Origin of the sequence: Sphingomonas lycopersici (genome assembly GCF_026130605.1) — a bacterium.
In the GTDB taxonomy this organism is placed as follows: Bacteria; Pseudomonadota; Alphaproteobacteria; order Sphingomonadales; family Sphingomonadaceae; genus Sphingomonas; species Sphingomonas lycopersici.
The window spans coordinates 1-56,945 of record NZ_JANFAU010000011.1; the positions used below are offsets into that span (position 1 = coordinate 1).

Consider the following 56,945-nt stretch of genomic DNA (forward strand, 5'->3'; position numbering starts at 1 on the left):
CTCTGGTGCAGGCTCAAGGACTGGCGGCGCATCGCAACCCGGTACGACAAGCTCGCCGCTAACTACATGGCTGGCGTCTTCCTCGCTGCCGTCATCACCTTCTGGTGCGATTGAGTCCTAACCCTAGTCTGGACTCCCGCCTTGACGGAGCACAAAAGTTCCGCCGCACCGTCAAGCGGAAACCGGACCGGACGTTTCGCGCCCGATGCTATGACCCGTTTTTCCGTCGCGGCGAGCGGCGGGAACAGGTTATGTTGCACTGCACAATAAAGCTTGTCATTCCGACTCGGCTCGCGTATGTTGCATCGCAACAAGATGGAGTCGTGTGGAATGACCGACACTGCAGCCAAGCCTGATCAGAAGCCGGTGACCGGGGCCGCCCAGGCGCCTGCGAAGCCCGCGCCCGCTCCGGCCGCTGCCCCGGTCGCGACGCCGGCGCCCGTTGCCAAGGAAGCGGCGAAGCCCGCGCCCAAGGCGCCCGTCGCCGCGCCGCCGGTGGCCAAGCAAACGCCGAAGCCCGCGCCCAAGCCGGTTGCCGCCAAGCCGGCGCCGGCCGCGGTCTCCGCCCCCGTCACCAAATCGACGCCGGCGGCTCCCCGCGCGGCCGTCAAGCCGGTCGCCAAGAAGCCGGCACCCCGGGCCAAGGTCGCACCGGCCCAACCCGCGTCTACCCGCCAGGCCAGCCGGCCGGCGACCATTGCTGCAAAGGAAGTGATCATGTCCGACACGATCAAGACCGTGACCGAGAAGACCCAGGCCTATTTCGCCGAGGCCAACGAGCGCGCCAAGGGCTCGATCGAAAAGGGCGTCAAGGCGTTCGAAGACGCCAATGCCTTCCACAAGGGCAACCTCGAAGCGATCGTCGAATCGTCGAAGATCGCGGTGAAGGGCGTCGAGAAGATGGGCCAGGACGCGGCGGCTTACGCCAAGACCTCCTATGAGAAGGCGACCGAGACCTTCAAGGCGATGTCGACCGTCAAGTCGCCGACCGAGCTGTTCAAGCTGCAGAGCGATTATGCCCGCGCGTCGTTCGATGCCTTCGTCGCCGAAGCGTCGCGTTCGACCGAGGCCGCGCTGAAGCTCGCCGGTGAGATCGCCCAGCCGATCTCGAACCGCGTCGCGCTCGCCGCCGAGAAGATCAAGGTCGCCGCGTAATCCGGGGCCTCGCCCCGCAAGGGGCGAAAAGGACGAAGGGGGCGGCCGCCTGAGCGCGGCTGCCCCCTTTTTCGTCGTTAATGGTACGCGCGCGCCCTTGCCCTTGGCGGCCGGGATGCCATATTTTCACGCGATCATGCAGCGCCAAACCCCAATCCAGCCGATCCTGATGGCCGAGCGCCGCGACGATGATTCCGACGGCGGCACCGGAATCGGCGTCGCCACCCGCACGCGGACGCGCACCAAACAGCCGACGCCCTATCGCGTGCTGATGCTCAACGACGATTACACCCCGATGGAATTCGTCGTCCTGTGCCTCCAGCGCTTCTTCCGCATGAGCGTTGAGGAAGCGACGCGGGTGATGCTCCACGTCCACCAGAAGGGCGTCGGGGTGTGCGGGGTATTCAGCTACGAGGTCGCCGAGACCAAGGTCGGCCAGGTGATCGACTTCGCGCGCCAGAACCAGCACCCGCTGCAATGCACGCTGGAGAAGGCGTAAAGTCTATTAAAACAAGTACTTACGTCATTCCCGCGCAGGCGGGAATCCATTCTGGCTGGCCTATCGGATCAAGCGCAATCTCAGCGTGAATGGATTCCCGCCTGCGCGGGAATGACGGGTGAATTGATCGAGGCTCACTCGTGTGAACTTCGTGAACTTTGCCCTCCCGGTCGGCCACCACGATGAACCCCGCAGACCCCCTTTGCGCCGCGCCCGCGGTTCGATAGACGCGGGCGAATGGACCGTATCCTCATCCGCGGCGGCAACCGCCTTTCCGGCACCCTTCCGATCTCCGGCGCGAAGAACGCCGCGCTGACCCTGCTGCCCTGCGCGCTGCTCACCGACGAGCCGCTGACCTTACGCAACCTGCCGCGGCTCGCCGACGTCGACAGTTTCGGCCATTTGCTCAACCAATTGGGCGCGTCGACCGCGATCGAAGGGTCGCGCCCCGAGGATTTCGGCCGGGTGATGACGATCCGTGCCGGTCAGCTCACCTCGACCGAGGCGCCGTATGACATCGTTCGCAAGATGCGCGCATCGATCCTCGTGCTCGGCCCGATCCTCGCGCGCGCGGGCGAGGCGCGGGTGTCGCTCCCCGGCGGGTGCGCGATCGGCAACCGCCCGATCGACCTGCACCTCAAGGCGCTGGAGGCGATCGGCGCCGAGCTCGAAATGTCCGCCGGCTATGTCACCGCGCGCGCGCCCGGCGGGCGGCTCGCGGGGGGGCGCTATTCCTTTCCGATCGTGTCGGTCGGGGCGACCGAGAATGTCGTGATGGCCGCGGTCACCGCCAAGGGCAGCAGCCGGATCGAGAATGCCGCGCGCGAGCCCGAGATCGTCGATCTGTGCCGCTGCCTCGTCGCGATGGGCGCGCAGATCGACGGGATCGGCACCGAGACGCTCGAGATCGAAGGCGTCGACCGGCTCCACGGCGCGACCTATGCGGTGATGCCCGACCGGATCGAGGCGGGGAGCTATGCCTGCGCCGCGGCGATCACCGGGGGCGATATCGAACTGACCAATGTCGACGCGCACGATATGGGCGCGACGCTCGATGCGCTGCGCGACGCAGGGGTGACGGTGGTCGAGGGGCGCAAGTCGGTGCGCGTTTCGGCCAATGGCCCGCTCCGCCCGCTGACGCTCTCCACCGCGCCCTTCCCCGGCTTCGCCACCGATATGCAGGCGCAGTTCATGGCGATGCTGTGCAAGGCCGAGGGCGCGAGCGTGCTGACCGAAACGATCTTCGAGAACCGCTATATGCACGTTCCCGAACTGGCGCGGATGGGGGCGGACATCCAGGTGCGCGGGCGCACCGCGGTGGTGCGCGGGGTCGATCGCCTCGTCGGCGCGCCGGTGATGGCGACCGACCTGCGCGCGTCGATGAGCCTGATCCTTGCCGGGCTGGCGGCGGAGGGCGAGACCGCGGTCAACCGCGTCTATCATCTCGATCGCGGCTATGAGCGGCTTGAGGAAAAACTGAGCGCGGTCGGCGCCGATATCGAACGCGCCAGCGACGGGTAAGGCCACCGGCCCTCCCACGTCTGCTCCCCTCCCTCGTGAAGGGAGGGGAGCAGAAGTCACAAAGCGTCGAAATCGATCGGCTTGTGGCGATCGAGCGCGTTCGGCGCTTCGGGCATCGGATATTTGAGCCCGGTCGCGCAATTGAACAGCACGACCTCCTCATCCTCGTCGACCTCGCCGTCCCTCAGCGCCTGGCGATAGGCCGCCAGGGTCGCGCCGCCCTCGGGGCACAGCAGCAATCCGTCCTGCCGCGCGCAATCGTCGACCGCGCGGAGGATCGCCGGATCGCCCACCGCGAGCGCCTTGCCACCCGATTCGCGCACCGCGCGGAGGATCAGGAAATCGCCCACCGCGCGCGGCACGCGGATTCCCGCGGCGACGGTTGCCGCATCTTCCCAGCGCGCGGCATGCTCCTCGCCCGCCTCGAACGCGCGGACGATCGGCGCGCAGCCCGCCGCCTGCACCGCATACATGCGCGGCCGCTCGGCGCCGATCCAGCCGAGCTTTTCGAGCTCGTCGAACGCCTTCCACATCCCGATCAGCCCGGTGCCGCCGCCGGTGGGGTAGAAGATCGCCTTGGGCAGCCGCCAGCCGAGCTGCGCGGCGAGCTCCAGCCCCATCGTCTTCTTGCCCTCGATGCGATACGGCTCCTTGAGCGTCGAGAAGTCGAACCAGCGCCCCTCGGCCGCGCCCTGCCCGACGATCGCGCCGCAATCGTCGATCAGCCCGTTGACCCGCCACACCCGCGCGCCCTGCATCGCGATCTCGCGGACGTTCACCTCCGGCGTGTCGTCGGGGCAGAGCACGATCGTCTCGATCCCCGCGCGGGTGGCATAAGCAGCGAGCGCCGCGCCGGCATTGCCGTTGGTCGGCATCGCGATGCGGGTGACGCCCAATTCCCTGGCCATCGCCACCGCCATCACCAGCCCGCGCGCCTTGAAGCTGCCGGTCGGCAAGCGGCCCTCGTCCTTGACCAGCACCCTGCCCCCGCCCGCGCGCGGGATCGGGATCAGCGGGGTCTCGACCTCGCCGAGGCTGACGACATTGGCGGTGTGGCGCACCGGGAGCAATTCGCGCCAGCGCCACAGATCGGTCTCGCGTCCCGTCAGCGCATCGCGCGACAGCGCCGCCCCGGCCGCCGCGAGATCGTAGCGGACGAGCAGCGGGCGCCCGGCGCGCGACAGCCCGTGAAGCCGATCCGCCTCATAGCGCTCGCCGGTCAGCGAACATTCGAGATGGGTGACGAAAGTCGGCCGTTCGGCGACGAGATTGTCGTTCATAAGGTGCGCGGCGCTTCCGTTGTTCTCGCTTGATCTTCCTCCGTCATGCCAGGTCAAGCCCGGCATGACGAGGTTGGCTTAATCGGCCGCCTTGGCGACGCCGACCAGCGCCGGGCGCAGCAACCGGTCGCGGATCATCCAGCCCGATTGCATTTCCTGTACGATCGTCCCCGGCGCGGCGTCGGCCGAGGGCATTTCCATCATCGCCTGATGCCGGTTGGGATCGAGCGTCTCGCCCAGCGCGGTGATGCGGGTGATGCCGTTGCGCTGGAACACATTGGCCAGCTCGCGCATCGTCGCCTCAAGCCCCGCGACCAGCCCCTTGAGCTTGTCGTCCTCGCGCAGCTCGGCCGGGATCGACGCCAGCGCCCGCTCCAGATTGTCGTTCACCGACAGCACGTCGCGCGCGAAATTGGTCGCGGCATAGGCGCGCGCGTCGGCGGCGTCCTTCTCGGCGCGGCGGCGGACATTCTGGATCTCGGCCTGCGCATAGAGCGCCTGCTGCTTCGCCTCGGCGAGCGCGGCCTCAAGCTCGGCGGTGCGATCATGTTCGGCGACCTCGGGTGCGCCCTCGGCGGTTTCCGCGCGCAGATCCTCGGGAACGTCGGTATTCTCGTTGTCGGTCATTTCATTCCTGTCTGTTAGCAGCTCAACCCATCAGCCGGGCGAGCGTTGCGGCCGTGAAATCCACCATGGGCACGACGCGCGCGTAGTTCAACCGTGTCGGGCCGATCACCCCCACCACGCCGACCACCCGCCCGTCCGCCCCGCGAAAGGGTTTGGCGATTACCGAAGAGCCGGAAAGCGCGAACAATTTCGTCTCCGCGCCGATGAAGATGCGGGTCGCGTCGCCGGCGCGCGCCGAATCGAGCAGCGCGGCGATCTCCTGCTTGCCTTCGAGATCGTCGAGCAGATCGCGCACGCGTTCGAGATCGGCGGCATCGGCATCGTCGAGCAAGCGCCCCTGCCCGCGCACGATCAGCACCGGGCGGCGCCCGCCGTCCTTGCTCCACACCGCGATGCCGCGCTGGATCAGCGCGCGCGCGGTGGCGTCGAGCGCGGCTCGGCCGTCGGCCAGCTCGCGCTCGACCCGCGCCCGGGCGTCGGACAGCGTGAGCCCCGACAAGGTCGCCGACATGTAATTGCCCGCCTCGATCAGCGCCGAGGCGTCGACCCCGGCGGGGAGATCGATCACGCGATTCTCCACCGCGCCGTCCTCGCTGACCAGCACCGCGAGGGCCTGGGTCGGGGTCAGCGGCACGAAGCCGATCGAACGCAGCACCTGCTCGCGCTTGGGGACCATCACCAGCCCAGCGCACGCCGACAGCCCCGAAAGCGCCGCGGTGGTGGCGGCGAGCGCCTCCTCCACCGGGCCGCCACCCGCGGCGCGCGCCTCGATCGCGGCGCGCTCGGCACGGCTCGGCTCGGAGACTTGCATCATGCCGTCGACGAATAGCCGTAAACCCAATTCGGTCGGCATCCGCCCCGCCGAGGTATGCGGCGCGGCGAGCAGCCCCATCGTCTCGAGCTGCGCGAGCACGCTGCGGATCGAGGCGGGGGACAGGTTGAGCCCGGCCTGCGCCAGCGTGCGCGAGCCGACGGGGGCGCCGCTCTCCAGATAGCTGTCGACGACGCGGCGAAAAATCTCGCGCGCGCGATCGCTCAACTCGCTGACGGGGGTAGCGGGCACCATAGCGCGGGAGATGTAGGGCGAGAGGGGCGCCGGCTCAACGGCGTTTGCTCCCTTCTTCTTCCTACCCCCCTTCCTCGTGAAGGGAGGGGCTGGGGGTGGGTGGGTATGAGGCGCGCAATCCGGTGCCCGCTCGGGCCAACCCACCCCCGCCCCCTCCCTTGTTCAAGGGAGGGGAGAAAGCGTCAGAACCCCAGCGCCTCCGCCACCACCGTGTTGACGATCCGCCCCTTGTCGACGTTGAGCCCTTCCTTCAGCCCCGGATCGTCGTCGAGCGCCGCGAGCCCTTTCGCCGCGAGCGCCAGCCCATAAGGCAAGGTCGCATTGTTGAGCGCGTGGCTGGAGGTGAGCGGCACCGCGCCGGGCATGTTGGCGACGCAATAATGGATCACCCCGTCGACCTCATAAGTGGGATTGGCGTGGGTCGTCGGGTGCGAGGTTTCGAAACAGCCGCCCTGATCGATCGCGACATCGACCAGCACCGCGCGCGGCTTCATCAGCTTGAGCATCCCGCGCGTCACCAATTTGGGCGCGGCCGCCCCCGGCACGAGCACCGCGCCGATCACCACATCGGCGGTGGCCAGCGCTTCCTCGATCGCCGCGATCGTCGAATAATGCGTGTCCGCCCGCCCCTGGAACATGTCGTCGAGCTGGCGCAGCCGGCGCAGCGAGCGATCGAAGATGCTGACATTGGCCCCCATCCCGGTCGCGATTCGCGCCGCATTGGTGCCGACCACCCCGCCGCCGAGCACGACGACATTGGCCGCGGGCACACCCGGGACCCCGCCGATCAGCAACCCGCGCCCGCCCGATACCGCGCGCAACGCGCTCGCCCCGGCCTCGATCGACAGCCGCCCGGCGACCTCGCTCATCGGCGCGAGCAACGGCAGCCCGCCCGAGGCGTCGGTCACCGTCTCATAAGCGATCGCGCTGACCCCCGAGGCCATCAGCCCGCGCGCCTGGCCGGGATCGGGGGCGAGGTGGAGATAGGTGAACAGGATCTGCCCCTCGCGCAATTGCGTCCATTCCTGCGGCTGGGGCTCCTTGACCTTCACGATCATCTCGGCGCGCGCGAACACCTCGGCGGCGGTATCGACGATCGCCGCGCCCGACTGGCGATACACCGCGTCCGACGCGCCGATCCCGCCGCCGGCGCCGGTCTCGACCAGCACCTGATGCCCGTGCGCGCAATATTCGCGCACCGCGCCGGGGGTCAGCCCGACACGAAATTCGTTGTTTTTGATTTCCTTGGGAACGCCGACCAGCATGTGATCTTCCTCCTCGTCCTGTGCCGGACGATCTATCAGGAACGCGCGCGCGGTGCACATCAAGATCGCTGCCACGCCGCCGATCGGTCACCCCACCTTGTGCCGGGCGCCACCGGGAGGCAAAGGCCGGCGCGACGGTGGAATTGAATGTCGATCGGCACCGATTGATAAGAAAAATTTAAATTCGTTAAATTGACAGCAAGCGCGTTGCGATCCTTGTATAGGCGATGGCGATGACCCCTAACGAAACAGCCCCGCCGGACACGGCTTATGCGGACGCAGCGACGCGGCTGCTGCGCGGCCGCCCCGCGACCCGCGATGCCTTGCTGCCGTTGCTCCACGCGTTGCAGGACGAGTTCGGCTATATCGCCGATGCGATGATCCCGGTCGTCGCGGCGGCGCTCAACCTCAGCCGCGCGGACGTCCACGGCGTCGTCACTTTCTATCATGATTTCCGCCGTGCCCCGGCGGGCGCGCACCTCGTCCGGCTGTGCCGCGCCGAAAGCTGCCAGGCGCGCGGCGCCGCGACGATCGAGCGGATCGCGACGCAGCGGCTCGGCGTGACGATGGGCGCGACCAGCGCCGACGGGCGGGTGACGGTCGAGCCGGTCTATTGCCTCGGGCTGTGCGCTACCGGCCCCAATGCGCTGGTCGACGGGCGCCCGGTCTCGCGGCTCGACGCCGCCAAGCTCGAGCGGATCGCGGCGGAGGTGCTGGCATGATCCGCGCCTATGTCAGCGGCGATATGGCCTCGGTCGCGCTCGGCGCGGACGAGGTGGTGGCGGCGCTCGCCGTACGCGGGGTCGAAGTAGTTCGCACCGGCAGCCGAGGGCTGTTCCGCATCGAACCGTTGGTCGAGATCGACACGCCGGAGGGCCGCATCGCTTACGGCCCGGTCGAGGCGAACGAGATCGACGCGGTGCTCGACGGCACCCACGCCAGCCGCATCGGCCGGATCGAGGATCACCCCTTCTTCGCGCGCCAGCAGCGTTTCACCTTCGCGCGCTGCGGGGTGATCGATCCCTTGAGCCTCGACGATTATGCCGCGCACGGCGGCTGGCAGGCGCTCGACAAGGCGCGCGCGTTGACCCCGCAAGCGGTGGTCGACGAGGTCAAGGCGAGCGGGCTGCGCGGGCGCGGCGGCGCGGGTTTCCCAACCGGGATCAAGTGGCAGACGGTGCTCGACACTCGATCGCCCGAGAAATTCATCGTGTGCAACGCCGACGAGGGCGACAGCGGCACCTTCGCCGATCGCATGCTGATGGAGGGCGACCCCTTCTGCCTAATCGAGGGCATGGCGATCGCCGCGCACGCGGTCGGGGCGGGACACGGGTTTATCTACATCCGCTCCGAATATCCCTTCGCGATCCGCGTGATGCAGGCGGCGATCACGCGCGCCGCGCCGCGCATCGCACCGTTCGCACTCGAAGTGCGGGTCGGCGCGGGCGCCTATGTCTGCGGCGAGGAAACCGCCCTGCTCGATTCGATCGAGGGCAAGCGCGGGCAGGTCCGCGCCAAGCCCCCGCTCCCCGCGATCGAGGGGCTGTTCGGCCGCCCGACGGTGATCAACAATGTGCTGAGCCTCGCCGCGGTGCCGTTCATCGTCGCCGAGGGCGCGCAAGCCTATCAGGCGGTCGGCTTCGGCCGGTCGCGCGGGACGATGCCGATCCAGCTTGCCGGCAATGTGCGCAACGGCGGGCTGTTCGAGGCCGGGTTCGGCATCACGCTGGGCGAGCTGGTCAACGATATCGGCGGCGGCACCGAGACGGGGCGGCCGGTGAAAGCGGTGCAGGTCGGCGGGCCGCTCGGCGCCTATTTCCCCCCCGCGATGTTCGACCTGCCGTTCGATTACGAGGCGTTCGCCGCGGCGGGCGGGCTGATCGGCCATGCCGGGATCACCGTGTTCGACGACACCGTCGACATGGCGCATATGGCGCGCTTCGCGATGGAATTCTGCGCGCACGAAAGCTGCGGCAAATGCACCCCTTGCCGGATCGGCGCGGTGCGCGGCATGGAGACGATCGACCGTATCGTCGGCGGCGGTCGCCAGCCGGGCGGGCTGGAGGCGATGCCGCAGATGCGCAACGCCGCCGCGCGGCCCCGCGACCGCGCCGCGGAAATCGCGCTGCTGCGCGATCTTTGTGATACGATGAAGTTCGGATCGCTTTGTGCGCTCGGCGGGTTCACCCCTTATCCGGTGCTGAGCGCGCTGGATCATTTTCCGCAGGATTTCGATCAGCCTGCGACGGCGCAAGCGGCGGAGTAAGCAGCATGGCATGGATCAGCGAAACCGACCTCGGCACCAAGCCGGCGCCGGATAGCGCGCGCACCGTCTCGCTCAGGATCGACGGCGACACGGTGACCGTCCCCGAAGGCACCTCGATCATGCGCGCCGCCGCGCTGCGCGGGACGAATATCCCCAAATTATGTGCGACCGATCGGCTCGACGCTTTCGGATCGTGCCGGCTGTGCCTGGTCGAGATCGAGGGCCGCGCGGGCTATCCCGCCTCATGCACCACCCCCGTCACCGAGGGGATGGTGGTGCGCACCGAAAGCGCGAAGCTCGCCAAGCTGCGCCGCGGGGTGATGGAATTGTACATCTCCGACCACCCGCTCGATTGCCTGACCTGTTCGGCCAATGGCGATTGCGAATTGCAGGACCAGGCCGGCGCGGTCGGCTTGCGCGACGTGCGCTACGGCTATGACGGCGCCAACCATCTTCAGGCGGCGAAGGACGAGAGCAACCCATACTTCGACTTCGACCCGGCCAAATGCATCGTCTGCTCGCGCTGCGTCCGCGCCTGCGACGAGGTGCAGGGCACATTCGCGCTGACGATCGACGGCAGCGGGTTCGGCTCGAAGGTCGTGGCGAGCGCCGACGAAGGCTTCCTGCCGTCCGAATGCGTCTCGTGCGGCGCCTGCGTCCAGGCCTGCCCGACATCGGCACTGATCGAGAAGACCGTCACCGACATCGGCACCCCCGATCGCGCGATCGTCACCACCTGCGCTTATTGCGGGGTCGGCTGCACCTTCCGCGCCGAGATGCGCGGCGAGCAGCTCGTGCGGATGGTGCCGTGGAAGGAAGGCAAGGCCAATCGCGGGCATAGCTGCGTCAAGGGCCGCTTCGCCTGGGGCTATGCCAACCACCGCGACCGTATCCTCAACCCGATGATCCGCGAGAGCGTCGACCAGCCGTGGCGCGAGGTCTCGTGGGACGAGGCGATCGCGCATACCGCCAGCGAATTCCGCCGCATCCAGGCGAAATATGGCACGCGCAGCGTCGGCGGGATCACCTCGTCGCGCTGCACCAACGAGGAAACCTTCCTCGTCCAGAAACTGATCCGGCAGGGCTTCGGCAACAACAATGTCGATACCTGCGCGCGCGTCTGCCATTCGCCGACCGGCTATGGGCTGAGCACCACCTTCGGTACCTCGGCGGGGACGCAGGATTTCGACAGCGTCGAGCATTCCGACGTGATCATGGTGATCGGCGCCAACCCGACCGACGGCCACCCTGTCTTCGCCAGCCGGATGAAACAGCGGCTGCGGCAGGGCGCGCGGCTGATCGTGGTCGATCCGCGGCGCATCGATCTGGTCCACAGCCCGCATGTCGACGCGGCGCATCACCTGCCCTTGAAGCCCGGCACCAATGTCGCGGTGCTGACCGCGATGGCGCATGTCGTGGTGACCGAGGGGCTGGCCGACGAAGCGTTCATCCGCGAACGCTGCGACTGGGACGAATATAGCGACTGGGCCGCCTTCGTTGCGCAGCCCGAGCGCTCGCCCGAGGCGACCGCGGCGCTCACCGGGGTGCCGGCGGCCGATCTGCGCGCCGCCGCGCGGCTGTTTGCCACCGGGGGCAATGGCGCAATCTATTACGGTCTCGGCGTCACCGAGCACAGCCAGGGCTCCTCGACCGTCATGGCGATCGCCAATCTGGCGATGGCGACCGGCAATATCGGCCGCGAGGGCGTCGGGGTGAATCCGCTGCGCGGGCAGAACAATGTCCAGGGTTCGTGCGACATGGGGAGCTTCCCGCACGAATATTCGGGCTATCGCCACGTCTCCGATCCGGCGACGCGCACGCTGTTCGAAACCGCCTGGGGCGTCTCGCTCGATCCCGAGCCCGGGCTGCGCATCCCCAACATGCTCGATGCGGCGACCGACGGGACGTTCAAGGCCTTGTTCATCCAGGGCGAGGATATCCTGCAATCCGATCCCAATACGCATCATGTCGCGGCCGGGCTGGCGGCGATGGAATGCGTCGTGGTGCAGGATCTGTTTCTCAACGAAACCGCCAATTACGCGCATATCTTCCTGCCCGGATCGACCTTCCTCGAAAAGGACGGCACCTTCACCAATGCCGAGCGCCGCATCCAGCTCGTCCGCAAGGTGATGGACCCGCTCAACGGCTATGCCGACTGGGAGATCGTCCAACTCGTCGCGCAGGCGTTGGGGCTCGACTGGCAATATACCCACCCGTCCGAGATCATGGACGAGATCGCCGCGCTGACCCCGACCTTCGCCAAGGTCAGCTATCTGGCACTCGAAGAGCATGGCTCGCTGCAATGGCCGGCGACCGATGCCGCGCCGCTCGGCACCCCGACGATGCATGTCGACGGGTTCGTGCGCGGCAAGGGGAAGTTCGTCGTCGCCGATTATGTCCCGACCGACGAGCGCACCGGGCCGCGCTTCCCGCTGCTGCTCACCACCGGGCGCATCCTCAGCCAATACAATGTCGGCGCGCAGACGCGGCGCACCGAGAATGTCGCCTGGCACGCCGAGGACCGGCTGGAGATTCACCCGCACGACGCCGAGAATCGCGGCCTGCGCGACGGCGATTGGGTGAGCCTCAGAAGCCGCGCCGGGGAGACGACGCTGCGCGCGCTGATCACCGATCGCGTCGCGCCGGGAGTGGTCTATACCACCTTCCATCACCCCGACACGCAGGCCAATGTGATCACGACCGATTATTCGGATTGGGCGACCAATTGCCCCGAATATAAAGTGACGGCGGTGGAGGTTTCGCCCTCCAATGGGCCGAGCGAGTGGCAGCGCGCTTATGCCGATCAGGCGGCGCGCGCGCGGCGGATCGAAACCGAGGCCGCCGAATGAGCGACACGATGATGTCGACCACCGATCGGCTGGTCTATATGGCCAACCAGATCGCGCGCAATTTCGCGATCGAGGGCGAGGAGGTCGCGATCGAGGCGACGCGCCGCCACATCCGGCGCTATTGGGACCCGCTGATGCGGCAACGCGTCATCGCCAGCCTTGCGGCCGATCCGGCGCAGTTCAGCGATATTGCGCGCGGCGCGGTGGAGGCGCTGCGCGACGCGGCGGGGTAAGGGAACGCTCCTCTACCACCCCGGCGAAGGCCGGGGTCCAGTTACGAACCACGCGATGCTGGACCCCGGCCTTCGCCGGGGTGGCAAGAGATTTGCGGCATTCCATCCCCGGGTCTCGCAACGCGATACAAGCTACGCTTGACCCCGCCCATGCCGCGTTGCAGCATCGCGGGTCATGGCAGCCCTCCCTCCGATCACCAACAACCCTGACGTGCGCTATCTCGGCCGCGTTCTGGGCGATGTCATCCGCGCGCTCGGCGGGGAGCGGCTGTTTACCGCGACCGAGACGATCCGCTCCGCCTCGGTCGAGCGGCATCGCGCCGGGGGGCCGCCGGTCGATCACCACCTCGAGGCGCTGTCGCTCGACGAGACGCTCGATTTCGTCCGCGGCTTCATGTTGTTCTCGATGCTCGCCAACCTCGCCGAGGATCGCCAGGGCGTCGCCGCCGAGGAAGGCGCCGATGTCGCTGCCGCGCTCGACCGGCTGACGCGCGACGGTGTCGACAAGGCGGCGGTCGCGGCATTGCTCGAACAGGCGTTGGTCGCGCCGGTGCTCACCGCCCACCCCACCGAGGTGCGGCGCAAATCGATGATCGACCACCGCAACCGCATCGCCGCGCTGATGGCGCTACGCGACCGCGGGGTCGAGACGACCGCGGACGGCGATCAGGTCGACGAGGCGATCGTGCGCCAAGTCGCCCTGCTGTGGCAGACCCGCGTGCTGCGCCGCGAACGGCTCTATGTCGCCGACGAGGTGGAGACCGCGCTTTCCTATCTCCGCGACGTCTTCCTGCCGGTGCTCCCCGCGCTCTACCAGCGCTGGGATCGCGCGATGGGCGAGCGCGTGCCGTCGTTCCTGCGCCCCGGGAGCTGGATCGGCGGCGACCGCGACGGCAACCCTTTCGTCACCGCGCAGTCGCTCGAAACCGCGCTGGCGCGCGCCGCCGAGACCGCGATCGTCTATTATCTCGATCAGCTCCACGCGCTCGGCGCCGAGCTGTCGATCTCGCGCGAGCTCGCGCCGGTCGACGCGGCGGTGCTCGCGCTGGCCGAGGCGAGCGGCGACACCGCCGAAAGCCGCGAGGACGAGCCGTATCGCCGCGCGATCTCCGGCATTTACGCCCGGCTCGCGGCGACCCACCGCGCAATCACCGGGCGCGACGCGCCGCGCCCCGGCGCGATCGATCGCGAACCCTATCCCGGCCCGGCCGAGCTGCGCGCCGATCTCGTCGCGCTCGCCCGTCCGCTTGCCGCGGCCGGCGGGGGCCTGCTCGCCTCGGGCGGGGCGATCGGCCGGCTGATCCGCGCGGTCGAGGTCTTCGGCTTCCACCTCGCGACGCTCGACATGCGGCAGAACAGCGCGGTCCACGAGCGCGTCGTGGCGGAGCTGCTCCAGCGCGCCGGGGTGTGCGACGATTATGCCGCGCTCGACGAGGACCAGCGCGTGATGCTGCTGCGCCACGAACTCGCCAGCCCGCGCCCGCTCGTCACCCCTTATGCCGATTATTCGGAGGAGACGCAGGGCGAGCTCGCGATCGTCCGCGCGGCGGCAGCGGCGCATGCGCGCTACGGATCGGCGTGCATCCGCCAATATATCGTGTCGATGACCAAATCGGTCTCGGACCTGCTCGAGGTCAATCTGCTGCTCAAGGAAGCGGGGCTCTATCGCCCGGGCGCCGAGCCCGAGGCGGCGATCATGGCGGTGCCGTTGTTCGAGACGATCGAGGATCTGGAGGCGGCGCCGGCGATCATGGCCGAGTGGTTCGCGCTCCCCGAAAACCGCGCGACCATCGCCGCGCGCGGGCATCAAGAAGTGATGATCGGCTATTCGGATTCGAACAAGGACGGGGGTTACCTCACCTCGACCTGGCAATTGTCCAAGGCCTCGACCGCGCTCAAGCCGGTGTTCGAGGCCGCGGGGGTGGGGATGCAGCTGTTCCACGGGCGCGGCGGCGCGGTGGGGCGCGGCGGCGGATCGAGCTACGCCGCGATCCTTGCCCAGCCGCCCGGCACGGTGCAGGGCCGCATCCGCATCACCGAACAGGGCGAGGTGATCGCGGGCAAATATGGCACGCGCGAAAGCGCCGCGACCAATCTGGAGGCGATGGCCTCCGCCACGCTCGTCGCCAGCCTCGAACCGCCGCAGCTCTCCAACGCCGAGAATGCGGCGTTCGGCGCGGCGATGGACGCCTTGTCCGACACCGCCTTCGCCGCCTATCGCGATCTGGTCTACGGCACCGAGGGGTTCACCACCTTCTTCCGCCAGATGACGCCAATCGCCGAAATCTCCGGGCTCAAGATCGGCAGCCGCCCCGCCAGCCGCACCAAGAGCCAGCGGATCGAGGATCTGCGCGCGATCCCCTGGGTGTTCAGCTGGGCGCAGGCGCGGGTGATGCTGCCCGGCTGGTATGGCGTCGGCCACGCGATCGCCGATTTCGCCGACAAGCCATTGCTCGCCGAAATGGCCCAGGGCTGGCCGCTGTTCGCCGCGACGCTCGCCAATATGGAGATGGTGCTCGCCAAATCGGACATGGGGATCGCCGAGCGCTATGCCGGGCTGGTCGAGGATGAGGATCTGCGCACGCGCGTCTTCACCACGATCCGCGACGGCTGGCGGCGGACGCAGGACGGGCTGCTCGCGATCACCGGTCAGGCGCGGTTGTTGGAAAAGCACCCCGCGCTGGAGGCGTCGATCCGCTTGCGGCTGCCCTATATCGAGCCGCTCAACCTACTCCAGATCGAGTTGATGCGGCGGCACCGTGCGGGTGAGACCGATGATCGGATCGGCCAGGGCATCCTCCTGTCGATCAACGCCATCGCCACCGCGCTGCGTAATTCGGGGTAACCCGCCCCACGCACGAAACCGTTCGGGCTGAGCTTGTCGAAGCCCTGCACTTTCTTCCGATGAAGAAGGGCAGCCCTTCGACAAGCTCAGGGCGAACGGGAATGGGGTAGTCCGCCGCCTTATTCCCCCACGAACGGTGCCGCCACCTCGCGCGGCACGCGCATCAGGCGGCCGCTGGCGCGATCGATCAGCGCCCAGGTGGTGGTGCCTTCCACCTTCACCCGTCCGTCGGCCCCGGTGAAGCGAAAGTGCCGGTCGAAGCGCGCGCCGCGGGGGGGATGCGGCACCCAGGTCTTGCCGACCGTCTCCTCGCCCTCGGCGAGATTGCCGCGATAGTCGATCTCGTGGCGCGTCACGACCCACACATAGGCCGCCCGATGCGCCGCCGGCGCAACCGCCTCCCAATGCGCCACCGCCAGCTCCTGCACCCAGCGCACCCACACCGCATTGTTGACGTGCCCCAGCTCGTCGATGTCGGCCGGGGTAGCGCGGAAGATGCGGGTGAAGCCGGTCATTGCCGGCGCCAATAGCGGATGCCGAAAAACGCGCCGGTGACGAGGATCGCGCCGCCGAGAATCAGCAACAGGCTGTGCGTATCGGGCACGAGCCGTCCCATCAGCCGCTCGAAACTATGCCCGGCAAGATAGCCGATCGCCGAAAAGGCGATTCCCCAGACGATCGCCGAGACCAAATTGACCGTCACGAAAGTGCGCGTCGCGACATCGGTGGTGCCGATCGCGATCGGGCTGACCGTGCGGAAGCCGTAGATGAAGCGGAAGGCGAAGATGAATCCGATCGGGTGGCGATGGAAAAAGTCGATCGCCTTGGCGAACGCCGGCTTCTCATAGGCGCGACGCACCACGCGGTGATCGTGGAAATGTCGCCCGACGAAGAACCAGATCTGATCGGCGGCGAACGACCCCAGCGCCGCCGCGGCCATCGCCCCCGCCAGCGGAAACAGCCCGCGGTGCGACAGCAGCCCGCCGGCGACGACCACCGTCTCCCCTTCCAGCCCCGCACCGAGAAACAGCGCCAGCAGGCCGTATTTGGCGACGATGGCCTCGACCGTCACCGCGCGTCGTCCACGCCCAATTGCCACAGCACGAAGCTATGCTCCTCGGCGGCTTCGTAGAGGCTGTCGAACCGCCCCGATTTGCCGCCGTGCCCCGCGCCCATATTGGTCTTGAGCAACAGGATATTGGCGTCGGTCTTGGTCGCGCGGAGCTTGGCGGCCCATTTCGCCGGCTCCCAATAGGTCACCCGCGGATCGTTGAGCCCGCCCGAAATGAACAGCGGCGGATAGGCCTGCGCGCGCACATTGTCATAGGGCGAATAGGAACGGATCAGCTCGAACGCCGCCTTGTCGGTGATCGGATTGCCCCATTCGGGCCATTCGCCCGGGGTAAGCGGCAAAGTTTCGTCGAGCATCGTGTTGAGCACGTCGACGAACGGCACGTCGGCGATCACCGCGCCCCACAATTCGGGATCGGAATTGACCACCGCGCCCATCAGCTCGCCGCCTGCCGAGCGCCCGGCGATCGCGATCCGGCCCGCGCTGGTCCAGCCCTGCGCGATCAGCCCCTTCGCCACGTCGACGAAATCGTTGAAGGTATTGGTGCGCTTTTCGAGCTTGCCGTCGTGATACCATTGCTGCCCGAGATCGTCGCCGCCGCGGATATGCGCGATCGCATAAGCGAAGCCGCGATCGAGCAACGACAGCCGCCCAGTCGAGAAGCCCGGCGGGATGGCATGACCGTAAGCGCCATAAGCATAGAGATAGAGCGGGCGCGACCCGTCCTTGGGGAAATCGACCGGGTAGACGATCGACACCGGCACCAACGTCCCGTCGCGCGCGGCGATCTTGAGCCGCTCGGTGCGATATTTGTCCGCATCATAGCCCGAGGGGATTTCCTGCACCTTGAGCGCGGTCAGCGCGCCGGTCGCGGTATCGTAATCATAGACCGTTCCGGGCGTGACCATCGATTCATAGCCGAGCCGCAGGACGGTCTGGTCATATTCGGGATTGTCGCCGAGCCCGGCGGTATAGCTCGCCTCGGGGAAAGCGATGCGCTGGCCCTGGGTCGGCGTGTCGTAGCGGTGGATCGCGATCTGATCGAGCCCGTCCTCACGCCCCTCGACGACGAAGAAGTCGCGGTAGCATTCGACCCCGGTCATGTAGAAGGTCGCCGAGGGCGCGATCAGCTCCGTCCACTCCCCCGGCGCGGCGAGCGGCGCGGTGGCGAGCCGCCACATCGGATCGGTGTCGTTGGTGTGGATGAACAATGTGTCGCCGTGGGTGTCGACATCATATTCGCGCCCGGAAAGCCGCGGCGCGACGAGGATCGGCGTCGCGAAGGGATCGCCTGCCGGGAGCAGCCGGATCTCGCTCGTCACATGATCGCCGGTGCCGATGACGATCCACTTGCGATCGCTCGTCTCGGACACCGCGACGCGATAGCCCTCGTCATCCTCGTGATAGAGCTCCACATCCTCGGCCGGATCGGTGCCGAGCCGGTGAAAGCGCGCATTGTCGGTGCGCCATTCCTTGTTGGCGAGCCCATAGAGAAAGCCCGCGTCGTCCGACGTCCACACGATATCGGAGAGCATCCCCGGGATCACCTCGGGCAGATGCTCGCCGGTGACGAGATCCTTGACGCGGATCTCGAACCGCTCGGCGCCCGAATCATCGATCGCATAGGCGAGCTTGGTCCCGTCGTTCGACGGCGCGAACGCCCCGAGCCGGAAATATTCGTGCCCCTCGGCCAGCGCCGGCTCGTCGAGCAGCAATTCGTCTGCGCCGCCGGCGACGGGCTTGCGCCACCATTTGCGATATTGGCCGCCGGTTTCGAACGCGGTCCAGTACAGCCAGTCGCCGTCGCGCTGCGGCACGGTCGATTCGTCTTCCTTGATCCGCCCGCGCATCTCGGCGTTGATTCGCTCGGTCAGCGGCTTGAGCGGCGCCATCACCGCGTCGAAATAAGCGTTCTCCTCCTCGAGATAGCCGAGGATCTGCTTGTCGGTGATATCGGGATAGCCGGCGTCCTTCAGCCACGCCCAGGGATCGTCGATCGTGATGCCGTGGCGGGTGAATTGATGCGGGCGGCGCGCGGCGCGGGGCGGAGCGGGAAATTTCATGCCACCTCCATAACCCGCCGCCCGGCCATGTCGATGCGTTTCGACTGCCGCGATTGCAGCATTTGCAATCGTAAACGCTTAGTTTGCAGTTGCGAAAACCCGTGCTGCACTGCACAAGGGTCGGGCCTTTCAGGCATCCTCTCCTAAAAACTTTTAAGGCCGGTCGCGAGACCGGCCTTTCTTTTTGGCTGCGAACCATGCATGGAAGCCGCGCTGAAGCGCGCCGAATCATAAGAAAGATTTGGAGTGGAGCCGCCGGTTAAGACCGGCACCGGCGGAGCAACAGTGCGGGGGATCGAGCGCCACTGCCGCACGGCCGCTCTCCCCCGTTTACGATTCTCCTGACATTCGAATGCTCTGCGCAACGCAGGCTGTACTATCCTCCGTTCGGGCTGAGCTTGTCGAAGCCCTGCACTTTTCTGCACGCGAAGAAGGACAGCCCTTCGACAAGCTCAGCGCGAACGGAAAGGACGGTCCAGCGAATCGCCCCGATCTTTGGCGTGGATCGTCCCCGCCCCTTGCGTGCGGCTGCGAAGCTGCGCGATGGTCCATGCCTCGGGATCACAACATTGGGGAATTCGCGAATGGCCGCCGGCCTAGTTGCGTTGCTTGACGATATCGCTGCACTCGCGAAACTCGCCGCTGCCAGCCTCGACGACGTGGCCGGCGCCGCCGGGCGTGCCAGCGCCAAGGCGGCGGGGGTGGTGATCGACGATGCCGCGGTCACCCCGCGCTACGTCGTCGGCCTCTCCCCGGCACGCGAGTTGCCGATCATCGGCAAGATCGCGCTCGGCTCGCTCCGCAACAAGCTGGTCTTCCTCCTCCCGGCGGCGTTGCTGCTCGCGGCGTTCGCGCCCTGGGCGATCACCCCGATCCTGATGGCCGGCGGCGCCTTCCTGTGCTTCGAAGCGGCCGAGAAGGTGATCGAGGCGCTGTCCGGTGCGCCGCACGACGCGACCACGGTGGTCACCGCCGACGCGCAGGAGCTGGAGGAGCGCCAGGTGGCGGGCGCGATCCGCACCGATCTGATCCTTTCGGCGGAGATCATGGCGATCGCGCTCTCCTCGCTTGCCGATCAGCCGCTGGTCAATCAGGCGATCGCGCTGGCGGTGGTCGCGGTGGCGATCACCGTCGGCGTCTATGGCGTCGTCGCGCTGATCGTGAAGATGGACGATATCGGCCTCGCGCTCGCCCGCCGCCCCGGTGCTGCGCTGCAAAAGATCGGCCGCGGGCTGGTCGCGGCGATGCCGATCGTGCTGTCGCTGATCTCGCAGATCGGGGTCGCCGCGATGCTGTGGGTCGGCGGGCAGATCATCGTCCACGGGCTCGAGCAATTCCACCTCACCCCGATCCCCTTATGGGTGCATCACGCGGCCGAGGCGGCGCGGCACGCGCTGGGCGGCGTCGCGGCGTGGCTCGTCAGCGCCTTCCTCTCGGGCGTGGTCGGGCTTATCGTGGGCGGCATCATCGCGGGCGTGCTTCACCTCATCCCGCGGCGCCATTGATCGAGAATCGGAAAGCAGCTCTATGTCGACTTATTCCGCCCGCCTCGCTGCGCTCCGCGAGCAGCTTGCCCGCCAGCGCCTCGACGGCTTCATCGTGCCGCTGACCGACGAGCATATGAGCGAATATGTCGGCGCTTATGCGCAGCGGCTCGCGTGGCTTACCGGTTTCCAGGGATCGGCGGGCACCGCAGCGGTGCTGCCCCAGGACGCCGCGATCTTCACCGACGGGCGCTATACGCTCCAGGTGCGCGAACAGGTCGACGGCGGCGACTGGCAGTTCGTCGGCGTCCCCGAGACGAGCGTGTCCGAATGGCTCGCGGGGCATGCGGCGGACGGCGCGCGGATCGGCTACGACCCGTGGCTCCACACCCGCGCCTGGGTGGCAGAGGCATCGGCCGCGCTGGCCAAGGTCGGCGCGACTTTGGTCCCCGTCGACACCAACCCGATCGACGCGATCTGGCCCGACCGCCCCGCCCCGTCCGACGCGACGCTCTCGGTTCACGACAACCAGCTCGCCGGCCGCTCCTCCGCCGAAAAGCGCGCCGAGATCGCCGACTGGCTCGCCGCGCAAAAGGCCGATGCGGTGGTGCTCGCCGCGCTCGATTCGATCGCCTGGCTGCTCAACGTGCGCGGCAGCGATGTCGCGCGCACCCCGGTCGCGCTGGCCTATACGATCGTCAATGCCGACGGCACCGCGGATCTGTTCGTCGCGCCGGAAAAGGTGACCGATGCGGTGCGCCAGCATCTCGGCAATGCGGTGCGGATCCACGATCGCACCGCCTTCGCCCCCGCGCTCGGCGCGTTCGCGGGCAAGACGGTGGCGGTCGATCCCGCATTGTCGGTCGCGGCGATCCCGCTGGCGATCGAGGCGGCGGGGGGCAAGGTGGTGTCGCTGCGCGATCCCGTCGTGATCCCCAAGGCATGCAAGAACCCGGCGGAGATCGCCGGCCACCACGCCGCCAGCCTGCGCGACGGCGCGGCGCTGACCCGTTTCCTGCGCTGGATCGCGGCGGAGGCGCCTAAGGGCGGGCAGACCGAGCTTTCCGCCGCCGCCAAGCTGCAGGAATTCCGCGCCGAGACCGGATTGCTCAAGGATCTGTCGTTCGACACAATTTCGGCGACCGGCGCGCATGGCGCGAGCCCGCATTATCACGTCACCGAGGAATCGAACGCGCCGATCGAGCTCGGCCAGCTCTATCTGATCGATTCGGGCGGGCAATATGCCGACGGCACCACCGATCTGACCCGCGTCGTCCCGATCGGCACCCCGACCGCCGAGATGCGCGATCGCTTCACCCGGGTGCTCAAGGGGCATATCGCGCTCGCCACCGCGGTCTTCCCGCACGGCACGACCGGGCAACAGCTCGATGCGCTGGCGCGGCTGCCGCTGTGGCAGGCCGGGCTCGATTATGCGCACGGCACCGGGCACGGGGTCGGCAGCTATCTGTCGGTCCACGAAGGCCCGGCGCGGATCGCCAAGCCGAGCTACGGCGGCGGCGGGCCGCAGGAGCCCTTGCGCCCGGGCATGATCCTGTCGAACGAGCCCGGCTATTACAAAGCCGGCGATTACGGCATCCGGATCGAGAATCTGCTGCTGGTGATCGAGCGCGAGATCGCCGGAGGCGAGGCGGCGATGCTGGCGTTCGAGACGCTGACGCTCGCCCCGATCGACCGCGACCTGATCGAGCCGGCGCTGCTCGACGCGGCCGAGCTGGCGTGGCTCGACGCCTATCACGCGCGCGTCGCGGCGACGCTGGGCGACGTGCTGGAGGGCGAGGACCGCGCCTGGCTGATCGAGCGGTGCCGGCGGATCGGGGCGTAACGCCTCAGACCCAAATCCAAACCGCCGTTCGGGCTGAGCCTGTCGAAGCCCTGCCCTTTTCTTCCAAGGAAGAAGGACAGCCCTTCGACAAGCTCAGGGCGAACGGGGAGTATCACGCCTTCGCCGGCGAATCATCCGGCGCCGCCGCCTCCGCATCCGGCCGACTGCGTGCCTGCGCCTTGCGTTTCCTGAGGTTGGCGCGCAGCTGCTCGGCGAGGCGGGCGGCGCGATCTTCACGGTCGTTTGCCATGAAAGCGCTATTGCGCGCGCGCAACGCCTTGACAATGCCGTCGCCCTCGTCTCTAGGGCGCCCCTGCCCTTCGGGCGATGCTGCCGTAGCTCAGTGGTAGAGCGCATCCTTGGTAAGGCTGAGGTCGTGAGTTCAATCCTCACCGGCAGCACCATTTTCCTCAGAAAACCGCATGAACCGCCCTCGCATTTCGCGAGGGCGCCGGGGCGATCGGCGCGGATCATGATTGTCCCCGGCGCCGCGCGATGGCACGGCTTCTCGACGGAGAAGACGGTGACGAGAGGATTCGCGGCGTGACATCACCCCAGGCCCAGTCGTTGTCGCTGATGCTGCGTCGATCGGCGGCGCGCCACGGTGACAAGGCCGCGCTGATCTTCGGCGACGAGACGTGGAGCTATGCCGCGTTCGATCGCATCGTCGACGAACTGGCGGCGGGGCTGCTCGACCTCGGCGTCGCCCCCGGCGACCGGATCGCGATCCTCGCGCGCAACAGCCACGCCTTTCTCGCGATCCGCTTCGCCGCGGCGCGCATCGCGGCGGTGCTGGTGCCGGTCAACGTGATGCTCGGCGCGGGCGAGATCGCCTATATCCTCGACCATGCCGAAGCGCGGCTGTTGTTCGTCGACGCCGCGCTGGCGCCGCTGGCGCGCGAGGCGAACCCCGCGACGGTCGAGGCGATCTTCATCGTCGAGGGTGACGCGCCGGCCGGCGCGCGCGGCTGGCGCGATCTGCTCGTCCCCGGCGCCGCGCCGGGCGACCGCGCCGATGCCGACGATCTGCTCCAGATCATCTACACCAGCGGCACCGAGAGCCGCCCCAAGGGCGCGATGCTCACCCATGCCGCGGTGCTGTGGCAATATCAGAGCTGCCTGTTCGATTGCGGCTGGACCCCCGATACCGTGGCGCTCCACGCGCTGCCGCTGTTCCACTGCGCCGCGCTCGACGCGATGGCCGGCCCGGCGCTCTTGTCGGGCGCGACGAGCGTGATCGCCGGCTCGCCCGCCCCCGATCAGGTGCTGCCGCTGATCGAGCGCCACCGCGTCACCTCCTTCTTTGCCCCGCCGACGGTGTGGATCGCGCTGCTCCGCTCGCCCTTGTTCGCCGCGCACGACCTCTCGTCACTCGCCAAATGCTATTATGGCGCGTCGATCATGCCGGTCGCGATCATCGAGGAGCTGGCGGCGCGCTTCCCGGGCCTCCGGCTATGGAACCTCTACGGCCAGACCGAGATCGCGCCCGTCGCGACCGTGCTGGGGCCGGCGGATCACGCCACCCGCCCAGGATCGGCCGGGCGCCCGACGCTCCACGTCCTGACCCGCGTGGTGGATGACGACATGCGTGATGTGGCGGTGGGTGAAATCGGCGAGGTGGTGCATCGCTCGCCGCAATTGCTGACGGGTTATTGGCGCCAGCCCGAATTGTCCGACGCCGCCTTCGCCGGCGGCTGGTTCCACAGCGGCGATCTCGCGACGATCGACGCCGACGGGTTCATCACGATCGTCGACCGCAAGAAGGACATGATCAAGACCGGCGGTGAGAATGTCTCGTCGCGCGAGGTGGAGGAGGCGATCTACACCCACCCGCACGTCTCCGAGGTGGCGGTGATCGGGCTGCCCGATCCGCGCTGGATCGAGGCGGTCACCGCCTTCGTCGTGCGCCGCGCCGGGGCCGAGGTGTCGGCGGCCGATGTCGAGGCGCATTGCGCGACGCGGCTCGCCGGGTTCAAGCGCCCCAAGCGGATCGTCTTCGTCGACGATCTGCCGCGCAACGCCAGCGGCAAGATCCTCAAACAGCGATTGCGTCAGCTCAGCGACGCTATGGCGGGGCATGATCGCGGCTGAGCGCGTTGGGGCATTGCTCCTCGCCGCCGGGGAGTCGCGCCGGTTCGGCGCGGCCGACAAATTGCTCGCCGAGTTGCGCGGGCAACCTCTGGTGCGCCACGTCGCCGAACGGCTCGCGGGGCTCGGGTTCGGCGCGCGGATCGCGGTGTGCAGCGACGATCGCGTCGCGGCGCTGCTCGACGACAGCGGATTTCATGTCTTACGCAACGATGCGCCGGGGCGCGGGCTCTCGCATTCGCTGGCGCTCGGCATCGGCGCGCTGCCCGAGACGGTCGATGCCGCGCTGATCTGCCTCGGCGACATGCCCAATGTAGCGGCGACGCATGTCGGCGCCCTGCTGGCGAGGTTCGACCCCGCCCATGCCCCAATCGTCGCATCGGACCGCGCGGGACAACCGATGCCGCCCGCGCTGTTCGGCCGATCCTCGTTCGCGGACCTGCGCGCTCGAACCGGCGACCGCGGCGCGCGCGACCTGCTCGCCACCGCGGCACGCGTCCCGGCGGCGGCGGGCTGGCTCGCCGATATCGACACCCCCGCCGATCTGGCGCGCGCGGTGACGCTCGACGACGCCGACTGACCGACCTTCGACTGGTACAAAAGAAGCCCCGACACCGTCCGAGCACCATTGCCGAATCCGCGTGCACCGAGGCTCGGTTCGCTGCGGTAACGATTCGTTGAGGATGTTCCGTCAAAGACGATCCCGCGCGCAAACCGCATCGCGCGCGCAGTGCCGGTTCGTCGCTGGCCGACAGTAAATTTCATATTTCACAGAGGTTTAGTCATGAATACGGCATCGGCCCGTACCGTTATCCTGCGCGGCGTCAGCGCGACTGCGTTGCTCCTCGCTGCAGCGCCGGCGCTCGCGCAGAGCGCATCCGATGCCGCTGCGGCTGCACCGCAGGACACCCCCGCCGACGTCGTCGTCACCGGCTCGCGCATTCCCCGACCGCAGTTCGATACCTTCCAGCCGACGCAGGTGATCGGCAAGAACGAGATCGACAATCGCGGTTATACCAATGTCGCCCAGGCGCTGACCGAGATCCCCGCGTTCGGCCCGCCGGGTGCGAGCGCGACCGGCGCGCAATCGCCGTTCGGGCCGGGGCAGACCTTCGTCGATTTCTTCGGGCTCGGCTCGCAGCGCACATTGGTGCTGGTCGACGGCCGGCGCTTCGTCTCGTCCAACACCGCGACGATCTTCGGCCCGGTCAGCCCGGGTTCGCAGGTCGATCTCAACACGATCCCGACCTCGCTGATCGAGCGGATCGAGACGGTGACCGTCGGCGGCGCGCCGATCTACGGCTCGGATGCGATCGCGGGAACGGTCAACATCATCCTCAAGCGCGATTATACCGGGGTTGAGCTCCGCGCGCAGAGCGGCGTCTCGCAACGCGGCGATGCCCCCGAACAGCAGCTCAGCCTGCTCGCGGGCACCAATTTCGCCGGCGGGCGCGGCAATATCACCGTGTCGGGCGAATATGATCACGGCGACGGGCTGACCGCGGGCAGCCGCGCCGTGACCGAGCGCGGCTCGTTCTTCGGCACCCCGCCCGCTTCGCTCAATTCGCCCTATCGCCAGGTCGTCTATCCGGGGCAGCGCTTCACGGCCTTCACCGCCGGCGGCACGCCCTTTTCGGACGACGATTATCTCGCCGTGCGCTCGGGAATCCGCAATGCCGCGGGGCAACTGCTCCAGTTCGGATCGAACGGCAGGCTCGTCCCGCTCGATCTCGGCACGATGATGCGTCAAGGCTTCATCAGCAGCGGCGGCAACGGTTTCGACATGCCCTCGCGATCGAACCTGCTGACCGATTCGGAACGTTATCTCGGCAGCGTCCGGCTGAGCTACCAGCTTACCGACAACGTGCGCTTCTTCGGCGAGGGCTGGTACAGCCATTCGAAGAGCGTCAACCTGATCGACGAGCCCAATTACAATACGGCATTGTTCGGCCCCGCCGGCTCGCCCAACGGCAATATCGCGATCAGCCTCGACAACCCCTATCTCAGCGCCGCCGATCGCGCGACGATCGCCGCCAATCTGCCCGCCGGGCAGAATGTCTTCTACCTCGGCCGCGCGCTTTCCGATCTCACCACCGGGCGCGCGGAATCGACCGTCGAGACCTATCGCTTCGTCGGCGGGTTCGACGGGACGCTCGGCATCGGCGGGCGCGATTTCAGCTGGGAAGCCTCGGCGGTCTACGGCCGGTCGCAGATGGATGTCCGCCAGAACAAGCTGGTCGAGCAGAATTTCCGCAACGCGCTCGACGTGGTGGTCGACGGTTCGGGCAATATCGTCTGCCGTCCCGGCGCGGTGAATGCGGCGATCCAGACGATCAGTTCGACCTGCGCCCCGCTCAACATCCTCGGCTCGGGGCAGGCGAGTCAGGCCGCGCGCAACTACATCTTCGCGGTGGCGACGCCGCGCTCGGTCAACGAACAGATCGTGTTCAACGCCAATATCAAGGGCAGCGCGTTCAGCCTGCTCGGCAATGACGTGAAGCTGGTCGCGGGCTTCGAACATCGCCAGGAACGGACCCGTTTCGACCCCGGCGCTTTCTACTATGGCGAGCCGCAGCCGGATGGATCGCGCGTGCCCTATGGCCGCTCGATCCTGGTCGATCCGGTCGCGGGCAAATATCACACCAACGAGGTGTTCGGCGAAATCGTCGCGCCTTTGGTGACCGCGCAGAACGGCCTCAACTGGCTGCACACGCTCGAATTCGACGGATCGGCGCGCTGGGTCCACAACTCGCTGTCGGGGGGCGACCTGACGTGGAGCGCGGGCGGGCGCATCGGCTTCGTCCCCGACGTGACCTTCCGCGGCAATTTTACTCGCTCGATCCGCTCGCCCGCGATCACCGAGGCGTTCAACCCCGCCTCGATCGCTTATGAGGCCGGCCCTGATCCGTGCGACACGCGCTTCGTCGCCAACGGGCCGAACCCGGCGGTGCGCCGCGCGAATTGCGTCGCGGCGGGGATCAACCCGGCAACCTTCATCTCCAATTTCAGCAGCTTCCAGATCCCGGTGACCGTCGCCGGCAATGCCGACCTGCGCAACGAAAAGGCCGATAGCTGGACGGTCGGCGCGATCGTCCAGCCGCGCTTCGTGCCGGGGCTGTCGCTCGCGGTGGATTGGGTCAACATCACGCTCAAGGATGCGATCGTCACGCTCGACGGGCCGTCGATCCTCAGCGCCTGCTATGATTCGCCCGGCTATCCCAACCAGTTCTGCAACCTGTTCACCCGCGACGCCAATGGCCAGATCGTCACGATCCGCGAGGGCTTCTACAATGCCGCGCGCACCAGGAGCGCGGGGCTGCAGGCGACGCTCTCCTACCGGCTGCCGCTCGAGCGCATCGGGGTGCGCGATGCGGGGGCGATCGGGCTGGCGGTGAATTATTTCTACCGCGACACGCTCGAAACGCAGGTCGGCACCGACGATATCAAGCATGTCGCCGGGTCGATCGGCTATCCGCGCCATTCGGGCACCGCCAACCTCAGCTACGAGGGCAGTAAATTCAACCTGCTGCTGCAGGCGCAATATATCGGCAAGGGCCGGTTCGACATGGACGCCGCGCCCAATGCGACCGACATCACCGGGGTCGGCGACTGGTGGCTGTTTAACGCGACGATCGGCGCGAAGGTCAACGAGCGTTTCGGGCTGAAGCTGATCGTCGACAATCTGTTCGACGCCACCCCGCCCTATCCCGCCCCGCTCGGCAACGGCACCCGGCCCTATTTCTCAGGGATCATGGGGCGCTATTTCACCGTCGCCGCGACCGCGAAATTCTGATCGCCGCCCAACGCCGTTCGAGCTGAGCCTGTCGAAGCCCTGCCCTTTCTTCCGCGGAAAGAAGTGCAGCCCTTCGACAGGCTCAGGGCGAACGGAGGAGGTCCGTGCCTCGGCCTTCAACTATTAAGCAACGAGACGGAATCAGAACCAGATACGCGTCCCCATGACGAAGTTGACGGTGGTTGGGTCCTCGCCGTCGGCGCGCGCATAGCGGGCGGTCTGGCCGGCCTTGGCGTCGTAGGAGACGCCGATATAGGGCGCGAACTGACGGGTGATCTCATAGCGCAGCCTGAGCCCGAGCTCGGCGGTCGACAGGCCGGCGCCGGTGCGGGTCTCCGGCACGTCCTGCGCCGCGAAATCCAGCTCGACGCGCGGCTGGAGGACGAGGCGCTGGGTGAGGCGCTGATCGTAATAGCCTTCGAGCCGGCCGAGCAATTCGCCCTTGTTCGACAGGAACAGGCTGCCCCCCACCTCGAACCAGTAAGGCGCGAGGCCCTCGACCCCGACGACCGCATAGGTGCGCGAGGGATTCGGGCGGAAATCGTAACGCAGGCCGGCCTGCAGGTTGAAATAGGGGCCGATCGCGCGACTGTAGAGCGCCTGTATCTCGGCCGATTCGACCCCCTCGCGGAACGCCCCCTCGCCCTCGCTCTTGACGACGAAGCGGTTGATGTCGCCGCCGAACCAGCCTTCCGCGTCCCAGCGATAGCCGTCGCGCCCGTTGCGCGCATTATATTCGGCAAGGTTGAACATGATCAGCGAGAAGGTCTGCGCGCCCTCCTCCTTCATCATCTCGTGGCGCGCGCGCGCCATCTCCGCCGGGGAATAGACGCGATCGGCATAATGATCGCCCGGCAGTGCCGGCGCTGGCGCATCGCCCGCGGGGAGGTTGGTGCCGGTCTGCTGCGTCGCGGGCATCGCGGCCATATCATGCCCGCCATGTTCCCCGGCGGGCGCGGCCGGCTGCGGTGCCGGCATCGCGCTCATGTCGTGCCCGGCGTGATCCCCCGCAGGCGCGGCCGGTTGCGATGCGGGCATCGCGCTCATGTCGTGACCGGCATGTTCCCCCGCGGGCGTAGCCTGTGGCGTCGCGGCGGCTGGCGCAGGCGCAGGGTTCATCCCCGAATGGTCCATCCCGGCATGATTCATCCCCTGCATGTCATGCCCGTGATGCGCGGCGGGCGACGACGGCGCGGGCGTGGCGGTTTTCTTCGCCGGCACCTTCATGCCCGGCATGTCCGCCATCGCCTGATCCTGCGCGGTCGCGGGGGCGGCGGCGCACAGCGCCGCGAGGGCGAATGCGACCGAGGCCGTCACGAGCAGCGGAACGCGCCGGGTCATGCCGCGCCTCCCTTCGGCCGGACGCTGACGACGCGCATCATCCCCGCCGCCATGTGATAGAGCAAATGGCAATGGAACGCCCAATCCCCCACCGCATCGGCGGTGAAGTCCCACGACACCTTGCCCCCCGGCTGGACGATCACGGTGTGCTTGCGCGGCGCGCGATCGCCGTGCCCGGTGACCAGTTCGAAGAAATGGCCGTGGAGGTGGATCGGGTGCCCCATCATCGTATCGTTGATCAGCGTCACCCGGACGCGCTCGCCCTCGATGAACGGGATCGGATCGTGCATGTCGGACATCTTCACCCCGTCGAACGACCACATGAACCGCTCCATATTGCCGGTCAGGTGGATATCGAGGCTGCGTGACGGCGCACGCACGTCGGGGTTGCGCTCCAGCGCCATCAGGTCGCGATAGACCAGCACCTTGTGTCCGACATCCTCCAGCCCCTGCCCCGGATAATCGGTGCGATCGGCCGGCATCGGCGAGATCGTCTGGACGCTGGGATCGCGCTTGACCTGCGGCGCATTGGCGAAGTCGCGCATGCTGTGGCCGCCGCCCCCGCCATGCCCCATCGCGGCGTGATCGGCGCCCGCCGCACCGCCGCCGTGCCTCATTGCGGCATGATCCATCCCACCGGCGCTCGCGCCGCCGCCATGGCCCATCGCGGCGTGATCCATCCCCGCCATCTTCGGCATCGGCTCCTCAGCCGCGCCGGTGGCAAGCTTGGCGGAGGCATTCTGCTCGGCGGTCGTGTCGATCCCGCGCGGCGCGGCCGTTCCGCCGCCCATGTCCATCCCGCCCATCCCCATATCGGTCATATTGGCGAGCGGGCGCTTGCGCAGCGGCGGGACGGGCGCGACCATCCCGGCGCGCGGCGCGAGCGTCGCGCGCGCCATTCCCGAACGGTCGATCGCCTCGCCGACCAGCGTGAAGGCGCGATCCGCCGTCGGCGTGACGATCGCGTCATAGGTTTCGGCGACCCCGATCTGGAACTCGCCGACCTCGACCGGCATGACATTCTGCCCATCGGCCTGAACGATCGTCATCGGCAATCCGGGGATGCGAACGTTGAAGGTGGTCATCGCCGAGGCGTTGATGACGCGCAGCCGCACGCGCTCGCCCGGCGTGAACAGCCCGGTCCAATTGTCCGCCGGGCCGTGGCCGTTGACCAGGAAGGTATAGGCGGCGCCCGACACGTCGGAGATATCGGCGGGGTCCATCCGCATCCCGCCCCAGGCGAGCCGGTCCTTGGACGGCTGGTCGCGCCCGGCGAGCAGCCCGCCCAGCGTCTGCCGCTGGAAATTGAAATGCCCCGGATTGACCTTCATCCGGCGGAAGATCGCCTCGGGCGACAGCCGGCTGTGATCCGACAGGACGATCACATGCTCGCGATCGTAACGCACCGGATCCTCGCCCGCCGGATCGATCACGATCGGGCCGTAATGGCCGAGCTGCTCCTGGAATCCCGAATGGCTATGATACCAATAAGTGCCCGACTGGACGACGGGGAATTCATAAACGAAGGTCGATCGCGGCTTGATCCCCGGGAAGCTGACCCCCGGCACGCCATCCATATGGAACGGCAGGATCAGCCCGTGCCAATGGATCGAGCTATCCTCGTCGAGATCGTTGATCACGTTGAGCCGCACCTTCTGCCCCTCGCGGAGCCGGACGAGCGGCGCGGGGATCGTGCCGTTGACCCCGATCGCCGCCATCCGCCGGCCGTCGATCGTCATCGTCTGACGCGCGATGCGGAGCGTAATATCCTCGCCCGATACGGTCGGTAGCCCGGCGGATACCGGGCTCGCCCAGGCGGGCATCCATGCCGCGAGAGCGGCGGTGCCACCGGCCAGCCCGGCCGTTCGCAAAAAACCCCGGCGATCGAGGACTGCCCTATTCGTCATGCGTCTTCCCAGTGTCCAACTTACCGGCAGATACGCATGCTCTGGGCTAATCCCTCAACATTTCCATAAGTTTCGCCCGCGCGCGATAGAGCCGCGTCTCGACCGCCTTCTCGCTGATCGCGAGCACCGCGGCGCTTTCCGCCTGGCTCATCCCCTCGATCGTGCGCAGCACCAGCACGTCGCGCAGATTGACCGGAAGCGTCGCGATCGCGCGCATCGTCCGTTCGAGCGCGCGGCGGTCGTCGATCTGGACATCGGCCGGGATGCCGGGATCGGCCACCCCCACCGCTTCGTCGATCGGGCGCGCGAAGGTCAGTAGCCGGCGCACCGCGCGGCGGCGGTTCCAGTCGTGCGCCTTGTTGATCGCGATCCGCGCGATCCACAGCCGAAACGGCCGCGCGCCGTCATAGCTGCGCAGCGCGGCAAAGGCGGCGATGAACCCCTGCTGGGTCAGATCGACCGCCGCATCGGCATCGCCGGTATGCCCGCGCAGCAGGCGGAAGACGGCGTCGCGGTGGCGCCGCATCAATTCGCCATAGGCCGCCTGGCGCCCGCCGAGCGCGAGCGCGGCCAGCTCGCCATCCGAACAGCCGTCAAGATCGAGTGTCACCGTCCGTCGGCCGTGAGCGCCTTGACCACCGCCGCGTCGAACTGCACCGCCTGATCGGGCCGCAGCACGGCGCGCATCGCGAAGACATGCTCGAGCGTTTCCTTCTGGAGCTGCCCCATCTTCTGATGCGACTGGTCGACCGCCGCCGCGACCGCCGGGCCATAGCCGTGCTCGGCCTGAATCGCATCGGCGAGCCGCGCATTGTCCGCGCGCAACTCGAGCTCAAGCGCCTGTTTGCGGATCGCGAATTGCCGCTCGATCACGTCCATCCGCGCCTGCTGCGCGCTATCGAGCTTGAGCTGGTGGTGGAGCAGCGTGTGTAGCTCGCTTTCCACCGGCGCGGGAGGCGTGATGAACACCCGACCGATCCCCACCCCAGCGATCGCGGCGACGAAGGCGATCAGCGCGATCAGCAGCAGCCTCCGACGATCGCTCACCCGTCGGTCCCGAGCAATGTCGAAGGGGCAAGCGCCGGCGAGGCGCCGAGCGGATTGATCGTCGCCGCGTGGCTTTCACTCGCCGGGATCAACGACGTGACAAGACCGATCGTCAGCGCCAACCCGGCAGCGATGGCAAAAACGCTGCCCGGCAACGGCGCGCCATGCGTGCGGCGGCGCGCCAGCGCGTCGATCACCGCATCGTCGATCGCCGCCAACCGCGGGTCGGTCGGCAAGTCGCTCAGACGCTGCAGCATTCCATCGAGATTCGTCATTCGTTCCTCACACCTCCACCGACCGGTACGCAATCTAGCGAAAAATCCCTCGTCGCCAATCGGACCGTAACCGATAAGGGATGCGCGTGCGGCCCGCGTATCCGGCGTCGAATACCCCGGAGAGGTTATGAGGCCGCCGACGTCGTTCTCGACCGACATGCATCGCGTCAACGACCGGCGGGGCGGCCCGGTGCGATAAGGACGACGCTGCTGGCCGATACCCCAAGCGGGCACGCGCTGATCGTCCGCACCGTCGCATTGGCGCTCGTCACCATTACCGCGCTCGGACGATCGGCGCGCTGGATCGGCACGCTTGTCCCGCTCACCGCGCTTGCCGCGGTCGCGGTCGTCAGCCTCGCCTGGTCGGGCCATGCCGCCGCCGGCGGACTATTAGGGCTTCGTGATATGATCCACCGCGGCGCAGGCCGGGTTGGTGGTTCCCATCTTGTGTCCCCGCGAAGGCGGGGACCCAGCCTGGCCTCCCGCCTTCGCGGGAGCAAAAGGGGAAGACTTGGCGTGATCGCGATTAAAAGCGCGACGCTCTGAAGCCAGAAGATCAGCCGAGCGCGGCGAGCTTTTCCTCCGCCAGCCGGTCGAGCTCGGCGCGGCTCTTCTTCTCCGCGGCGGTCTTGAGCTGGCCGCAGGCGGCGTCGATGTCGCGGCCGCGCGGGGTCCGCGTCGGGGCGGAAATCCCCGCCTCGAAGATGATGTTCGAAAAGGCCTTGATCCGCTCGGGGGTCGAGCATTCGTAGGGCGCGCCGGGCCAGGGGTTGAACGGGATCAGATTGACCTTCGCCGGCAGGCGATAATGCCGGATCAGCCGCACCAGCTCGCGCGCGTCCTCGTCCGAATCGTTCTTGTCCTTGAGCATGACATATTCGAACGTGATCCGCCGCGCGTTGTTCGCCCCCGGATAGGCAGCGCAGGCGGCGAGCAGCTCGTCGATGCCATATTTGCGGTTGAGCGGGACGATCTCGTCGCGCACGTCCTTGGTCACGGCATGGAGCGACACCGCGAGGTTGACCCCGATCTCCTCGCCGGCGCGCGCCATCATCGGCACCACGCCGGAGGTGGAAAGCGTGATGCGGCGCTTCGACAAGGCGAGCCCGTCGCCGTCCATCACGAGCCGCAAGGCATCGCGGACATTGTCGAAATTGTAGAGCGGCTCGCCCATCCCCATCATCACGATGTTGGTCAGCATCCGCCCCTCGGGCTGGCTCGGCCATTCGCCGAGCGCGTCGCGCGCGAGCATCACCTGACCGACGATCTCGCCCGCGGTGAGGTTGCGCACGAGCCGCATCGTCCCGGTGTGGCAGAAACGACAGTTGAGCGTGCAGCCGACCTGGCTGGAGACGCACAGGGTGCCCCGATCGGCATCGGGGATGAACACCATCTCATAATCCTGCCCGTCGTCCGAGCGGAGCAGCCATTTGCGCGTGCCGTCGACCGAAACCTGCGCCTCGACCACCTCGGGGCGGCCGATGACGAATCGCTCGGCGAGCCACGGATGCTGCGCCTTGGCGATATCGGTCATCGCGGCGAAATCGGTGGCGCCGCGGTTGTAGATCCAGTGCCAGATCTGCTTGGCGCGCAATTTCGCCTGTTTCGGCTCCAGCCCGGCGTCGGCAAGTGCCTCGCGCAGCGCGTCTTTCGACAGGCCCATGAGGTCGACGCGGCCGTCGCTACGCGGCGTGAGGGCACGCGCCACGGGCACGGGATCGATGTGCCCCGGAATGGGCATGGGTGCTGCCGATGCTGTCTGCATGGCCGCGCACATAATCGACTTTGCGCCATTTTTCCAGCGGGGGACGATTCGTCCTCCTTCTCCCCTCCTCTTACTTCCCTCCCTTGTTCAAGGGAGGGGAGAAGAAGGAGCACACCCCAAAGCCGCCGCGTCGATCGCGGTCGCCGCGCCGGCGAGGGCGTAGGTATCGGCGAACGGCCGCCCCGAGGCGGCGACGCTCGATGCGCTCATGCTGCGCGCCCCGCGCATCGCCGCGACGATCGCGTGATCGGTCGCCGCGTCGGGGGACCAGGCGGCGGAATCGCGCGCCGACAAGGTGAAGCGCCGCTCGCCGATCGCCAGTGTCACGGCGGCGCCGGGGCGGATCGCGGCGCTCATGCGGATGAACACCGCCTCGCGCCGATCCTTGCCGAAGCGGCTCAGCACGCTCGCGAACGGATGCCAGCGCGACGCCGCCCCCGCCCCGATCGGCGCGGCGATCGCGAAGCAGCGCCGCGGCGCGGCATCGCGAAACGCCGCCCAGCTCTGATAGACGCCGAGCGTCGTGCGCCCCTCGACCCCCGCCGCGGCGAGCAGGAGCGCGGCGGCGATCACGCCGGGGCGTAGCCGGCGCCAAGATGCACCAGCGACTCCCGCCCGCCCTCGATCATCGTCACGGTGCCCTGCGGATGCCCGGGCAGCACCGGCGCGCCATAAGCGCCGGGCGCGGCACCGGTCATCACCCCGCGCATCACGCGGCTGGAGATGCCGTGCATGATCACCAGCCGGTCGCCGGGGTCGCTGTCGGTATCGGCGAGCCAGCCCGAGACGCGCGCGGCGATCGCGGGATAATCCTCGCCGTCCGGCGCGGGGCGCAACAGCCCCTGGGCGTCGATCACCGGCCCGACCTCCCCGACGACATCGGCATAATAGCGCGCGCCCCAGCTCCCCATCCCGATCTCGCCGAGCCGCGGATCGACCCGCGCGTCATGCCAGTCGAGCTCGAGATGTTCGGCGACGATCGCCAGCGTCTGCAGCGCGCGCCCGGTGCTCGACGCCCATAAGGTCAGTTTCGGCCGTGCGCCGAGCGTGGCGCGCAACGCTCGCCCCATTTCCTCGGCCTGGGCAAAACCGGCGCGGGTCAGCGGGGTGTGCGGCGCATCGCCCTGCAGCCGGCGCGCGGCGTTGAACACGGTTTCGCCGTGGCGGGCGATGAAATCGCGGCCGAGCCGCGGCGCGGGATTGGCTGCCATGACGGCGTCTTTGGACCGTCGCGGGGGCGCCGCGCAACGTCTTTCTCGCCCGCGTCGCGATGGGAATAATCCCGGTCCGATTCAACCCCCTGTGGCGCAAAAACAACGGATTTCCGCGTTTATCTGAGGTTCATGCAAAGCCGTACGGAAACGCCCAAATAGCCGCCGCGCCCCCAATCGTTTCGGGGACGGTTTAGTGAATGGAGTTTTTTATGCGTAAGCTCGTTTTCGCCGCTGCGGCCGCTTCGATCGGTGCCGCGCTCGCCACGCCGGCTCTGGCGCAGGGTGAGCAGGCCCCCTTCTCGGGTCCGCGTGTCGAGGCGCTGGTCGGGTGGGATCATCTGCGCGACGGGTCGGACGGTTCGACCGAGGGCCGCGACGGCTTCACCTATGGCGGCGCGATCGGTTACGACGCGCGGGTCGGCGGCAACGTCGTGCTCGGTATCGACGGTGAAATTACCGGTTCGACCACCAAGGCGCGCACCAGCGACCTGATCCAGACCGGCGACCGGCTGCGCGTCCGCGCGGGTCGTGACATCTATGTCGGCGCGCGCGCCGGCTATGTCATCTCCCCGCAGGCGATGGTCTATGTGAAGGGCGGCTACACCAACGCCCGCATCAACGCGCGTTATTTCGACGGCGTGTCGACCACCGTCGAGGACAATCGCAACATGGACGGCTACCGCGTCGGTGCCGGCCTCGAATACAATCTGACGCCGAGCACCTACATCAAGGGCGAGTATCGCTATTCGCACTACGGCAAGTTCGACAATTACGACGTGGACGTCGATCGCCACCAGATCCTGGCCGGCGTGGGCGTGCGCTTCTGATCCGACACCGGGCCGCTCCTTATCCGCCGCCCAACGGACAGCAACTCACGGGTGAATCGGATCGGGAGCGGGCCGGGACTGCGATCGTGGATCGGCGCAACAGCGAACGATCCACCGAAAAGAAGGGTCGGGGCGCTTGCTCCGGCCCTTTTTCATTGGCTAGGGTGAATTTAACTGCCCCTGGCCTCTGCCGGCGGGCCGGGGGACGATAGAATGAAGGCGACGATCGAACGCGCAACGCTCCTCAAGGGGCTGAGCCATGTGCAATCCGTGGTGGAGCGCAGGAACACCATTCCGATTCTGTCCAACGTGCTGCTCGAGGCGACGCCCGAAGGCGCGCTACGGCTGATGGCGACGGACCTCGATCTCCAGATCAACGAAAGCGTGCCCGCGACGGTCGAACAGCCCGGCGCGACCACGGTTTCGGCGCACACGTTGTTCGATATTGCGCGCAAGCTGCCCGAGGGCGCGCAGGTCTCGCTCTCCGCCGCCGACGGGCGGATGGCGATCGTCGCGGGTCGCGCGCGCTTCTCGCTCGGCACCCTGCCGCGCGACGATTTTCCGGTGATCGCCGAGGGCGAGCTGCCGACCCAGTTCGAAATGCCCGCCGAGGCGCTGAAGCAGATCATCGACAAGACGCGATTCGCCATCTCGACCGAGGAAACGCGTTATTATCTCAACGGCATCTTCCTCCACGTTTCGGACAGCGACGGCGCGCAGCCGGTGCTCAAGGCCGCGGCGACCGACGGCCACCGCCTCGCCCGCGTGACGATCCCGCGCCCCGACGGCGCCGACGGGATGCCCGACGTGATCGTGCCGCGCAAATGCGTCGCCGAACTGCGCAAATTGCTCGACGAGGTCGACGGGTCGGTCGGGGTGTCGCTGTCCGCGACCAAGATCCGCTTCGATCTCGGCCAGGCGATCCTCACCTCCAAGCTGATCGACGGGACCTTCCCCGATTATTCGCGCGTCATCCCGACGGGCAACGACAAGATCCTCAAGATCGACCCCAAGAGCTTCATGGAGGGCGTCGACCGCGTGTCGACGATCGCCACCGAAAAGACCCGCGCGGTGAAGGTCGGGCTCGATCGCGACAAGGTGACGCTCTCGGTGACCAGCCCGGAAAACGGCACCGCGGCCGAAGAGGTGTCGGGCGAATATGTCTCCTCGCCGTTCGAGATCGGCTTCAACAGCCGCTATCTGCTCGACATTCTGGGGCAGATCGACGGCGATCTGGTGGAAGTCCACCTCGCCGACGCCGCCGCGCCGACGCTGATCCGCGAGAACGACAAGTCGCCCGCGCTCTACGTGCTGATGCCGATGCGGGTGTGAGGCGAGGGATAGCGCGCAACCTCCGCCGCTCGCCCTGAGCTTGTCGAAGGGCTGCACTTCTTCCGACGAAGAAAAGTGCAGGGCTTCGACAGGCTCAGCCCGAACGGTGGAGAGGCGATCGCGCTTTAGCATCGTCCCCCATATTCGGGCCGGCGCTTCTCGAAGAACGCCGCGATCGCTTCCTCGAAATCGGGGCCGGACGCGCAGAGGATCTGGTTGCGATCCTCCATCGCCACCGCCGATTCGAGGCTGGGCGCGTCGATCGCCATCCGCAGGCATTCCTTGGTCAGCCGAAGCCCCAAAGGCGCGGTGGTCAGCATCGCCTCGATCAGCGGCGCGGCTGCCGCCTCCATCTGATCGTCGGGCACCGCGCGGCTGACCAGCCCGGTCGCCAGCGCGCGATCGGCGGTGATGAAGTCGCCGGTCAGCATCAGTTCGGCGGCGACGCTCGCGCCGACCAGCCGCGGCAGGAAATAGCTCACCCCGATATCGCACGCCGACAGCCCGATGCGGACGAAGGCGGCGTTCATCCGCGCCGATTCGCCCGCGATGCGGATGTCGCTCGCCAGCGCGATCGCGAACCCGCCGCCGCATGCCGGGCCGTGGACCAGGCTGACGATCGGCTGCGGGCAATAGCGCATCTTCATCACGATCTCGGCGATGCTGCGCTGGTGCGCGAGCCGATCGATCGTATCGCGCCGGCTGGCTGCCGCCTGCGCCGCGGTGAGATCGAGCCCGGCGCAAAACGCGCGTCCCGCCCCTTTGAGCACGATCACGCGGCAATCGCGATCCTTGGCGATTCGATCGAAATAGTCCGCCAGTTCGGCGATCATCACCTCGTCGAGCGTATTGAGCCGATCGGCCCGGTTCATCGTCACCCGGTCGACCGCGCCGCGTCGTTCGACCAGCAGCGTCTGATAATCCACGCATCCCTCCTGCCGCGGTTATTGACGCGCATTTCTACATAACTAATGTTATCCCACAATAGAAACGGGAGAGCGATGCGTGGAGCTGGGACCGGATATCGCGGCGATCGTCACCGGCGGGGCTTCCGGGCTCGGCCATGCCACCGCGAGCGCGTTGCGCGCGGCGGGGGTGAAGGTCGCGCTGTTCGACAAGAATGAGGAGATCGGCCCGGACGCCGCGGCGGCGATCGGCGCGACCTATTGCGCGGTCGACGTGATGGACCAGGCATCGGTCGACGCGGGGTTCGCCAGCGCGCGCGCGGCGAACGGGCAGGAACGCATCCTGGTCAATTGCGCCGGGGGCAGCTTCGGCCCGCACAAGACGGTCGCGCGGTCGAAGGAAACCGGGGCGATCGAGCCCTATCCGATCGACAAATATATCAAGACGATCGAGCTCAATCTGATCGGCAGTTTCCGCTGCATCGTCGGCGCGGCGGCGGGGATGATGACGCTCGACCCGCTCGCCGGCGGCGAGCGCGGCGCGATCGTCAACACCGCCAGCGTCGCAGGCGAGGAAGGGCAGATGGGGCAGGTCGCCTATGCCTCGGCCAAGGCCGGGGTGATCGGCATGACCTTGCCGATCGCCCGCGACCTGATGAGCGAGGGCATCCGCATCAACACGATCCTGCCGGGCATTTTCGACACGCCCTTGCTCGCGCGCGCCAAGCCGCAGGTGAAGGCGGCGCTGGCGGCGTCGGTGCCCTTCCCCAAGCGGCTCGGCGCCGCACCCGAATATGCCGCGCTGGCGGTGGAGATGATCCGCAACGGCTATTTCAACGGCGAGGACGTGCGGCTCGACGGCGCGATCCGCATGCAGCCGCGGTAGAGCCGCCCCGCGGACGAGCGAAAACAGAAGTCAGGAGAGGTCTCGTGAACTTCGATTATTCCGACGAACAGAAGATGCTCAAGGAGGAGGCGCGCCGCTTCCTCGCCGCGAAATGCGATGCGAGCGTGGTACGCGGCGTGCTCGACGACCCGGCGCGCGGCTATGATGAAACGCTGTGGCGCGCGGTGGCCGAACAGGGCTGGCTCGGCGCGGCGATCCCGGAAGGCTACGGCGGGCTCGGGCTCGGCCATGTCGAATTATGCGCGCTGGCGGAGGAGCTTGGCCGCGCCTGCGCGCCGATCCCGTTCGCCTCGACGGTCTATTTCGTCGCCGAGGCGCTGATGCTGTTCGGCGCCGAGGCGCAGAAGCAGAAGTGGCTGCCGCGGATCGCCGCGGGCGAGTGCATCGGCGCCTTCGCCACCAGCGAGGGCAAGGGGCCGGTGACCGCGCGCTCGATCCGCACGACCGCGAGCGGCGGCACGCTTTCGGGTGAGAAGATCCCGGTAACCGACGGCGATGTCGCCGATCTGATCGTCGTGCTGGCGAAGGACGGGCTCTATCTGGTCGAGAAGGGCGCCGGGGTCAGCGCCGAGACGCTCAAGACGCTCGATCCGACCCGCTCCGCGGCACGGCTGATATTCGATGCGGCGCCGGCCGAGCGGCTCGGCGACGAGGATGGCATTGCCGCGATGCAGGCGGTGTTCGATCGCGCCGCGGTGCTGCTCGCGTTCGAGCAACTCGGCGGCGCCGATCGCTGCCTCGATATGGCCAAGGCCTATGCGCTCGATCGCTATGCCTTCGGGCGGCAGATCGCGGGCTATCAGGCGATCAAGCACAAGCTCGCCGATATCTATGTGAAGAACGAGATCGCACGGTCGAACGCTTATTACGGCGCCTGGGCGCTCAACACCGCGGCGGCCGAACTGCCGCTTGCCGCCGCCACCGCGCGGGTCGCGGCGAGCGACGCTTTCTGGTTCGCGTCGAAGGAGAATATCCAGACCCACGGTGGAATCGGCTTCACCTGGGAGGCGGACCCGCACCTCTATTATCGGCGCTCGCGCCAGTTGAGCCTCGTCGCGGGCGCCCCCGCGACGTGGCGCGAGCGGCTGGTGAGCCAGCTCGAAACACGCAACGCGGCCTGAGGGGAGAGGAACGATGGACTTCAACGACACCCCGGAAGAAGCCGCCTATCGCGCCGCCGCGCGCGCCTGGCTCGAAACCAATGTCGCCGAACACAAGGCGATCGCCCACGCCGACGATATGGCCGCAGCGAAAAGCTGGCAGGCGCGCAAGGCGGCGGCCGGCTATGCCCAGATCACTTGGCCCAAGGAATGGGGCGGCGGCGGGGGCACCCCGATCCAGAGCGTGATCTTCGGGCAGGAGGAAGCCAAATTCCCGGTCCAATACGGTTATTTCACGATCGGGCTCGGGATGTGCGTGCCGACCGTAATGGCCTTTGCCGACGATGCGACCAAGCGCCGCTTCGTCGGCCCCGCGCTGCGCGGCGAGGAAATCTGGTCGCAATTATTCTCCGAGCCCGCCGGCGGATCGGACGTCGCGGCGATCCGTACCCGCGCGGTGCGCGACGGCAGCGACTGGGTGGTCAACGGCCAGAAGGTGTGGACCTCCGGCGCGCATTATTCCGATTTCGGGATCGTTCTCGTCCGCACCAACATCGATCTGCCCAAGCACAAGGGGCTGACGATGTTCTGGCTCGATCTCCGCGCGCCGGGGATCGAGATCAGGCCGATCCACCAGATGTCGGGCGGGTCCAATTTCAACGAAATCTATTTCACCGACGTCCGCATTCCCGATGCGCAGCGGCTCGGCGCGGTCGACGACGGGTGGAAGGTCGCGCTCGTCACGCTGATGAACGAGCGGCTCGCGGTGGGTGGCGGCGGGGGCGCGGGGCCGAAGGATATCCTCGCGCTCGCACGGGAACTCGATGCGGCGGACGGGCCGCTGATCCGCGACCCGGCATTCCGCCAGCGGCTAGCCGATTGGTATGTCCAGGCCGAGGGGCTGCGCAACACGCGGATGCGCACGATCACCGCGCTGAGCCGCGGGCAGACCCCGGGGCCGGAAAGCTCGATCGGCAAGATCATCGCCGCCAACCAGCTGCAGGATCTGGGCAATGCCGCGGTCGAGGCGGAGGATCAGTACGGGATCATCAACGATCCCGCGCTGTTGCCGCTCAAGGGGCTGTTCCAGTCCGCGGTGATGAACGGGCCGGGGCTGCGCATCGCCGGCGGCACCGATGAGATTTTGAAGAACATCATCGCCGAGCGCGTGCTCGGTCTGCCCGGCGAGATCCGCGTCGACAAGGACGCTGCGTTCAAGGATCTGCCGGTGGGTCGGTGAGCGCCGTCGTTCGCCGATCAGGCGACGACGGTGCTCACGGCATTGACGTAGATCAGCAGCGCGGCGGTGGCGAAGGAGGCGAAGCCGAAAGCGAAGGGGCGATACATGATTGCTCTCCTGTTAGAGGTGTCGGGGTCGCAGCGATCAGGCGATCGGCATCACGGGGACGGCGGCGCTGACCATCAGCGCGGCGACGAGCACGGCGCCGACGAAGCTGAAGGCATAAGCGCGGGCGGAGACGAAACGGTCGGTCATGATCCAATTCCCTTTGTGGTGGCCGCCGGTCGATCCGGCGGCGGATGCCACGGGAATTGCACGAGCCGTGCCAGTTTTTCTGGCCTAAATAAATCAATAGCTTAGCTGACGCCCGCGGGAATGATGGCAATATTCACCGCGCGCCAGTGGCGCATTTCGCCAACTTACGGCGCGATATCCACGCGGTTCCGCCCGGCATGTTTGGCGGCGTAGAGCGCGGCGTCGGCGCGGGCCAGCGCCTCCTCCTGCTGCTCCGCCCCGGTGGCGCAGGTAAGCCCGGCGGAAATGGTGATCGCGCCGATGAAGGCGTCGGTCGCGCGCAACCGCAGCCGCCGCGCGGCGATCGCGGCGCGCGCGCGCTCGACGATCGCGCACGCTTCCTCGAGCGCGATGCCGACGAACAGGATCGCGAATTCCTCGCCCCCGACGCGCGCGACGAGATGCCCCTCGCATTCCGCGACGAGCGTCTGGCTGATCGCCTTGAGCACGCGATCGCCCACCGCATGGCCGAACCGATCGTTGATGCGCTTGAAATAATCGATGTCGCACACCGCCACGACCACCGCGGTGCCGGGGACGAGCGCGGCATAGGCCTCGTCGAACGCGCGGCGGTTGGCAAGCTCGGTCAGCGGATCGTGCCGCGCGCTGTCGCGCGCCTCATCGAGCGCGCTGCGCAATGCCTCGGTCTCGCGCGTCGCCGCCTCGAGCCGCGCCTCGGCCTGACGCACGCGATCGAGCATCGCGCCGGTCAGCCGCGCGATCTCGTCCATCCCCTCGACCGCGCCCTGCCGGCGCATCGCCGCGGCGCTGGCGGCGATGTCACGCCCGAAGCCGCGCGTCTCGACATGGATCGCGCGCACCGTGTCGGCGAAATCGTCGACATGCTCCTTCGCCCGGTCGATCAGCGCGGCGGGATTGGGCTGCTCCTCCTCGGGCGCCGTATTGCGCGCCGGCGCCGGGGCGACGAGTTCCACCGTCGGCCCGGCCACCGCCTCGCCGCCGAGCGATACGATATCCTTGCGCGACAGCCGCACCCCGCCGTCGGTCAGCGTCTCGACCGCGCGCGCCAGCGGCCCTTCGGGGTCGCTCATGACGTGATAGGCGAAGGTATAATGCGCCGGTTCGGGGCTAAGCCGCTGTTCGGCAAGGAATCGGCCGATACGCTCGAACAGCCCGGGCGACGCCTCGCTCTCCAGGATTCGCTGCGTACCAATGACGCCCACCGTTCCATTCCCCCTGCTTCCACGATGCCTGACGCATGTGGATCGATCAGCTCCTGCGACCGGCGCTTATCGCCAAAGCGCTAAGAAGTGGTGACCACCGATCAGCCCGCCTTTAGCTTGCGCACCGCCTCCAGCGTCGACGAAATATGTTCCTTAGGATTCATATCACTATGGACAAAGACGACCCGCCCCTTGCGGTCGATCACGTAACTTGTCCGGTTTGTTATGTTCCGACCGTTCATCATGCGCGGCAAGGCAACGTCATAATCCTTTACCACGCGCGGGCCGGCGCTCCCCACCGCGAACTTCCCGGCGCATTCGCTCGACGAGAATTTCTGCAGGTCTTCCACCGAATCCGCCGACATGCCGATGACCGTCGCACCCGCCGCGCGGAACGACTCCAGGCTCTCGGCAAAGGCGCGCGCCTCGGCATTGCAGCCCGGCGTGAACGCCGCCGGGAAGAAATACAGCACCACCGGGCCGTGGCGCAGCTGCTCGGCGAGGCTGATCTTCACCACCTTGCCCGCCATCGCGCCACGCGTCGTGAAATCGGGCGCCTTGGCCCCCGGCGCCAAAGCGGCGCTGACCGGGGCGGCGATCGCCAGCGCGGCGAACAACGGCAACAGGCGCATCTGATATCTCCTGAATTTCTGCCCTATTCTAGCGCGAACGCGCGCGGTGCGATAGGCACGTAGCATGCCGATCCGTCAGACCGATATCGATCTTGCGCTGCGCCTCGCCGATGCGGCGGGCGAGGCGATCCGCCCCTATTTCCGCACCGAGCACGGGGTGGAGATCAAGGAGGATCATTCGCCGGTCACCCTCGCCGATCGCGCGGCGGAGACGGCGATGCGCCGCATCCTCGACGCCGAGCGCTCGGGCGACGGGATCGTCGGCGAGGAATATGGCGTGAAGGACGGCGTCACCGGCCGCCAATGGGTGCTCGATCCGATCGACGGCACCCGCAGCTTCACCGCCGGCCGCGCGATTTTCGGGACGCTGATCGCTTTGGTCGAGGACGGCTGGCCGGTCCTCGGCATCATCGATCAGCCGATCCAGCGCGAACGCTGGCTCGGCGCGGCGGGGCAGCCGACGACACTCAACGGCCGCGCGGTGCGTACCCGCGCCTGCGCCACGCTGGAAGGCGCGCTGCTCGCCACCACCAGCCCGCATGCGTTCAGCGGGGAGGAGGCGGATGCGTTCCTGGCGTTGGTCGCAGCGGTCTCCGGCGGCCATGCCCGGCAGGGGCCGGTCTATGGCGGCGATTGCTATAATTACGGCCTGGTCGCCGCGGGGCATCTCGATCTGGTGTGCGAAGCGGGGCTGGCGCTTTACGACTTCGCCGCGCTCGCACCGATCGTGGAGGGCGCGGGCGGGCGGATGTGCGACTGGCACGGCGATCCGCTGACCGCCGCCAGCGCCGGACAGGTACTCGCGATCGGCGATCCGGCGCGGACCGATGAAGTGCTGGAAGCGCTGCACGGGCACGCCCACGATCATTAGTCGCGGCCGCGACAGTCCGTTTACTAACCTAGATTAAATTTACGTCACGTAACAATCCTGCTGGACTTGGCCCGGTCCGGCCATTTAACTGCGTCGGTGAAAAACGAAGACGCTCGGAGGGCTGCGACACTAGCCGATGTTGCCGAGCGCGCTGGCGTTTCGGCCAAGACGGTGTCGCGCGTCGTCAACGAGCATCCTTCGGTCCGCGATACGACGCGCGAGCGCGTCAAGGCGGTGATCGCGGAGACCGGGTTCCAGCTCAACCTCGCCGCCCGATCGCTCGCTGCCTCGCAATCCTATCTGATCGGCACCTTCGTCGCCGATACGGCGAGCCTTTATTATAGCGAGCTGGCGCGCGGCGCGGCGCGTGCCTGCCGCGCGCTCGGCTATCATCTCGTCACCGAGGAATTTGACCAGCGCAACCCGGTCGCGGCCGATCATTACGAGCGCACCTTGCGCCAGACCCGCTGCGACGGGATGATCCTGCCCCCGCCCCTGTGCGACGATCTGGCGCTCCTCGACGCGCTGGAGCGCGACGGCGTACGCTACGTGCGGATCTCGCCGATGCTCGACCCCGATCGCTCGGTCGCCGTGTTCGCGCACGATGCGGACGGGGTTTCCCAGCTTGCCCGGCATTTGTGGGAAAAAGGGCATCGCCGCTTCGGCGTCATCAACGGCCCGTCCAACTTCGCCTCGAGCGCGACGCGCCGCGACGCGCTGATCGCCGCGGTTTGCGCGCTCGGCGGGAGCGCGAGCGACGTCACCGCCAGCAAGATGCTGTGGGACGGCACCTTCCCCGCCACCGGCTATCGCACCACGGGGCAGTTGCTGAAGGACGCTCCCGACATTTCGGCGATCTTCACCTTCAACGACGAACTCGCGCTCGGCGTGCTCGGCTATGCGCATGAAAACGGGCTGCGCGTGCCGAAGGACCTCGCGGTCGCCGGGTTCGATGACAGCGATGCGTCGAGCTTCGCCTGGCCCTCGCTGACGACGGTCAGCCAGCCGGTCGTCGACATGGCGGTCCGCGCGGTGCAGGCGCTGGTGCGCGATTCGCCGCACGCCCGCCGGCGGATCGAATGCCCGGTCCGCCTCGTCATCCGCGCCAGCACCGGCGGGGAATGAGCCAAGACCAAGCATCTCGCGCAAAATCTGATCCGTTCGCCCCGAGCTTGTCGACGGGCGAACGGGATTGGGCGACCCTGCTTTAACTAACGCACCGCACCGGAAGGTGGGGGCGCCGCCGGCCGGGCGTCGTCCGGCGAAACGATGATCACGACGCGCCGGTTCTCGGTCCGCCCCGCGGCGGTGATGTTGCTCATCACCGGATAGCGCGCGCCCAGCCCGCGCACGACCAGCCGGTCGCCGTCGAGTCCCCCGGCGCGCAAGGCATCGGCGACCGCCGTCGCGCGCTTGAGCGACAGCGCCTCGTTGTAGGTCGCCGATCCGGTGCGATCGGTGTGCCCCTCCACCCGTGCGCCGTGAATGTCCACTTTGGCGAGCGCGGCGGCGGTATGCGACAAAGCGACGCGCTGATCGTCGAGCAGGTTGGCGCTGTCGCTCGCGAACAGCAATCGATCGGCCAGGCCGAACTCCCAATTGTCGCCCGACGGCTTGAAACCATTCTCCTGCAGCGTCGCCTGCTGCGCCGGCGAGAAGCCGCGCGTGGGCGCGGGCTGCACCGTCTGGCAGCCGGCGATCAACGCCAGCGCCGGAAGGAGCAGATATCGGTGGGTCATCTTCTGCCTCCTGAACTGAGGCTCATATAAGCCGCTGACGGGCTTGGGCAATCTTCTGCGGATCGGCGGGGCTCGATCCGTTCGGGTCAGCTCGGTTTATAGGATTGGCGCACCACGGCGATCGTCGGCGCCGGCGCCGCGCGTTTGTCGGCATACATCGCGCGGTCGGCGGCGTTGAGCAACGTCGCGATGTCGCGACCGTCCTCGGGGAAATTGGCGGCGCCGAGGCTGATCGAGACCGCGATCCGCTCGCCGCCCGGCAACACCAACGGCGGCGTCATCGTCGCGCGAATGCGCGCAGCGAGCGCCTGCGTCTCGTCCGGGCCGGCCGGCGGCGCGATCAGCACCGCGAATTCGTCGCCCCCCACGCGCGCCGCGAGATCGGACTGGCGCAATGCGCCGCGCAACCGGGCGGCGATCTCGATCAGCAGACGATCGCCCGCGGCATGGCCGAACTGATCGTTGATCTCCTTGAAGCGATTGGCATCGATATAGAGCACGCCCAACCCCGCCTCGGCGGCGGCAGCCAGTTTGAGCTCGCTCGCCAGCCGCTCCTCCAGCACCACGCGATTGGCAAGCCCGGTCAGCGGATCGTGCATCGCGCGATGCGCCAGTGTTTCGTTCTCGCGCGCCAGATGCGCCTGCCAGCCTTCGAGCTCCGCCAGCAGCGCGTTGAAATCGTGCCCGAGCGAATCGATCTCGGCGATCGGCGCGCGCGGCGCGCGCAAGTGCAGCGCGCGCTCGGTCTGGACGCGGTGCGCGATCGCGGCGATCGCCCCGATCGGCTCGGCGATGCGGCGGTGGAGCCGGCGGACCATCGGATAGGTGAGCAGCACCGCGAGCATCAGCGCGCCCACCCCGTCGGCAAAGCCGAGCATGAGATACCCATCGAGCCCGCCGAGCCCGGCATAGACGCGCACGTCGCCGATCGGGCGCCCGGCGTGATCGATCCGCGTGATCGCCGGCTCGGGCCACAACAGCGCGGCGGTGCGATCCTTGAGCGATCCGATCGTGCTACGCGCCTCGTCTTCCGGGTGGCGCACCTCGACCCGCAGGCCGCCCGCAGTCACCACCACCGCGCGCACCCCGTCACCACGCGTCAGCAGCGGGCGGATCGCATCGTCGATCGCGGTCTGATCGTGAAACACCACCGCCGGCTCGACGCTGTACCCGGCGAGCTGGCCGATCAGCCGCATATTCTGCCGCACATAGCTGTCGACCATCAGCACGCCGCTGAGCAGGCTGCCGGCCAGCGCGAGCAGCAAGGTCAGCAGCATCGTGCGCTGCTGGACGCGCGCCAGCGCGCGGCCCAATGTCGGAAGCCGCTCGGCGCTCAATGCGCACCTCGCGTCAGCCGCAGCACGCGCGGATCGACCTTCACCGCCCCGCGCGAGATCGCATCGAGATTGAGCAGGAAGCGCACCGCCGCAGGCTCGTCACGCAGACAGAACATCGCCCCGCCGCGGCATTCCGGATCATCCTCGGCGATCGTCAGAATGGCGCGGCCGTAGCTTGCCCAGATCAGTCGCTGCGCGGCCGGCACGGGCATCCGCCCGAGATAGAGGATCGCGCAGCGCGCCGTCGCCAGCGCGGCGGGGCGATCGATCCGCGTCGCCGCGACCGGCTGACCGTCAATCGCGACCCCGGCGAAATCGCGCTCGCTGACCTGCGTCACCCCGGCGAGGCAGAGCCGCACCGGTGCCTGCGGTTGCGGCCAGCGCGTGAAGCTCGCGATTCCCGCGATCGTCGCCGCGATCGCCGGGCGCACGCCGGTATGCGTGATCGGCGCGGCGATCGGGATTTCCTGGAGCGGGGCGAACAGAAGGGCGAAGGCAAGAAGCAAGCGGCGGGGTTCCAATATCCGCGGCCACTATATGCCGGGCGAGTAAACGAAATACGCAGCCCGATCCAAGCTGTCGAGTGGCGTGCTCAACGCGCCGCTGCTGCCGCCCGCGCGGCATAGCGGCGCGCGAGTATCGAACAGACGATCAGCTGCAGTTGGTGATAGAGCATGATCGGCAGCATGATCATCCCCATCGCCGGATTGCCCGCGAACAGGATCCGCGCGATCGGCGCGCCGTTGGCGAGACTCTTCTTCGACCCGCAGAACACCGTCGTCACCTCGTCCGCCAGCGGGAAGCCGCAGGCGCGCGACAGCGCGGTCGTCACCCCCAGCACCACCGCCAGCAATATCGCCGCGATCGCCGCGATCTCGGCGATCACCCACGGCGAATAGCGCCACCACAGCCCCGAGGCGGTGGACTCGCAGAAAGCGGTATAGACGATCAGCACGATCACCCCGCGATCGAGCCGGTTGATGATCGGCTTGCGCGCCGCGAGCCATGTCGCGATCAGCGGGCGGGAGAGTTGCCCCGCCGCGAACGGCAGCAGCAAGGTCAGCGCGACATCGCCGATCGCGGGCAGGATCGGGAACGGCTTGCCGCTGACCGCCGCGACCATCGCGATCAAGCTGGGGGTGATCGCCATGCCGATGATCCCCGAAAGCGAGGCATCGAACACCGCCGCGGGAACGTTGCCGCGCGCCATGCTCGTCATCGCCACCGACGAGGAGATCGTCGACGACAAGGCGCACAGGAAGAACACCCCGAGCCGCACCTCATAAGCGAGCACCGAGCTGAGCCCGAAGAAGATCGCGAAGCCGATCAGCGGGAACAGGATATAGGTCGTCGCCTGCACCGCGAGATGGACGCGCCAGTTCGCCGCCCCCGCCTTCAGCGATTGCGGCGACAGGTTCGCGCCGTGGAGGAAGAAGACCAGCGCGATGCCGATCTCGGTCACCTGCGCCATATGCAGCGCGCCGCCCTCGGCCCCCAGCCGCGGCGCGAGAAACGCCAGCACCACCGCGGCGAGCATCGCCAGCAGGAATCCGTCGATCTTCATGATCGCGCGGATCACGTCACCGCTTCGCGCTCGGCATAGCGCGCGTCGCGCCACGCGCCGCTTTCCATCACGTCGACGAGCACGTCGACCGCATCCCAGACGTCGGCAAAGCGGACGTAGAGCGGGGTGAAGCCGAAACGGACGATATCGGGGGCACGGAAGTCGCCGATCACTCCGCGATCGATCAGCGCGCGCATGATCGCATAGCCGTGCGGATGCGCGAAGGAGACCTGGCTGCCGCGCTCGTTTGCATCGCGCGGCGAGACGAGCGTGAAGCCGTGCGCGGCGCAGCGTTGCTCGACCAAGGCGATGAACGTTTCGGTCAGCGCGATCGACTTGGTACGCACCCGCGTCATATCCGCCGCGCGCATCAGATCGGCGCCGACCCCGACCAGCGACAGGCTGACGATCGGCTGGGTGCCGGTGAGGAAATGGCGGATATCGGGCGCCGGGGCATAGCCGGGGGTCAGCGCGAACGGGTCGGCATGCCCCCACCAGCCGGTGATCGGCTGCCGCGCGGTCGCGAGATGCCGTTTGGCGACGAACAGGAAGGCGGGCGAGCCGGGCCCGCCGTTGAGATACTTATAAGTGCAGCCCACCGCGAGATCGACATTGCAGCCGTTGAGATCGACCGGCAGCGCCCCAGCGCTGTGGCACAGATCCCAGATCGCCAGCGCCCCGGCGGCATGCGCGCGCGCGGTGAGCGCGGCCATGTCGTTGATATGCCCGGTCTTGTAGTGGACGTGCGTGATGCTGATGGCGAGCGTATCCTCGTCGATCGCATCGGCGATCGCATCGCGCTCGACCAGCACCACTTCCAGCCCGCGCGCCGCGGCGACTCCTTGCGCGACATAATTGTCGGTCGGGAAATTGCTGCCCTCGAGAATGATCTTGCGCCGGCCAGGCCGCATGTCGGCCGCCGCCCACAACAATTTGAACAGATTGACGCTGGTCGTATCGGTGACCACCACCTCGCCCGCATCGGCGCCGATCAGCGGCGCGAGCTTGTCGCCCAGTTCGAGCGGCAGTTCGAACCAGCCGGCATTGTTCCAGCTGCGGATCAGATCGGAGCCCCATTCATGCTCGACGACGCGCGCGGCACGGGCGGGCGCCGCCTTGGCCATCGCACCGAGCGAATTGCCGTCGAGATAGATCACCCCCTCGGGGATCACGAACGCATCGCGGAATTCCGCCAGCGGATCGCGCCGATCGAGCGCGACGCACTCTTCCCGGGTGATCGCGTCAGGCCGCATCGAAAGGCTCCTCGCGCGGGCCGATCTCCACCGCGAGCGGGGAAAGCCCGTCGATCGCCACGACCAGCCGGTCGCCGGTCACCGCCGCGCCGACCCCCGCGGGGGTGCCGGTATAGATCAGATCGCCGGGCAGCAGCCGCTCGATCCGGGAGAGATGCGCGATCACCTCCGCGGTATCCCAGATCATGTCGGCGATATCGCCGCGTTGGCGTTCGACGCCGTTCCGGGTCAGCGTGATCGCGCCGGCGGTGACATGCCCGCCGTTCGCCACGGGGCGCAACGTGCCGATCGGCGCGGAGAAGGCAAAATTCTTGGCATTGTCCCACGGGCGGCCGAGATCCTTGGCCACCGCCTGCAGATCGCGGCGCGTCATATCGAGCCCGGCGGCATAGCCGTAGACGAGATCGAGCGCGCCCTCGACCGCCACGGCCGCGCCCTCGCGTGCGATCGCGACGACCAGTTCGGCCTCATAATGATAATCCCCGGTCGCCGGCGGATAGGGGATCGTCCCCCCGCCCGGCACCAGCGTCTGCGCGAATTTGGCGAAGAAGAACGGGGGCTCGCGATCGGGGTCCTTGCCCATTTCGCGTGCGTGGGCGGCATAATTGCGCCCGACGCAGAAAATCCGGCCGACCGGGAAGCGATCGGCGCTCCCCTCGATCGCGACGGCGGGAAAAGGCGGAAGATCGAAGATATTGGCCATGACACGCTCCTGACGGATGAACGGCATTCCGCGCAAGAGGCGAAAGCCGGCGCTCTCGAATTCGATCGGGGTTAGGCTCGGAATCTGCACTTTCCCGTTCGCGCTGCGCCTGTCGAAGGGCTGCCCTTCTTCCGAGGAAGAAAAGTGCAGGGCTTCGACAAGCTCCGCCCGAACGGTGGAGAGGCTGTCGTGCCCTATCCGCGCAGCAACGCGTCACGCACGCCGACCAATTCCTCGCCCAACGCCGCCACCTCCGCCGGCGTGCGACCCGCGAACATCGAGGCGGAGAGGCAGAAGCCCGGCATCACCCCCGCGATCGCGACCGCCACGGTGCAGATCCCGCGAAAGGCGAAACCGTCGTCGACCGCATAACCGCGCGCCGTCGCCGTCTCGACCTGCGCCGCATAATCCGCCAGCGACAAGGGCGCCTGCCAGCGGACCGGCTCGAACCGCCGCGCCAGTTCGTCGGGCGCGACCCGCTGCGCCGCCGCCAGCGCGCGCCCTACCGCGCCGCCACCGAGCGGCTGGCGCTGCCCGTCGGCCATCGCGACGCGCATCCCGGCTTCGCTTTCCGCGCGCGACACCGCGCGTACCCGCTCGCGCGAGATCACCTTCCACAACGCCACCGCCGCATCGTGCCGCCGCGCGAATTGCGTGATCAGCGGCTGCGCCCGATCGACCAGCCCCTGCCCCGCGCCGTCACGCAACGCCTCCGACGCCGCCCAGGCGCGTGCGAGACGGTAGGATTTGGTCCGCGCGTCGCGCTCGACCACGCCCTCGTCGACCAAAGTCTTGAGCAGATTGAGGCAACTCGACGGGCTCAACCCCGTCACCCGCGCGATATCCGACAGCGACATCGGGCTGGTTTCCGCGAGCAGCCGCAAAATCCCCAGCGCCTGAGAAACGGATCGAACCGGTCCTGTCATACGACAGGTATAGTTTTCAGCATTGTGAAATTCAATTCTCAATGTTGAATATTCGCCGCGAAACGGCTATCGTCCGATCGATTGTATCGGACAGGAAAGCCAATCCCCTCCGCGCACGCGGGCAAGGTGTCGGCGCATGCTATGATCCGGGTGAGGAGCTTCAGATGGTCAACGTCAATCCGGGGATGGATGCCGATGTCTTCGAGCAGTTCATCGACCAGCTCCAGCGCTATGTGCGCGAGCGGCTGATCCCCGCCGAGCGCGCGATCATCGAGAGCGACCGGATCCCCGACGATATCCTCGCCGAGCTGCGCGACATGGGGCTGTTCGGCCTCACCATGCCGGAGGGTTATGGCGGGGCGGGGATGAACGTCACGCAATATGTGCGGACGATCCACGCGCTGAGCTATGCGATGCCGGCGTTCCGCTCGATCATCTCGATCAACATCGGAATGTTCTGCTCCGCGCTCAAGAATGGCGGCACCGACGCGCAAAAGGCCGAATGGTTGCCGCGCGTCGCGGGCGGCGAGATCGCCTGTTTCGGGCTGACCGAGCCGGGATCGGGTTCGGATTCGGCCGGGCTGCAGACGACCGCCACCCGGACCGACAACGGCTGGGTGCTCAACGGCACCAAGCGCTACATCACCAATTCGCCCTTCGCCAAGGTCGGGCTGATCATGGCGCGGACCTCGAAGGAGAATCTGCCCAAGAATGCGCATGTCTCCGCCTTCATCGTGCCGATGGACGCTCCCGGCGTGTCGATCGGCAAGTCGGACAAGAAGATGGGCCAGTCCGGCAGCCATATCGCCGATATCATCATGGAAGACGTCCATGTCGGCGAGGGCGCGCTGCTCGGCGGCGAATTGGGCAAGGGCTTCGTCTATGCGATGATGAGCCTCGACAACGGCCGCATGTCGGTCGGCGCGGCGGCCACCGCTTATGCCCGGCGCGCGCTCGATAGCGCGATCCGCTACGCCACCGAGCGCAAGGCGTTCGGCGAGCCGATCGCCAATTTCCAGCTAATCCAGCAGATGCTCGCCGACAGCGAGATCGAGATCTACGCCGCCGAAACGATGATGGCCGACGTCACCCGCCGCGCCGATGCGGGGGAGAATGTCCTGCGCAAGGCGGCGGCGTTCAAGGTGTTCGCCTCGGAGATGTGCGGCCGTGTGGTCGATCGCGTGGTGCAGGTCTACGGCGGGGCGGGCTATCTCGCCGAATATGACGCCGAGCGCTTCTTCCGCGATGCGCGCATCTATCGCATCTACGAGGGGACGACGCAGATCCTCCAGCTCCAGATCGCCAAACACATGCTGCGCGAATTCAATGCCTTTGCTTGAGCCAGCCGGCAAAGGACGCGGCCATGTATAACCTGCTGGGCGACCTTTCGGTGATCGAGGCATCGTCGTTCGTCGCCTCGCCCACTGCCGGCCTCTATTGCGCGCAACTCGGCGCCGAGGTGATCCGTGTCGACCAGATCGGCGGCGGCCCCGATTTCCGCCGCTGGCCGGTGACCGCGGCAAACGATTCGCTCTATTGGGAGAACCTCAACCGCGCGAAGAAATCGGTCGCGCTCGATCTCGCGCGGCCCCAGGGGCGCGAACTGTTGCAGGCGCTGGTACGCGCGACCGGGCAGCTCATCACCAATTTCCCGGTCAAGGGCTTCATGGCGCATGACGTGCTCGCCGCGGGTTGCGCCGATCTCATCACCGTGCGGGTGATGGGCTGGGCCGACGGATCGCCCGCGCTCGATTATACCGTCAACAATGCGGTCGGCTATCCGATGCTGACCGGCGAGGGGCCGGCGCCGGTCAACCACGTGCTCCCCGGCTGGGATCTGTTGAGCGGCGCTTATGCCGCCTTCGCCTTGCTCGCCGCGCTGCGTCGGCGCGGGGAGACCGGGGCCGGAAGCGAGGTGCGCATCCCGCTCTCCGACGTCGCGATCGGCACCGTCGCCAATCTCGGCAGCCTCGCCGAGGTGCTCTACGAGGGGCACGACCGGCCGAGGCTCGGCAACACGGTCTACGGCCTGTTCGGGCGCGATTTCGTCACCGCCGACGGGGTGCGGACGATGATCGTCGTGGTGACCCCGCGGCAATGGGCCAATCTGCTGGCCGCGCTCGATCTCGGCGCGGCGGTGGCGGCGCTGGAGGCGCAGCGTGGCGTATCGTTCGCCACCGATGACGGGCTGCGCTTCACGCATCGCGATGCGCTGTTCCCGTTGTTCGAGCAGGCGATCGGCGCGCGCCGCCACGCCGATCTCGCCGCCGCATTCGACGCGGGCGGGATCGTCCATTCGGCGTATCGCGCAATGTCCGACGCGGTGCGCGATCCGGCGCTGGTGGCGGACAATCCGATCTTCGGGCGCGCCGCCAACCCCAGCGGGTTCGATTATCCCGCCGCCGGCGCGTTCGCCACGATGCCGCAGCTCGAACGCCAGCCCCCGCGCCCCGCCCCGCGCAACGGCGCGCATAGCGAGGAAGTATTGACCGAACGGCTCAAGCTGTCGTCGGGCGAGATCGCGCGGCTGATCGACGCCGGCATCGTGGGGCGCGGCCAATGAGCGACTGGAGCCGCTGGGTCGGGCGCGAGGAAGTCCGTCGCGACCGGATCGACGCGGGGCTGCTGACGCGCTGGTGCGCCTCGCTCGATCGCGCCGTACCCGACGACGGCGCGGTGCCGCAGGGCCTCCATTGGTGCCTGTGCCTCCCCGATGCGCCGACCGCTGCGCTGGGCGAGGACGGCCACCCGCGCCGCGACGACAGCCCGGCGAGCTTCATGCCCCCGGTGCCGTTGCCGCGCCGGATGTGGGCGTCGAGCAAGGTCGATTTCGTCCGTGCACTCCACGCCGGCGAGGTGATCGAGCGCCGCTCGCGCATCGTCTCGGTGACCGCCAAGACCGGCGCGTCCGGGCAATTGGTGTTCGTCGATGTCGCGCATGACACGCTCGGCGACGGAGAGCTTGCGCTACGCGAGGTGCAGTCGATCGTTTATCGCGACGCCGCCCCGCCGGGCGCCCCGCCCACCCCGCCGCCGCTCGGTGCGGGGACGTTCGACGCCGGCGGCTGGGATGCGGTGCGTACGATCGTTCCCGATGCGCCGCTGTTGTTCCGCTATTCGGCGCTCACCTTCAACAGCCACCGCATCCATTACGATCTGCCCTATGCCACCGGCGCGGAGGGCTATCGCGGGCTGGTGGTCCACGGCCCGCTGACCGCCTCGCTGCTGCTCGATCTGGCGCGGCGCGAACTGGGCGACAACCGGCTCGGGACCTTCGCTTTCCGTGGGGTATCGCCGGCTGTGGCGGGTGAGCCGTTGCATCTTGCGTTGCGTACCGAGGGCGAAGCGATCGAGCTGGGTGCCTTCGCCGCCGACGGGCGGCAGGTGATGAGCGCGAGTGCGCGGACCTAGCGCGCTACTGCGCTTGAACGCGCTTCCCTCTCCCGGTTCGGGCTGAGCTTGTCGAAGCCCTGCACTTTATCTTCCGCGAGAGAAAGACAGCCCTTCGACAAGCTCAGGGCGAACGGGGGTTGGCTATGAATGCGCCCGCAATCGGCGATACAGCCGCCGCAACAACACCAGCGCCGCCACCGCTACCCCGAGCACGAGGATCGCCACCGCCACCGCCAGCCACGGGCTCGCAAAAGCGGTGAGCAGCAGCCCCGTGGTGACGATATCGCCCCCGGTCGACAGCGCGATGTTCGACGCCGGCTCGGGGCTGACATTGGCGATCGCGCGCGTCCCCGCCTTGGCGCCGTGGGTGAGCAGCGCCGCCCCGCCGCCGAGCAGCAGCGCGATCACCTGCCACTTCGGATCGGCCGGATCGACGATCGCCAGCGCGAGGAGCGCCCCGCCGACCGGGCGGATCAACGTGTGGATGCTGTCCCACACGCTATCGACCCACATCACCTTGTCGGCGAAGAATTCCGCCAGCGCGCCGACCCCGGCGACCGCGATCACCCAGGGATTGGCGAGTATGTCGAGCGCGTGGAGATGCGCCGGCATCGCCACCCAGCCGAAATGCATCGCCAGCCCGGTGACGAACACGCAGACATAGAGCCGCCACCCGCTCAACAGGCTGACGCTGGCTGCCAGCCCGAGGATTCCCGCCGCCGTCATCGCGCGAGTGTGCCACCGAATGGCCGCGCACGCACGCGTTGAAATTCCTGCGTAAGCCTCCTCCGTCATGCCGGACTTGATCCGGCATCCAGAGCAACGGGCGATAACGTTCTTGGCTCTGGATGCCGGGTCGAGCCCGGCATGACGATTGAGCGTGGGAATTTTGAAATTTTTTGCCGCATCAGGTGCGGCCTTTTCGCTTCGCTCCGTCTATCCTTGTCGAAAGCGACAAAGGACGGGGGCCTCCCATGAAGACCAATTACCTGATCGGCGCGGCGTTGCTTGCGCTGGCGAGCCCGGCGTTCGCCGAGCCGATCACCCCCAAGGCCGGCGCGCTCCCCTCCCCCGCCGAGGCGTTCCCGACCGAGCCGGGCAGCGACTATTATCTCGCCAATTACGACGCCTATGAGAAATATCTGAAGGCGCTCGCCGCCAAATCCGATCGCATGAAGCTGATCGACATCGGCAAATCGGCCGAGGGGCGCACGATGTGGGTGGCGATCGTCTCCTCCCC

The 56,945-nt window shown here is 67.7% G+C and carries 53 protein-coding genes, 1 tRNA gene and 1 pseudogene (1 of these 55 running past the window's edge); 27 read left to right on the plus strand and 28 right to left on the minus strand.

Going from position 1 to position 56,945, the window contains the following annotated elements:
- The 4 genes and pseudogenes from NED98_RS17865 to murA form a co-directional block, all read left to right on the plus strand.
- Window positions 1–114 (plus strand): annotated as a pseudogene (locus tag NED98_RS17865) (IS5/IS1182 family transposase); the annotation flags it as partial.
- 216 nt (window positions 115–330) lie between these two features.
- Entirely contained in the window at window positions 331–1,155 is an 825-nt protein-coding gene (locus tag NED98_RS23195) for a phasin family protein (RefSeq protein ID WP_284699627.1), read from the plus strand.
- A gap of 169 nt (window positions 1,156–1,324) precedes the next feature.
- Window positions 1,325–1,654: an ATP-dependent Clp protease adapter ClpS gene (gene clpS, locus NED98_RS17880; RefSeq protein WP_179513723.1), complete on the plus strand. Its 330-nt coding sequence runs from the start codon at window positions 1,325–1,327 to the stop codon at window positions 1,652–1,654.
- Window positions 1,655–1,891: 237 nt separating this feature from the next.
- Complete coding sequence (gene murA / locus NED98_RS17885; protein WP_265313910.1) at window positions 1,892–3,175, plus strand: UDP-N-acetylglucosamine 1-carboxyvinyltransferase; 1,284 nt, start codon at window positions 1,892–1,894, stop codon at window positions 3,173–3,175.
- A 56-nt stretch (window positions 3,176–3,231) separates the two neighbouring features.
- Here the strand turns inward: murA and NED98_RS17890 are convergent, their stop codons facing one another.
- The 4 genes from NED98_RS17890 to ald all read right to left on the minus strand — a co-directional run bounded on the left by NED98_RS17890 (window position 3,232) and on the right by ald (window position 7,413).
- Window positions 3,232–4,455: a threonine synthase gene (locus NED98_RS17890; RefSeq protein ID WP_265313911.1), complete on the minus strand. Its 1,224-nt coding sequence runs from the start codon at window positions 4,453–4,455 to the stop codon at window positions 3,232–3,234.
- A 78-nt stretch (window positions 4,456–4,533) separates the two neighbouring features.
- Window positions 4,534–5,082, minus strand: a complete 549-nt coding sequence (grpE, locus tag NED98_RS17895; protein ID WP_179512382.1) for a nucleotide exchange factor GrpE — start codon at window positions 5,080–5,082, stop codon at window positions 4,534–4,536.
- A 22-nt stretch (window positions 5,083–5,104) separates the two neighbouring features.
- Window positions 5,105–6,145: a heat-inducible transcriptional repressor HrcA gene (gene hrcA, locus NED98_RS17900; RefSeq protein ID WP_265313912.1), complete on the minus strand. Its 1,041-nt coding sequence runs from the start codon at window positions 6,143–6,145 to the stop codon at window positions 5,105–5,107.
- 185 nt (window positions 6,146–6,330) lie between these two features.
- Complete coding sequence (gene ald / locus NED98_RS17905; protein ID WP_179513724.1) at window positions 6,331–7,413, minus strand: alanine dehydrogenase; 1,083 nt, start codon at window positions 7,411–7,413, stop codon at window positions 6,331–6,333.
- Between the two features lie 233 nt (window positions 7,414–7,646).
- Between ald and NED98_RS17910 the strand changes: the two genes are divergently transcribed.
- The 5 genes from NED98_RS17910 (at window position 7,647) to ppc (ending at window position 15,606) form a co-directional block, all read left to right on the plus strand.
- Window positions 7,647–8,135 carry an NAD(P)H-dependent oxidoreductase subunit E gene (locus tag NED98_RS17910; RefSeq protein WP_179512384.1) on the plus strand — a complete coding sequence of 163 codons (489 nt, stop codon included), beginning with the start codon at window positions 7,647–7,649 and terminating at the stop codon, window positions 8,133–8,135.
- Entirely contained in the window at window positions 8,132–9,679 is a 1,548-nt protein-coding gene (locus tag NED98_RS17915; RefSeq protein WP_265313913.1) for an NADH-ubiquinone oxidoreductase-F iron-sulfur binding region domain-containing protein, read from the plus strand. Before NED98_RS17910 ends, NED98_RS17915 begins: the two co-directional genes overlap by 4 nt.
- Before the next feature lie 5 nt (window positions 9,680–9,684).
- The gene (gene fdhF, locus NED98_RS17920; RefSeq protein ID WP_265313914.1) at window positions 9,685–12,528 is read left to right on the plus strand and encodes a formate dehydrogenase subunit alpha; all 2,844 of its coding nucleotides are present in this window, start codon (window positions 9,685–9,687) and stop codon (window positions 12,526–12,528) included.
- Window positions 12,525–12,761 (plus strand): formate dehydrogenase subunit delta, encoded by a 237-nt coding sequence (locus tag NED98_RS17925; RefSeq protein ID WP_265313915.1) that lies wholly within the window; start codon window positions 12,525–12,527, stop codon window positions 12,759–12,761. Before fdhF ends, NED98_RS17925 begins: the two co-directional genes overlap by 4 nt.
- 175 nt (window positions 12,762–12,936) lie before the next feature.
- Window positions 12,937–15,606 carry a phosphoenolpyruvate carboxylase gene (ppc, locus tag NED98_RS17930; protein WP_265313916.1) on the plus strand — a complete coding sequence of 890 codons (2,670 nt, stop codon included), beginning with the start codon at window positions 12,937–12,939 and terminating at the stop codon, window positions 15,604–15,606.
- A gap of 119 nt (window positions 15,607–15,725) precedes the next feature.
- Here ppc and NED98_RS17935 read toward each other — a convergent pair whose 3' ends face one another.
- The 3 genes from NED98_RS17935 to NED98_RS17945 are packed head-to-tail and all read right to left on the minus strand — an operon-like array spanning window position 15,726 to window position 18,741.
- Complete coding sequence (locus tag NED98_RS17935) at window positions 15,726–16,121, minus strand: acyl-CoA thioesterase (protein WP_265313917.1); 396 nt, start codon at window positions 16,119–16,121, stop codon at window positions 15,726–15,728.
- Window positions 16,118–16,678, minus strand: coding sequence for a DedA family protein (locus NED98_RS17940; RefSeq protein WP_265313918.1), 561 nt, complete (start codon window positions 16,676–16,678; stop codon window positions 16,118–16,120). The genes NED98_RS17935 and NED98_RS17940 overlap by 4 nt, the downstream gene beginning before the upstream one ends.
- The gene (locus tag NED98_RS17945; protein WP_265313919.1) at window positions 16,675–18,741 is read right to left on the minus strand and encodes a S9 family peptidase; all 2,067 of its coding nucleotides are present in this window, start codon (window positions 18,739–18,741) and stop codon (window positions 16,675–16,677) included. The genes NED98_RS17940 and NED98_RS17945 overlap by 4 nt, the downstream gene beginning before the upstream one ends.
- Window positions 18,742–19,325: 584 nt before the next feature.
- Here NED98_RS17945 and NED98_RS17950 point away from each other — a divergent pair.
- Window positions 19,326–20,246: a DUF808 domain-containing protein gene (locus tag NED98_RS17950; protein WP_179512392.1), complete on the plus strand. Its 921-nt coding sequence runs from the start codon at window positions 19,326–19,328 to the stop codon at window positions 20,244–20,246.
- A gap of 22 nt (window positions 20,247–20,268) precedes the next feature.
- A complete protein-coding gene (locus NED98_RS17955) occupies window positions 20,269–22,068 on the plus strand; it encodes an aminopeptidase P family protein (protein WP_265313920.1) in 1,800 nt (599 codons plus the stop codon).
- Window positions 22,069–22,180: 112 nt separating this feature from the next.
- Here the strand turns inward: NED98_RS17955 and NED98_RS17960 are convergent, their stop codons facing one another.
- Entirely contained in the window at window positions 22,181–22,318 is a 138-nt protein-coding gene (locus NED98_RS17960; protein ID WP_265313921.1) for a hypothetical protein, read from the minus strand.
- A 79-nt stretch (window positions 22,319–22,397) separates the two neighbouring features.
- Here NED98_RS17960 and NED98_RS17965 point away from each other — a divergent pair.
- The 4 genes from NED98_RS17965 to NED98_RS17980 all read left to right on the plus strand — a co-directional run bounded on the left by NED98_RS17965 (window position 22,398) and on the right by NED98_RS17980 (window position 27,949).
- Window positions 22,398–22,472: transfer RNA gene (locus tag NED98_RS17965), tRNA-Thr, on the plus strand.
- 139 nt (window positions 22,473–22,611) lie between these two features.
- Window positions 22,612–24,159 (plus strand): fatty acyl-CoA synthetase, encoded by a 1,548-nt coding sequence (locus tag NED98_RS17970; protein WP_265313922.1) that lies wholly within the window; start codon window positions 22,612–22,614, stop codon window positions 24,157–24,159.
- Complete coding sequence (locus tag NED98_RS17975) at window positions 24,146–24,736, plus strand: nucleotidyltransferase family protein (protein WP_265313923.1); 591 nt, start codon at window positions 24,146–24,148, stop codon at window positions 24,734–24,736. Before NED98_RS17970 ends, NED98_RS17975 begins: the two co-directional genes overlap by 14 nt.
- Before the next feature lie 204 nt (window positions 24,737–24,940).
- A complete protein-coding gene (locus NED98_RS17980; protein WP_265313924.1) occupies window positions 24,941–27,949 on the plus strand; it encodes a TonB-dependent receptor domain-containing protein in 3,009 nt (1,002 codons plus the stop codon).
- Between the two features lie 141 nt (window positions 27,950–28,090).
- On the opposite strand, the gene NED98_RS17985 is transcribed toward NED98_RS17980, so the two are convergent.
- The 6 genes from NED98_RS17985 to NED98_RS18010 form a co-directional block, all read right to left on the minus strand.
- Entirely contained in the window at window positions 28,091–29,290 is a 1,200-nt protein-coding gene (locus NED98_RS17985) for a copper resistance protein B (protein WP_265313925.1), read from the minus strand.
- A complete protein-coding gene (locus tag NED98_RS17990) occupies window positions 29,287–31,197 on the minus strand; it encodes a copper resistance system multicopper oxidase (protein ID WP_265313926.1) in 1,911 nt (636 codons plus the stop codon). Before NED98_RS17990 ends, NED98_RS17985 begins: the two co-directional genes overlap by 4 nt.
- Window positions 31,198–31,243: 46 nt before the next feature.
- A complete protein-coding gene (locus NED98_RS17995; RefSeq protein ID WP_265269572.1) occupies window positions 31,244–31,807 on the minus strand; it encodes an RNA polymerase sigma factor in 564 nt (187 codons plus the stop codon).
- Entirely contained in the window at window positions 31,804–32,244 is a 441-nt protein-coding gene (locus tag NED98_RS18000; RefSeq protein ID WP_179512467.1) for a periplasmic heavy metal sensor, read from the minus strand. Before NED98_RS18000 ends, NED98_RS17995 begins: the two co-directional genes overlap by 4 nt.
- Window positions 32,241–32,519, minus strand: coding sequence for a hypothetical protein (locus NED98_RS18005; protein ID WP_265313928.1), 279 nt, complete (start codon window positions 32,517–32,519; stop codon window positions 32,241–32,243). The genes NED98_RS18000 and NED98_RS18005 overlap by 4 nt, the downstream gene beginning before the upstream one ends.
- A gap of 167 nt (window positions 32,520–32,686) precedes the next feature.
- Window positions 32,687–32,845 (minus strand): hypothetical protein, encoded by a 159-nt coding sequence (locus tag NED98_RS18010; RefSeq protein ID WP_265313929.1) that lies wholly within the window; start codon window positions 32,843–32,845, stop codon window positions 32,687–32,689.
- Between NED98_RS18010 and NED98_RS23440 the strand changes: the two genes are divergently transcribed.
- Entirely contained in the window at window positions 32,778–33,065 is a 288-nt protein-coding gene (locus NED98_RS23440) for a hypothetical protein (protein ID WP_489886381.1), read from the plus strand. The two genes, NED98_RS18010 and NED98_RS23440, sit on opposite strands and share 68 nt — an antisense overlap.
- Window positions 33,066–33,075: 10 nt before the next feature.
- Here the strand turns inward: NED98_RS23440 and rlmN are convergent, their stop codons facing one another.
- From rlmN to NED98_RS18025, 3 genes are all read right to left on the minus strand, one after another.
- Window positions 33,076–34,260: a dual-specificity RNA methyltransferase RlmN gene (gene rlmN / locus NED98_RS18015; RefSeq protein WP_179512470.1), complete on the minus strand. Its 1,185-nt coding sequence runs from the start codon at window positions 34,258–34,260 to the stop codon at window positions 33,076–33,078.
- A 111-nt stretch (window positions 34,261–34,371) separates the two neighbouring features.
- On the minus strand, window positions 34,372–34,857 hold the full coding sequence (locus tag NED98_RS18020) for a hypothetical protein (protein ID WP_265313930.1): 486 nt from the start codon (window positions 34,855–34,857) through the stop codon (window positions 34,372–34,374).
- A complete protein-coding gene (locus NED98_RS18025) occupies window positions 34,854–35,495 on the minus strand; it encodes a histidine phosphatase family protein (protein ID WP_265313931.1) in 642 nt (213 codons plus the stop codon). Before NED98_RS18025 ends, NED98_RS18020 begins: the two co-directional genes overlap by 4 nt.
- A gap of 212 nt (window positions 35,496–35,707) precedes the next feature.
- Between NED98_RS18025 and NED98_RS18030 the strand changes: the two genes are divergently transcribed.
- Window positions 35,708–36,325: an outer membrane protein gene (locus NED98_RS18030; RefSeq protein WP_179512473.1), complete on the plus strand. Its 618-nt coding sequence runs from the start codon at window positions 35,708–35,710 to the stop codon at window positions 36,323–36,325.
- Between the two features lie 213 nt (window positions 36,326–36,538).
- Window positions 36,539–37,657: a DNA polymerase III subunit beta gene (dnaN, locus tag NED98_RS18035; RefSeq protein WP_179512474.1), complete on the plus strand. Its 1,119-nt coding sequence runs from the start codon at window positions 36,539–36,541 to the stop codon at window positions 37,655–37,657.
- Between the two features lie 125 nt (window positions 37,658–37,782).
- Here the strand turns inward: dnaN and NED98_RS18040 are convergent, their stop codons facing one another.
- A complete protein-coding gene (locus NED98_RS18040) occupies window positions 37,783–38,583 on the minus strand; it encodes an enoyl-CoA hydratase/isomerase family protein (RefSeq protein ID WP_265313932.1) in 801 nt (266 codons plus the stop codon).
- Window positions 38,584–38,662: 79 nt separating this feature from the next.
- Here NED98_RS18040 and NED98_RS18045 point away from each other — a divergent pair, with 79 nt between their 5' ends.
- Genes NED98_RS18045 through NED98_RS18055 form a run of 3 tightly spaced genes read left to right on the plus strand, consistent with a single transcriptional unit; the run spans window position 38,663 to window position 41,809 of the window.
- Entirely contained in the window at window positions 38,663–39,448 is a 786-nt protein-coding gene (locus tag NED98_RS18045; RefSeq protein ID WP_265313933.1) for an SDR family NAD(P)-dependent oxidoreductase, read from the plus strand.
- 44 nt (window positions 39,449–39,492) lie between these two features.
- Entirely contained in the window at window positions 39,493–40,590 is a 1,098-nt protein-coding gene (locus NED98_RS23310) for an acyl-CoA dehydrogenase family protein (RefSeq protein ID WP_265313934.1), read from the plus strand.
- A 13-nt stretch (window positions 40,591–40,603) separates the two neighbouring features.
- On the plus strand, window positions 40,604–41,809 hold the full coding sequence (locus NED98_RS18055) for an acyl-CoA dehydrogenase family protein (RefSeq protein ID WP_265313935.1): 1,206 nt from the start codon (window positions 40,604–40,606) through the stop codon (window positions 41,807–41,809).
- Between the two features lie 419 nt (window positions 41,810–42,228).
- Here NED98_RS18055 and NED98_RS18060 read toward each other — a convergent pair whose 3' ends face one another.
- Together NED98_RS18060 and NED98_RS18065 are read right to left on the minus strand one after the other, a co-directional pair.
- Complete coding sequence (locus NED98_RS18060; RefSeq protein ID WP_265313937.1) at window positions 42,229–43,287, minus strand: GGDEF domain-containing protein; 1,059 nt, start codon at window positions 43,285–43,287, stop codon at window positions 42,229–42,231.
- 101 nt (window positions 43,288–43,388) lie between these two features.
- Complete coding sequence (locus tag NED98_RS18065) at window positions 43,389–43,919, minus strand: peroxiredoxin (protein WP_265270987.1); 531 nt, start codon at window positions 43,917–43,919, stop codon at window positions 43,389–43,391.
- 64 nt (window positions 43,920–43,983) lie between these two features.
- On the opposite strand from NED98_RS18065, the gene NED98_RS18070 reads away from it, so the two are divergent.
- Together NED98_RS18070 and NED98_RS18075 are read left to right on the plus strand one after the other, a co-directional pair.
- On the plus strand, window positions 43,984–44,790 hold the full coding sequence (locus NED98_RS18070) for an inositol monophosphatase family protein (RefSeq protein WP_265313938.1): 807 nt from the start codon (window positions 43,984–43,986) through the stop codon (window positions 44,788–44,790).
- 96 nt (window positions 44,791–44,886) lie between these two features.
- On the plus strand, window positions 44,887–45,915 hold the full coding sequence (locus tag NED98_RS18075; RefSeq protein WP_265313939.1) for a LacI family DNA-binding transcriptional regulator: 1,029 nt from the start codon (window positions 44,887–44,889) through the stop codon (window positions 45,913–45,915).
- A gap of 86 nt (window positions 45,916–46,001) precedes the next feature.
- Here the strand turns inward: NED98_RS18075 and yfiB are convergent, their stop codons facing one another.
- From yfiB to NED98_RS18110, 7 genes are all read right to left on the minus strand, one after another.
- Window positions 46,002–46,529 carry an outer membrane lipoprotein YfiB gene (gene yfiB / locus NED98_RS18080; protein ID WP_179512481.1) on the minus strand — a complete coding sequence of 176 codons (528 nt, stop codon included), beginning with the start codon at window positions 46,527–46,529 and terminating at the stop codon, window positions 46,002–46,004.
- An 86-nt stretch (window positions 46,530–46,615) separates the two neighbouring features.
- Window positions 46,616–47,866, minus strand: coding sequence for a diguanylate cyclase DgcN/YfiN (dgcN, locus tag NED98_RS18085; RefSeq protein WP_265313940.1), 1,251 nt, complete (start codon window positions 47,864–47,866; stop codon window positions 46,616–46,618).
- Entirely contained in the window at window positions 47,863–48,372 is a 510-nt protein-coding gene (yfiR, locus tag NED98_RS18090) for a regulatory sequestration protein YfiR (RefSeq protein WP_179512483.1), read from the minus strand. The genes dgcN and yfiR overlap by 4 nt, the downstream gene beginning before the upstream one ends.
- 86 nt (window positions 48,373–48,458) lie before the next feature.
- Window positions 48,459–49,445 carry a bile acid:sodium symporter gene (locus NED98_RS18095; protein WP_265313941.1) on the minus strand — a complete coding sequence of 329 codons (987 nt, stop codon included), beginning with the start codon at window positions 49,443–49,445 and terminating at the stop codon, window positions 48,459–48,461.
- On the minus strand, window positions 49,442–50,683 hold the full coding sequence (kynU, locus tag NED98_RS18100; RefSeq protein ID WP_179512484.1) for a kynureninase: 1,242 nt from the start codon (window positions 50,681–50,683) through the stop codon (window positions 49,442–49,444). The genes NED98_RS18095 and kynU overlap by 4 nt, the downstream gene beginning before the upstream one ends.
- Window positions 50,673–51,386, minus strand: coding sequence for a fumarylacetoacetate hydrolase family protein (locus NED98_RS18105; protein WP_179512485.1), 714 nt, complete (start codon window positions 51,384–51,386; stop codon window positions 50,673–50,675). Before NED98_RS18105 ends, kynU begins: the two co-directional genes overlap by 11 nt.
- Before the next feature lie 194 nt (window positions 51,387–51,580).
- On the minus strand, window positions 51,581–52,312 hold the full coding sequence (locus NED98_RS18110) for an IclR family transcriptional regulator (RefSeq protein ID WP_265313943.1): 732 nt from the start codon (window positions 52,310–52,312) through the stop codon (window positions 51,581–51,583).
- Window positions 52,313–52,476: 164 nt separating this feature from the next.
- Here NED98_RS18110 and NED98_RS18115 point away from each other — a divergent pair, with 164 nt between their 5' ends.
- From NED98_RS18115 to NED98_RS18125, 3 genes are read left to right on the plus strand one after another with little or no spacing between them, the layout of a single operon-like run.
- Window positions 52,477–53,652: an acyl-CoA dehydrogenase family protein gene (locus NED98_RS18115; RefSeq protein ID WP_265313944.1), complete on the plus strand. Its 1,176-nt coding sequence runs from the start codon at window positions 52,477–52,479 to the stop codon at window positions 53,650–53,652.
- Window positions 53,653–53,675: 23 nt separating this feature from the next.
- On the plus strand, window positions 53,676–54,875 hold the full coding sequence (locus tag NED98_RS18120; RefSeq protein WP_179512487.1) for a CoA transferase: 1,200 nt from the start codon (window positions 53,676–53,678) through the stop codon (window positions 54,873–54,875).
- Window positions 54,872–55,723 (plus strand): HTD2 family dehydratase, encoded by an 852-nt coding sequence (locus NED98_RS18125; RefSeq protein WP_265313946.1) that lies wholly within the window; start codon window positions 54,872–54,874, stop codon window positions 55,721–55,723. Before NED98_RS18120 ends, NED98_RS18125 begins: the two co-directional genes overlap by 4 nt.
- A gap of 123 nt (window positions 55,724–55,846) precedes the next feature.
- Here NED98_RS18125 and NED98_RS18130 read toward each other — a convergent pair whose 3' ends face one another.
- On the minus strand, window positions 55,847–56,431 hold the full coding sequence (locus NED98_RS18130) for a DUF4126 domain-containing protein (protein WP_265313947.1): 585 nt from the start codon (window positions 56,429–56,431) through the stop codon (window positions 55,847–55,849).
- A gap of 248 nt (window positions 56,432–56,679) precedes the next feature.
- Between NED98_RS18130 and NED98_RS18135 the strand changes: the two genes are divergently transcribed.
- A protein-coding gene (locus tag NED98_RS18135; RefSeq protein WP_265313948.1) for a M14 family metallopeptidase crosses the window boundary here: on the plus strand, window positions 56,680–56,945 show its 5' end (the start). It continues 2,506 nt past the right edge of the window; only the first 266 of its 2,772 coding nucleotides appear in the window; the start codon lies at window positions 56,680–56,682; the stop codon falls past the right edge of the window.

What these genes read in the sequence shown, in the direction of transcription:
- dnaN (WP_179512474.1), top strand. Translation starts at nt 36,539, where the DNA reads ATGAAGGCGACGATCGAACGCGCAACGCTCCTCAAGGGGCTGAGCCAT.
- NED98_RS17950 (WP_179512392.1), top strand. Translation starts at nt 19,326, where the DNA reads ATGGCCGCCGGCCTAGTTGCGTTGCTTGACGATATCGCTGCACTCGCG.
- NED98_RS17985 (WP_265313925.1), bottom strand. Translation starts at nt 29,290, where the DNA reads ATGACCCGGCGCGTTCCGCTGCTCGTGACGGCCTCGGTCGCATTCGCC.
- NED98_RS18105 (WP_179512485.1), bottom strand. Translation starts at nt 51,386, where the DNA reads ATGGCCAATATCTTCGATCTTCCGCCTTTTCCCGCCGTCGCGATCGAG.
- NED98_RS17960 (WP_265313921.1), bottom strand. Translation starts at nt 22,318, where the DNA reads ATGGCAAACGACCGTGAAGATCGCGCCGCCCGCCTCGCCGAGCAGCTG.
- NED98_RS18115 (WP_265313944.1), top strand. Translation starts at nt 52,477, where the DNA reads ATGGTCAACGTCAATCCGGGGATGGATGCCGATGTCTTCGAGCAGTTC.
- NED98_RS18120 (WP_179512487.1), top strand. Translation starts at nt 53,676, where the DNA reads ATGTATAACCTGCTGGGCGACCTTTCGGTGATCGAGGCATCGTCGTTC.
- NED98_RS17975 (WP_265313923.1), top strand. Translation starts at nt 24,146, where the DNA reads ATGATCGCGGCTGAGCGCGTTGGGGCATTGCTCCTCGCCGCCGGGGAG.
- NED98_RS18110 (WP_265313943.1), bottom strand. Translation starts at nt 52,312, where the DNA reads ATGACAGGACCGGTTCGATCCGTTTCTCAGGCGCTGGGGATTTTGCGG.
- kynU (WP_179512484.1), bottom strand. Translation starts at nt 50,683, where the DNA reads ATGCGGCCTGACGCGATCACCCGGGAAGAGTGCGTCGCGCTCGATCGG.
- clpS (WP_179513723.1), top strand. Translation starts at nt 1,325, where the DNA reads ATGGCCGAGCGCCGCGACGATGATTCCGACGGCGGCACCGGAATCGGC.
- NED98_RS17955 (WP_265313920.1), top strand. Translation starts at nt 20,269, where the DNA reads ATGTCGACTTATTCCGCCCGCCTCGCTGCGCTCCGCGAGCAGCTTGCC.
- yfiB (WP_179512481.1), bottom strand. Translation starts at nt 46,529, where the DNA reads ATGACCCACCGATATCTGCTCCTTCCGGCGCTGGCGTTGATCGCCGGC.
- NED98_RS18055 (WP_265313935.1), top strand. Translation starts at nt 40,604, where the DNA reads ATGGACTTCAACGACACCCCGGAAGAAGCCGCCTATCGCGCCGCCGCG.
- NED98_RS18025 (WP_265313931.1), bottom strand. Translation starts at nt 35,495, where the DNA reads ATGGCAGCCAATCCCGCGCCGCGGCTCGGCCGCGATTTCATCGCCCGC.
- NED98_RS18070 (WP_265313938.1), top strand. Translation starts at nt 43,984, where the DNA reads ATGCCGATCCGTCAGACCGATATCGATCTTGCGCTGCGCCTCGCCGAT.
- NED98_RS23195 (WP_284699627.1), top strand. Translation starts at nt 331, where the DNA reads ATGACCGACACTGCAGCCAAGCCTGATCAGAAGCCGGTGACCGGGGCC.
- NED98_RS18130 (WP_265313947.1), bottom strand. Translation starts at nt 56,431, where the DNA reads ATGACGGCGGCGGGAATCCTCGGGCTGGCAGCCAGCGTCAGCCTGTTG.
- NED98_RS18005 (WP_265313928.1), bottom strand. Translation starts at nt 32,519, where the DNA reads ATGACGAATCTCGATGGAATGCTGCAGCGTCTGAGCGACTTGCCGACC.
- NED98_RS18030 (WP_179512473.1), top strand. Translation starts at nt 35,708, where the DNA reads ATGCGTAAGCTCGTTTTCGCCGCTGCGGCCGCTTCGATCGGTGCCGCG.
- NED98_RS18065 (WP_265270987.1), bottom strand. Translation starts at nt 43,919, where the DNA reads ATGCGCCTGTTGCCGTTGTTCGCCGCGCTGGCGATCGCCGCCCCGGTC.
- murA (WP_265313910.1), top strand. Translation starts at nt 1,892, where the DNA reads ATGGACCGTATCCTCATCCGCGGCGGCAACCGCCTTTCCGGCACCCTT.
- NED98_RS17935 (WP_265313917.1), bottom strand. Translation starts at nt 16,121, where the DNA reads ATGACCGGCTTCACCCGCATCTTCCGCGCTACCCCGGCCGACATCGAC.
- fdhF (WP_265313914.1), top strand. Translation starts at nt 9,685, where the DNA reads ATGGCATGGATCAGCGAAACCGACCTCGGCACCAAGCCGGCGCCGGAT.
- NED98_RS18125 (WP_265313946.1), top strand. Translation starts at nt 54,872, where the DNA reads ATGAGCGACTGGAGCCGCTGGGTCGGGCGCGAGGAAGTCCGTCGCGAC.
- NED98_RS17990 (WP_265313926.1), bottom strand. Translation starts at nt 31,197, where the DNA reads ATGACGAATAGGGCAGTCCTCGATCGCCGGGGTTTTTTGCGAACGGCC.
- rlmN (WP_179512470.1), bottom strand. Translation starts at nt 34,260, where the DNA reads ATGCCCATTCCGGGGCACATCGATCCCGTGCCCGTGGCGCGTGCCCTC.
- NED98_RS17925 (WP_265313915.1), top strand. Translation starts at nt 12,525, where the DNA reads ATGAGCGACACGATGATGTCGACCACCGATCGGCTGGTCTATATGGCC.
- NED98_RS17915 (WP_265313913.1), top strand. Translation starts at nt 8,132, where the DNA reads ATGATCCGCGCCTATGTCAGCGGCGATATGGCCTCGGTCGCGCTCGGC.
- grpE (WP_179512382.1), bottom strand. Translation starts at nt 5,082, where the DNA reads ATGACCGACAACGAGAATACCGACGTTCCCGAGGATCTGCGCGCGGAA.
- NED98_RS17980 (WP_265313924.1), top strand. Translation starts at nt 24,941, where the DNA reads ATGAATACGGCATCGGCCCGTACCGTTATCCTGCGCGGCGTCAGCGCG.
- ald (WP_179513724.1), bottom strand. Translation starts at nt 7,413, where the DNA reads ATGCTGGTCGGCGTTCCCAAGGAAATCAAAAACAACGAATTTCGTGTC.
- NED98_RS17910 (WP_179512384.1), top strand. Translation starts at nt 7,647, where the DNA reads ATGACCCCTAACGAAACAGCCCCGCCGGACACGGCTTATGCGGACGCA.
- NED98_RS17945 (WP_265313919.1), bottom strand. Translation starts at nt 18,741, where the DNA reads ATGAAATTTCCCGCTCCGCCCCGCGCCGCGCGCCGCCCGCATCAATTC.
- NED98_RS17890 (WP_265313911.1), bottom strand. Translation starts at nt 4,455, where the DNA reads ATGAACGACAATCTCGTCGCCGAACGGCCGACTTTCGTCACCCATCTC.
- ppc (WP_265313916.1), top strand. Translation starts at nt 12,937, where the DNA reads ATGGCAGCCCTCCCTCCGATCACCAACAACCCTGACGTGCGCTATCTC.